The 56,009-nt window shown below is 73.0% G+C and carries 48 protein-coding genes, 5 tRNA genes, 1 other RNA gene and 1 pseudogene (1 of these 55 only partly in view); 23 read left to right on the top strand and 32 right to left on the bottom strand.

Annotated elements, in window-relative coordinates; all coding sequences use genetic code 11:
• Window positions 1-136: 136 nt before the first annotated feature.
• The 4 genes from ACF1GV_RS14950 to ffs form a co-directional block, all read right to left on the bottom strand.
• A complete protein-coding gene (locus ACF1GV_RS14950; protein ID WP_391680363.1) occupies window positions 137-2,035 on the bottom strand; it encodes a hypothetical protein in 1,899 nt (632 codons plus the stop codon).
• A 270-nt stretch (window positions 2,036-2,305) separates the two neighbouring features.
• Complete coding sequence (gene purD, locus ACF1GV_RS14945) at window positions 2,306-3,559, bottom strand: phosphoribosylamine--glycine ligase (RefSeq protein ID WP_391680361.1); 1,254 nt, start codon at window positions 3,557-3,559, stop codon at window positions 2,306-2,308.
• 128 nt (window positions 3,560-3,687) lie between these two features.
• Window positions 3,688-6,198 carry a DNA polymerase III subunit gamma and tau gene (locus ACF1GV_RS14940; protein ID WP_391680359.1) on the bottom strand — a complete coding sequence of 837 codons (2,511 nt, stop codon included), beginning with the start codon at window positions 6,196-6,198 and terminating at the stop codon, window positions 3,688-3,690.
• 80 nt (window positions 6,199-6,278) lie between these two features.
• An RNA gene (ffs, locus tag ACF1GV_RS14935) (signal recognition particle sRNA small type) lies at window positions 6,279-6,377 on the bottom strand.
• Window positions 6,378-6,449: 72 nt separating this feature from the next.
• Here ffs and ACF1GV_RS14930 point away from each other — a divergent pair.
• Together ACF1GV_RS14930 and ACF1GV_RS14925 are read left to right on the top strand one after the other, a co-directional pair.
• Window positions 6,450-6,537 (top strand) — tRNA-Ser (locus ACF1GV_RS14930).
• A 95-nt stretch (window positions 6,538-6,632) separates the two neighbouring features.
• On the top strand, window positions 6,633-7,091 hold the full coding sequence (locus tag ACF1GV_RS14925) for a protein-tyrosine phosphatase family protein (protein WP_391680357.1): 459 nt from the start codon (window positions 6,633-6,635) through the stop codon (window positions 7,089-7,091).
• 86 nt (window positions 7,092-7,177) lie between these two features.
• Here ACF1GV_RS14925 and ACF1GV_RS14920 read toward each other — a convergent pair whose 3' ends face one another.
• The 6 genes from ACF1GV_RS14920 to ACF1GV_RS14895 form a co-directional block, all read right to left on the bottom strand.
• The gene (locus tag ACF1GV_RS14920; protein WP_391680355.1) at window positions 7,178-7,807 is read right to left on the bottom strand and encodes a response regulator; all 630 of its coding nucleotides are present in this window, start codon (window positions 7,805-7,807) and stop codon (window positions 7,178-7,180) included.
• Complete coding sequence (locus ACF1GV_RS14915) at window positions 7,804-9,051, bottom strand: sensor histidine kinase (RefSeq protein ID WP_391680354.1); 1,248 nt, start codon at window positions 9,049-9,051, stop codon at window positions 7,804-7,806. The genes ACF1GV_RS14920 and ACF1GV_RS14915 overlap by 4 nt, the downstream gene beginning before the upstream one ends.
• Window positions 9,052-9,129: 78 nt before the next feature.
• Complete coding sequence (proC, locus tag ACF1GV_RS14910; RefSeq protein ID WP_391680352.1) at window positions 9,130-9,945, bottom strand: pyrroline-5-carboxylate reductase; 816 nt, start codon at window positions 9,943-9,945, stop codon at window positions 9,130-9,132.
• A gap of 75 nt (window positions 9,946-10,020) precedes the next feature.
• On the bottom strand, window positions 10,021-11,706 hold the full coding sequence (locus tag ACF1GV_RS14905) for a copper resistance CopC/CopD family protein (protein ID WP_391680447.1): 1,686 nt from the start codon (window positions 11,704-11,706) through the stop codon (window positions 10,021-10,023).
• A gap of 111 nt (window positions 11,707-11,817) precedes the next feature.
• The gene (locus tag ACF1GV_RS14900; protein WP_391680350.1) at window positions 11,818-12,429 is read right to left on the bottom strand and encodes a GNAT family N-acetyltransferase; all 612 of its coding nucleotides are present in this window, start codon (window positions 12,427-12,429) and stop codon (window positions 11,818-11,820) included.
• Window positions 12,422-14,482, bottom strand: coding sequence for a penicillin acylase family protein (locus ACF1GV_RS14895; RefSeq protein ID WP_391680348.1), 2,061 nt, complete (start codon window positions 14,480-14,482; stop codon window positions 12,422-12,424). Before ACF1GV_RS14895 ends, ACF1GV_RS14900 begins: the two co-directional genes overlap by 8 nt.
• Window positions 14,483-14,911: 429 nt before the next feature.
• On the opposite strand from ACF1GV_RS14895, the gene ACF1GV_RS14890 reads away from it, so the two are divergent.
• Window positions 14,912-15,514: an HhH-GPD-type base excision DNA repair protein gene (locus ACF1GV_RS14890; RefSeq protein ID WP_391680346.1), complete on the top strand. Its 603-nt coding sequence runs from the start codon at window positions 14,912-14,914 to the stop codon at window positions 15,512-15,514.
• Between the two features lie 37 nt (window positions 15,515-15,551).
• Here the strand turns inward: ACF1GV_RS14890 and ACF1GV_RS14885 are convergent, their stop codons facing one another.
• Window positions 15,552-17,183, bottom strand: coding sequence for a helicase HerA-like domain-containing protein (locus tag ACF1GV_RS14885; protein ID WP_391680344.1), 1,632 nt, complete (start codon window positions 17,181-17,183; stop codon window positions 15,552-15,554).
• 107 nt (window positions 17,184-17,290) lie between these two features.
• Between ACF1GV_RS14885 and ACF1GV_RS14880 the strand changes: the two genes are divergently transcribed.
• Window positions 17,291-17,587: a type II toxin-antitoxin system VapB family antitoxin gene (locus ACF1GV_RS14880; RefSeq protein WP_004943146.1), complete on the top strand. Its 297-nt coding sequence runs from the start codon at window positions 17,291-17,293 to the stop codon at window positions 17,585-17,587.
• A gap of 157 nt (window positions 17,588-17,744) precedes the next feature.
• Complete coding sequence (locus tag ACF1GV_RS14875; protein WP_391680446.1) at window positions 17,745-18,356, top strand: LytR C-terminal domain-containing protein; 612 nt, start codon at window positions 17,745-17,747, stop codon at window positions 18,354-18,356.
• Window positions 18,357-18,442: 86 nt separating this feature from the next.
• On the opposite strand, the gene upp is transcribed toward ACF1GV_RS14875, so the two are convergent.
• A complete protein-coding gene (upp, locus tag ACF1GV_RS14870; protein WP_361636194.1) occupies window positions 18,443-19,078 on the bottom strand; it encodes a uracil phosphoribosyltransferase in 636 nt (211 codons plus the stop codon).
• 139 nt (window positions 19,079-19,217) lie between these two features.
• Between upp and ACF1GV_RS14865 the strand changes: the two genes are divergently transcribed.
• From ACF1GV_RS14865 to ACF1GV_RS14850, 4 genes are all read left to right on the top strand, one after another.
• On the top strand, window positions 19,218-19,442 hold the full coding sequence (locus tag ACF1GV_RS14865) for a hypothetical protein (protein ID WP_391680342.1): 225 nt from the start codon (window positions 19,218-19,220) through the stop codon (window positions 19,440-19,442).
• Between the two features lie 507 nt (window positions 19,443-19,949).
• Complete coding sequence (locus tag ACF1GV_RS14860; protein ID WP_391680341.1) at window positions 19,950-20,483, top strand: hypothetical protein; 534 nt, start codon at window positions 19,950-19,952, stop codon at window positions 20,481-20,483.
• Window positions 20,484-20,542: 59 nt separating this feature from the next.
• Window positions 20,543-20,974, top strand: coding sequence for a tRNA adenosine(34) deaminase TadA (tadA, locus tag ACF1GV_RS14855; RefSeq protein WP_391680444.1), 432 nt, complete (start codon window positions 20,543-20,545; stop codon window positions 20,972-20,974).
• 45 nt (window positions 20,975-21,019) lie between these two features.
• Window positions 21,020-21,104, top strand: a tRNA-Ser gene (locus tag ACF1GV_RS14850).
• A gap of 95 nt (window positions 21,105-21,199) precedes the next feature.
• On the opposite strand, the gene ACF1GV_RS14845 is transcribed toward ACF1GV_RS14850, so the two are convergent.
• Complete coding sequence (locus ACF1GV_RS14845) at window positions 21,200-21,544, bottom strand: MmcQ/YjbR family DNA-binding protein (RefSeq protein WP_391680340.1); 345 nt, start codon at window positions 21,542-21,544, stop codon at window positions 21,200-21,202.
• Between the two features lie 98 nt (window positions 21,545-21,642).
• Here ACF1GV_RS14845 and ACF1GV_RS14840 point away from each other — a divergent pair, with 98 nt between their 5' ends.
• The 4 genes from ACF1GV_RS14840 to ACF1GV_RS14825 all read left to right on the top strand — a co-directional run bounded on the left by ACF1GV_RS14840 (window position 21,643) and on the right by ACF1GV_RS14825 (window position 24,420).
• Window positions 21,643-21,822: a hypothetical protein gene (locus tag ACF1GV_RS14840; protein ID WP_361636187.1), complete on the top strand. Its 180-nt coding sequence runs from the start codon at window positions 21,643-21,645 to the stop codon at window positions 21,820-21,822.
• Window positions 21,823-21,837: 15 nt separating this feature from the next.
• Complete coding sequence (locus ACF1GV_RS14835; RefSeq protein ID WP_363268273.1) at window positions 21,838-22,131, top strand: Dabb family protein; 294 nt, start codon at window positions 21,838-21,840, stop codon at window positions 22,129-22,131.
• 190 nt (window positions 22,132-22,321) lie between these two features.
• Window positions 22,322-23,140: an RNA polymerase sigma factor SigF gene (locus ACF1GV_RS14830; protein ID WP_363268274.1), complete on the top strand. Its 819-nt coding sequence runs from the start codon at window positions 22,322-22,324 to the stop codon at window positions 23,138-23,140.
• A 362-nt stretch (window positions 23,141-23,502) separates the two neighbouring features.
• The gene (locus ACF1GV_RS14825; RefSeq protein ID WP_363268275.1) at window positions 23,503-24,420 is read left to right on the top strand and encodes an RNA polymerase sigma factor SigF; all 918 of its coding nucleotides are present in this window, start codon (window positions 23,503-23,505) and stop codon (window positions 24,418-24,420) included.
• A gap of 332 nt (window positions 24,421-24,752) precedes the next feature.
• Here ACF1GV_RS14825 and ACF1GV_RS14820 read toward each other — a convergent pair whose 3' ends face one another.
• Window positions 24,753-24,956 (bottom strand): hypothetical protein, encoded by a 204-nt coding sequence (locus ACF1GV_RS14820; protein WP_363268276.1) that lies wholly within the window; start codon window positions 24,954-24,956, stop codon window positions 24,753-24,755.
• Window positions 24,957-25,150: 194 nt separating this feature from the next.
• On the opposite strand from ACF1GV_RS14820, the gene ACF1GV_RS14815 reads away from it, so the two are divergent.
• From ACF1GV_RS14815 to ACF1GV_RS14800, 4 genes are all read left to right on the top strand, one after another.
• Window positions 25,151-25,687 (top strand): MarR family winged helix-turn-helix transcriptional regulator, encoded by a 537-nt coding sequence (locus ACF1GV_RS14815; RefSeq protein ID WP_391680337.1) that lies wholly within the window; start codon window positions 25,151-25,153, stop codon window positions 25,685-25,687.
• Window positions 25,688-25,700: 13 nt separating this feature from the next.
• The gene (locus ACF1GV_RS14810; RefSeq protein WP_391680336.1) at window positions 25,701-28,232 is read left to right on the top strand and encodes an MFS transporter; all 2,532 of its coding nucleotides are present in this window, start codon (window positions 25,701-25,703) and stop codon (window positions 28,230-28,232) included.
• Window positions 28,233-28,339: 107 nt separating this feature from the next.
• Entirely contained in the window at window positions 28,340-29,161 is an 822-nt protein-coding gene (locus ACF1GV_RS14805; protein ID WP_391680335.1) for a YceI family protein, read from the top strand.
• 49 nt (window positions 29,162-29,210) lie between these two features.
• Window positions 29,211-29,684: a PPOX class F420-dependent oxidoreductase gene (locus tag ACF1GV_RS14800; RefSeq protein ID WP_391680333.1), complete on the top strand. Its 474-nt coding sequence runs from the start codon at window positions 29,211-29,213 to the stop codon at window positions 29,682-29,684.
• Between the two features lie 4 nt (window positions 29,685-29,688).
• Here the strand turns inward: ACF1GV_RS14800 and ACF1GV_RS14795 are convergent, their stop codons facing one another.
• From ACF1GV_RS14795 to ACF1GV_RS14765, 7 genes are all read right to left on the bottom strand, one after another.
• Entirely contained in the window at window positions 29,689-30,450 is a 762-nt protein-coding gene (locus tag ACF1GV_RS14795) for a TetR/AcrR family transcriptional regulator (RefSeq protein ID WP_391680332.1), read from the bottom strand.
• A 241-nt stretch (window positions 30,451-30,691) separates the two neighbouring features.
• Entirely contained in the window at window positions 30,692-32,860 is a 2,169-nt protein-coding gene (locus tag ACF1GV_RS14790; RefSeq protein ID WP_391680331.1) for an ArnT family glycosyltransferase, read from the bottom strand.
• On the bottom strand, window positions 32,857-34,239 hold the full coding sequence (locus ACF1GV_RS14785; protein ID WP_391680329.1) for a glycosyltransferase: 1,383 nt from the start codon (window positions 34,237-34,239) through the stop codon (window positions 32,857-32,859). The genes ACF1GV_RS14790 and ACF1GV_RS14785 overlap by 4 nt, the downstream gene beginning before the upstream one ends.
• Before the next feature lie 14 nt (window positions 34,240-34,253).
• A complete protein-coding gene (locus ACF1GV_RS14780; RefSeq protein WP_391680328.1) occupies window positions 34,254-35,843 on the bottom strand; it encodes an ATP-binding protein in 1,590 nt (529 codons plus the stop codon).
• On the bottom strand, window positions 35,840-36,580 hold the full coding sequence (locus tag ACF1GV_RS14775; protein ID WP_363268287.1) for a response regulator transcription factor: 741 nt from the start codon (window positions 36,578-36,580) through the stop codon (window positions 35,840-35,842). Before ACF1GV_RS14775 ends, ACF1GV_RS14780 begins: the two co-directional genes overlap by 4 nt.
• A gap of 125 nt (window positions 36,581-36,705) precedes the next feature.
• The gene (locus ACF1GV_RS14770) at window positions 36,706-37,077 is read right to left on the bottom strand and encodes an antibiotic biosynthesis monooxygenase family protein (protein WP_391680327.1); all 372 of its coding nucleotides are present in this window, start codon (window positions 37,075-37,077) and stop codon (window positions 36,706-36,708) included.
• 143 nt (window positions 37,078-37,220) lie between these two features.
• Window positions 37,221-38,093: a DUF2797 domain-containing protein gene (locus ACF1GV_RS14765; RefSeq protein WP_391680326.1), complete on the bottom strand. Its 873-nt coding sequence runs from the start codon at window positions 38,091-38,093 to the stop codon at window positions 37,221-37,223.
• 200 nt (window positions 38,094-38,293) lie between these two features.
• Between ACF1GV_RS14765 and ACF1GV_RS14760 the strand changes: the two genes are divergently transcribed.
• Window positions 38,294-39,064: a GAF and ANTAR domain-containing protein gene (locus tag ACF1GV_RS14760; protein ID WP_391680324.1), complete on the top strand. Its 771-nt coding sequence runs from the start codon at window positions 38,294-38,296 to the stop codon at window positions 39,062-39,064.
• A gap of 125 nt (window positions 39,065-39,189) precedes the next feature.
• The gene (locus tag ACF1GV_RS14755; RefSeq protein ID WP_391680323.1) at window positions 39,190-39,396 is read left to right on the top strand and encodes an ANTAR domain-containing protein; all 207 of its coding nucleotides are present in this window, start codon (window positions 39,190-39,192) and stop codon (window positions 39,394-39,396) included.
• Here ACF1GV_RS14755 and ACF1GV_RS14750 read toward each other — a convergent pair.
• The 4 genes from ACF1GV_RS14750 to ACF1GV_RS14735 all read right to left on the bottom strand — a co-directional run bounded on the left by ACF1GV_RS14750 (window position 39,386) and on the right by ACF1GV_RS14735 (window position 42,075).
• The gene (locus ACF1GV_RS14750; protein ID WP_391680321.1) at window positions 39,386-40,279 is read right to left on the bottom strand and encodes an RNA polymerase sigma-70 factor; all 894 of its coding nucleotides are present in this window, start codon (window positions 40,277-40,279) and stop codon (window positions 39,386-39,388) included. The two genes, ACF1GV_RS14755 and ACF1GV_RS14750, sit on opposite strands and share 11 nt — an antisense overlap.
• A 48-nt stretch (window positions 40,280-40,327) precedes the next feature.
• Window positions 40,328-41,527, bottom strand: coding sequence for an NAD(P)/FAD-dependent oxidoreductase (locus ACF1GV_RS14745; RefSeq protein ID WP_391680319.1), 1,200 nt, complete (start codon window positions 41,525-41,527; stop codon window positions 40,328-40,330).
• Window positions 41,528-41,696: 169 nt separating this feature from the next.
• Window positions 41,697-41,769 (bottom strand) — tRNA-Arg (locus ACF1GV_RS14740).
• A 215-nt stretch (window positions 41,770-41,984) separates the two neighbouring features.
• A tRNA-Ser gene (locus ACF1GV_RS14735) sits at window positions 41,985-42,075 on the bottom strand.
• Window positions 42,076-42,234: 159 nt separating this feature from the next.
• On the opposite strand from ACF1GV_RS14735, the gene ACF1GV_RS14730 reads away from it, so the two are divergent.
• Both ACF1GV_RS14730 and ACF1GV_RS14725 read left to right on the top strand, forming a co-directional pair.
• On the top strand, window positions 42,235-42,732 hold the full coding sequence (locus tag ACF1GV_RS14730) for an SSI family serine proteinase inhibitor (protein WP_391680318.1): 498 nt from the start codon (window positions 42,235-42,237) through the stop codon (window positions 42,730-42,732).
• A 277-nt stretch (window positions 42,733-43,009) separates the two neighbouring features.
• On the top strand, window positions 43,010-47,764 hold the full coding sequence (locus tag ACF1GV_RS14725) for a PAS domain-containing protein (protein WP_391680316.1): 4,755 nt from the start codon (window positions 43,010-43,012) through the stop codon (window positions 47,762-47,764).
• A gap of 1 nt (window position 47,765) precedes the next feature.
• On the opposite strand, the gene ACF1GV_RS14720 is transcribed toward ACF1GV_RS14725, so the two are convergent.
• Window positions 47,766-48,344 (bottom strand): TetR family transcriptional regulator, encoded by a 579-nt coding sequence (locus ACF1GV_RS14720; RefSeq protein WP_391680314.1) that lies wholly within the window; start codon window positions 48,342-48,344, stop codon window positions 47,766-47,768.
• 129 nt (window positions 48,345-48,473) lie between these two features.
• On the opposite strand from ACF1GV_RS14720, the gene ACF1GV_RS14715 reads away from it, so the two are divergent.
• The gene (locus ACF1GV_RS14715; protein WP_391680312.1) at window positions 48,474-49,718 is read left to right on the top strand and encodes an MFS transporter; all 1,245 of its coding nucleotides are present in this window, start codon (window positions 48,474-48,476) and stop codon (window positions 49,716-49,718) included.
• 85 nt (window positions 49,719-49,803) lie between these two features.
• Here ACF1GV_RS14715 and ACF1GV_RS14710 read toward each other — a convergent pair whose 3' ends face one another.
• The 3 genes and pseudogenes from ACF1GV_RS14710 to ACF1GV_RS14700 form a co-directional block, all read right to left on the bottom strand.
• Window positions 49,804-51,459, bottom strand: coding sequence for a long-chain fatty acid--CoA ligase (locus ACF1GV_RS14710; protein WP_391680311.1), 1,656 nt, complete (start codon window positions 51,457-51,459; stop codon window positions 49,804-49,806).
• A gap of 145 nt (window positions 51,460-51,604) precedes the next feature.
• Complete coding sequence (locus ACF1GV_RS14705) at window positions 51,605-52,153, bottom strand: SigE family RNA polymerase sigma factor (protein ID WP_391680310.1); 549 nt, start codon at window positions 52,151-52,153, stop codon at window positions 51,605-51,607.
• A 464-nt stretch (window positions 52,154-52,617) separates the two neighbouring features.
• Window positions 52,618-52,919 (bottom strand): annotated as a pseudogene (locus tag ACF1GV_RS14700) (hypothetical protein).
• Here ACF1GV_RS14700 and ACF1GV_RS14695 point away from each other — a divergent pair.
• Entirely contained in the window at window positions 52,899-53,768 is an 870-nt protein-coding gene (locus ACF1GV_RS14695) for a bifunctional DNA primase/polymerase (protein WP_391680309.1), read from the top strand. The pseudogene ACF1GV_RS14700 and the gene ACF1GV_RS14695 sit on opposite strands and share 21 nt — an antisense overlap.
• A 25-nt stretch (window positions 53,769-53,793) precedes the next feature.
• Here the strand turns inward: ACF1GV_RS14695 and ACF1GV_RS14690 are convergent, their stop codons facing one another.
• The 3 genes from ACF1GV_RS14690 to ACF1GV_RS14680 all read right to left on the bottom strand — a co-directional run.
• Window positions 53,794-54,396 (bottom strand): dihydrofolate reductase family protein, encoded by a 603-nt coding sequence (locus ACF1GV_RS14690; protein WP_391680307.1) that lies wholly within the window; start codon window positions 54,394-54,396, stop codon window positions 53,794-53,796.
• Window positions 54,397-54,592: 196 nt separating this feature from the next.
• Window positions 54,593-54,679 (bottom strand) — tRNA-Ser (locus ACF1GV_RS14685).
• Between the two features lie 62 nt (window positions 54,680-54,741).
• A protein-coding gene (locus ACF1GV_RS14680) for a S1C family serine protease (RefSeq protein ID WP_391680305.1) crosses the window boundary here: on the bottom strand, window positions 54,742-56,009 show its 3' portion. 223 nt of this gene lie beyond the right edge of the window; 1,268 of the gene's 1,491 nt are visible here — the last part of the coding sequence; its start codon lies off the right edge, out of view; its stop codon occupies window positions 54,742-54,744.

The raw sequence follows: 56,009 nt of genomic DNA, 5'->3' as shown, positions 1-56,009 counted from the left end.
GCACGCGCTTGCCATGTGCGCGACCGGTCCCAGCACATCACATTCCGCACGCATCCTGTCACTATTCGTTGCGAATTGGCCGAAAGTGGAATCCGGTACTCCGGCCGAAGCCGGTGACTCGGCACCCGCCCGGCGGTCAGACGAGCCGAAGGGGCTTCTCGGGGCGTATGCCGGTGGCGGTGAGCCACTCGCGCAGCGGGGACGGGTCGCCGTCCTCTATGAGGCTCAGCACCCTCGGCGCAAGGTCGGTGGCGCGTTCGCCGTTGATCAGAAGGGCGGGACCGTCGAGCCAGTCCAGGCCCGGGACGGCGCCTGCGGTGTCGATGGCCGCGCAGCACACCGTGGCCGTGACGTGATCGGTGAGGATCTCCCGCGGGGTGCGCGGCGGCTGGAGCGGGAAGAGGGGGAGCGCCGCGTCGGCCCACAGGGCGGCCGGTGCGTGCTCGGCGGCGGGAGTGCCGGGGGCGGCCGTCTCCTCGTCGGCCAGCTCCGCACTCAGGCTCGCGGCGAGCGCAGCGCTGTGGGGGTGCGCCAGGTCGTCACCGTCGGGGGCGATCCGTTCGGCCGGGTCGGGGAGACCGGCCGGGTCGGGCGGGGCGGTGAGGTCCGCCGGGTCGGTGTACGGCGGCAGCGGGGCGCCGTGGTCCGGGGCCGGTGGCTTCGACGGGGCGGAAGGCAGCGGTGCGGTGCCGTCGGAGGGCCGCTGACCGCCGCCGGAGGGCCGCCGGGCGCCGTCGGAGGGCCGCGCAGCGGACAGGTGGTCGAGGACGCGGGCGAGTGTGGGGCCCGCCGGGTACGGGGTGGAGGCGTCGGCGGGGCGGCGCACGCCCAGGGTGTCGAGGACACGGTGCAGGCGGGCGGCATCGGTGCGCCACTTGCGGTCGACGACCTCCTCCGGATACGCCTGCCAGTCCACCGGCGACCAGTCCGGGCCGGACGCGGCGGGGCCGCCGTGGAAGAGACGGGCGGCCAGCAGCGAGGCGGCCTCGTCCACCAGGCCGGGCTCCTCCAGCAGATCGCAGGCGGGACGCTCGCCGAGCCGGGAGGTGAAACCTTCCGCGAGCCGGTCGCGCCGGGACAGCTCGGTGAGCGCGGCCACCACACCGACGTCCAGCCGCGCGGGCCAGCGGCCCATCCGCCAGGCGGGCAGCGCCACCCGGGTGAGCAGACGGTCCCAGCCCGCGTAGGCGAGGCCGACCTGCTCCTGGGCGACGATCCTGAGGCCGTAGTCCACGGCCTGGGCCCGCTCGGCGGCCGCCGCGGCGACCCCGCGCTCCATCTCCGCCGCGTGCCCGCGGCAGCTGCGCAGCAGCAGGCGGGACACCCAGCCGACGAGCGCGCACGCCGCCTTCAGGAACCGGCAGCGGCCCTGCGTGGCGGCGACGGCCACCGCCGCGTCCAGTCCGCGCACGAAGCGCCGGGCTGCGGCTATGTCCGGGTGTGCCGCGGGTCCCGTACCGGCGACGACCGGGGCGAGCAGGGCGCGCAGCTCTCCGACCCGCATCCACCACAGGAACGGCGACCCGATGACGAGCACGGTGGCGGGAGCGCGCCGGTGGGGCTTGTCCGCCCCGGTGAGGTCGTCGCGGTCCGCCGGGCCCTCGGCGGGTGCGGGCGGGCCGTGGGGCGGATGGGTGCGCTCCTCGAGCCAGCTGTCGCAGTCCGGGGTGAGCGCTATGGCCGTCGGGGCCGGGACGTCCAGGCGGTCGGCCAGGTCGCGCACCAGCCGGTACAGGTCCGGCGCGGAGTCCTCGGCGATCGGGACCGTCGGGCTGACGGCGGGGTGGGCGCGGGTGACCACCAGCGCGATACCGGCGGCGGCGAGCAGTACGAGCAGCGCCGGCACCGAGACCACCCAGCGGGCGACGTCCCAGCCGGGCCCCAGCAGATGCCCGGTGGCACCGCCGGCCAGGAGGATCACCGCCACGGCCGCGGGCAGCAGGGCCACCGCGGTCGCCCGGCTGCGGATCCGCAGCACGGCCAGGGCCCGGGCCCTGGCCGCCCGTGCTCCCGCCTCCACACCCGTACCGGTCATGACCGGACCTCACCCCCTGCCTCTCGCCGTGGCTTGCTGGACTTGCTCACTCCCCCACTGTGGCACCCGCCACTGACATCGCAATGCCGGTGGGCCAAGTGCCGGAACCATTGCGCCGCACCCTAGTTGGGGGCCCGCCCCACGTCAGCAGATAAGCCCATCGGTCACTCGATGGAATGGCTTTGGTCAGAGCTGGGTGACGGACAGCAAAGATCAGGCCCCGGATTCCACGAGGGAGTCCGGGGCCTGAACATGCCTGGTGAGAGGGGGTTACGCCCCCGCCGCCGCCTTCGCCGCGATGTCCGTGCGGTGCTGGGAGCCGTCGAGACCGATCCGTCCGACGGCGGCGTACGCCCGCTCGCGGGCCTCCGTCAGGTCCTTGCCGGTGGCCGTGACCGACAGCACCCGGCCGCCGGCACTGACCACGCTCTCGCCGTCCCGCTTGGTGCCGGCGTGCAGGACGTAGGCATGCGGGGCGTCCTGCGCGGCCACCTCGTCGAGGCCGGTGATCGGGTCACCGGTGCGCGGGGTGCCGGGGTAGTTGTGCGAGGCGACGACCACGGTCACCGCGGCGTCGTCGCTCCAGCGCAGCGGCGCCAGGTCGGCGAGCGTGCCGGTGGCTGCGGCCATCAGGATCCCGGCGAGCGGCGTCCGCAGCCGGGCCAGGACCACCTGGGTCTCGGGGTCGCCGAACCGGGCGTTGAACTCGATGACCCGCACCCCGCGGCCGGTGATGGCCAGACCCGCGTACAGCAGCCCCGAGAACGGGGTGCCGCGGCGGCGCATCTCGTCGACGGTGGGCTGCAGGACCGTCTGCATGACCTCGTCCACGAGCTTGGGGTCGGCCCACGGCAGCGGGGAGTACGCGCCCATGCCGCCGGTGTTCGGCCCCTCGTCGCCGTCCAGCGCGCGCTTGAAGTCCTGGGCGGGCTGGAGCGGGACGACGGTCCGGCCGTCGGTGATGGCGAAGAGGGAGACCTCGGGGCCGTCCAGGTACTCCTCGATGACGACGCGGTCGCAGGCCGCGGCGTGCTGGACGGCGGTCTGGAGGTCGTCGGTGACGACGACGCCCTTGCCGGCGGCGAGCCCGTCGTCCTTGACGACGTAGGGGGCGCCGAAGGCGTCGAGCGCCTCGGCGACCTCCTCCGGGGTCGTGCAGACGTACGACCGCGCGGTGGGGACGTCGGCCCCCGCCATCACGTCCTTGGCGAAGGCCTTGGAGCCCTCGAGCTGCGCGGCCTCCTTGGAGGGGCCGAAGACCGGGATGCCGGCCGCGCGCACGGCGTCGGCGACGCCCGCGACGAGCGGGGCCTCCGGGCCGACGACCACCAGGTCGGCGCCCAGCTCACCGGCCAGCGCGCTGACGGCGGCGCCGTCCAGGGCGTCCACCGGGTGCAGCTCGGCGACCTCGGCGATGCCGGCGTTGCCGGGAGCGCAGTGCAGCGCGGTCACGGCGGGGTCGAGGGACAGGGAGCGGCACAGGGCGTGTTCGCGGGCGCCGCTGCCGATGACGAGGACCTTCACGGGGTCAGCCTAACGGCAGACGGCGCGCTGACCTTGTGCGGGCTTCCGAGAGGCCACGGCGTGGGGCTTCGTGGTTTTCTCCGAACTCAGGGCTCTGAGCTGGGCGCTCGGGGCCGCCACCCGGCCGGTCACTCGTTGGTGAACTCTTCCACGACCGTCGCTCCCAGCTCCTTGACGATCAGTTCGTAGCCGGACAGCGCCGACTCGTTCAGGTCCGGGTCGTCGTCCTCGGGGATGTCGTCCTCGAGGGACACCGGGGGCGGTTCCGGCGCCGAGGGCTGCCGGACCGGCGCGGGGGCCGGCACCGACGCGGACGCGTGCGGGGCCGGTCCCGGTCCGGACGCCGGGGCGGCGGACTGCGCGGTCGCCGGGCGCTGTACGGCCGTGGCGCCGCCGCCACCGCCGTAACCGCCACCGCCGTAGCCGCCACCGCCCTGACCGGAGGAGCCGCCGCCGAAGCCGGACGGGCCGCCGGACTGCGGCGGGGCCGAGCCGCCGGAGGGGTCGACGACGGCCTCGATCTTCCAGTGGACGTTGAACTGCTCGACCAGCGCCTGCCGCAGCACGTCCTCGCTGCCGCTGCCGGCGAAGTTGTCCCGGGCGCCGGCGTTGACGAAGCCGAGCTGGAGCGTGGTGCCGTCGAAGCCGGTGACCTGGGCGTTCTGGCTGAGCAGGATCCAGGTGAAGCGGCGGCGGTTCTTCACGGCCTCCAGGATGTTCGGCCACAGCACCCGCGGGTCGAGCCCACCGGCGGCGGGCGCCGGGGACGCGGCGGTGGGTGCGGCCTGGGCGGCGGGAGCGGCCGGGGCGGGGGCGGCGTGACCGGGACCGCCGCCCTCGGGACCTGAACCACCCGGGCCTGAACCGCCGGGACCTGAACCACCGGAGCCCGGGGCAGTCGCGGCGGGTCGGGTGCCGCCGCCCGCCGGGGCGGCCGTGGGCCAGCCGCCGGGACGGCGCCCGCCACCGGCCGAGGCGGCGGTGGGCCAGGCGCCCGGAGCGGAGGCCGGGGCAGGGGCGGAGGCGGCGGGAGACACGGCCGCGTCGGGAGCGGGAACCGCCGCAGGGGCCGCGTGAGCGACGGGAGGAACCTGGGCAGCGGCACCGGTAGGGGCAGGTGCCGGGACCGGACCGTGCGCAGCGGGGCCACCGGCGGGGACGCCACCGGCATCGGGCTGCGCGCCACCCTGCTGCCCGGACGCACCGGCGGCCTGGGCCGGAGCAGGAGCCGGGGCAGGAGCGGGAGCCGGGACGCCCGCACCGGGACCCTGACCAGGGACCGCACCCGGCCCCGTACCGCCGCCGCCGGAACCGCCCCCCGCCCCGCGCACCGCCGCGCGGGCCGCCGCCGGACCGCCGCCGGGCGGGACGGCCGGGACGGGCGCACCGGCGCCTGCCGGGCCCCCGGCGAAACCGCCCCCGTGGGCCTCGGGTCCGGGCACGTATCCCATGGCCGGCATACCGGCGCCCGTGGAGAAGTTGACGCCGCGCTCGATGCGGTCGAGGCGGGCCATGACGGAGCGCTCGTCGCCGTAGGCGGCCGGAAGCAGCACACGGGCGCAAATCAGCTCGAGCTGGAGGCGCGGCGAGGTGGCGCCGCGCATCTCGGTCAGACCCTCGTTGACCAGGTCGGCGGCGCGGCTGAGTTCGGCGGCGCCGAAGGACCGCGCCTGGGCCTGCATCCGCTCGATGACGTCGGCCGGGGCGTCGATGAGCCCCTTCTCGGCGGCGTCCGGCACGGCGGCGAGGATGACCAGGTCACGCAACCGCTCCAGCAGGTCGGCGACGAAACGGCGCGGGTCGTTGCCGCCCTCGATGACCCGGTCCACGACCTCGAAGGCGGCGGAGCCGTCCCCGGAGGCGAAGGACTCGACGACGGAGTCGAGCAGCGAGCCGTCGGTGTAGCCGAGCAGGGAGGTGGCCATGGCATACGTCACACCGTCCGCCCCGGCGCCGGCGAGGAGCTGGTCCATGACGGACATGGAGTCACGCACGGAGCCGCCGCCGGCCCGCACCACGAGCGGCAGGACACCGTCCTCGACGGGGATGTCCTCCTTCTGGCACACCTCGCCGAGGTACTCGCGCAGCGTGCCCGGGGGGACCAGGCGGAAGGGGTAGTGGTGGGTCCGCGACCGGATGGTGCCGATGACCTTCTCGGGCTCGGTGGTCGCGAAGATGAACTTCAGATGCTCCGGGGGCTCCTCGACGACCTTCAGCAGCGCGTTGAAGCCGGCCGACGTGACCATGTGGGCCTCGTCGATGATGTAGATCTTGTACCGGCTGCGGGCGGGGCCGAAGAACGCCTTCTCCCGCAGGTCACGGGCGTCGTCCACGCCACCGTGGGACGCGGCGTCAATCTCGATGACGTCGATGGATCCGGGGCCGTTGCGCGCGAGGTCCTGGCAGGACTGGCACTCCCCGCACGGCGTCGGGGTGGGACCTTGCTCACAGTTGAGACAGCGGGCCAGGATCCGGGCGCTGGTGGTCTTGCCGCAGCCGCGTGGACCGCTGAACAGGTACGCGTGATTGACCCGGTTGTTCCGCAGCGCCTGCTGCAGCGGGTCGGTCACATGCTCCTGCCCGATGACCTCCGCAAAGGTCTCCGGGCGATAGCGGCGGTACAGCGCGAGAGACGACACGCTTACGAGGTTATAGGCGCCCGGTGACATCGGGCTCCGCCCGCAGAAGCGGAAGGCGTCCCGCACCGCCGGCCCCGGGGAACGCAAGCGCCCCCCACGCACCCGCCAGAGCCGACCTACCCTTGCTGCCTTCCGGCCCTGGGGGAGTTCAGTCAGATAGCGCCGCGTGAGGGGCTGCGCACAGCGTACCCGATCCGGGCCAGGGGGAACGAGTTCGCGAGCACTCTCATCGGTCATGTAATGTTTGCGGCGGAGGATTCGCCTAGAGGCCTAGGGCGCACGCTTGGAAAGCGTGTTGGGGGCAACCCCTCACGAGTTCGAATCTCGTATCCTCCGCCAGTGCCTCACCGGGCACGATGTCGAAGGGCCCCACCGTTCGCGGTGGGGCCCTTCGACGTTGTCCGTCTCACGAGAGCGATCGGACGGGATGCGTCATGACCGAGCCATGGACCCCGGGTACGCCGCAGGTGCTGACACTCCCCTCGGGCCGCAGCATCCGCGGGCGCGGGCTCAGGTACGAGCTCCCGGAGGGGCAGACCCCCACGTTCGCCGTGCACTTGACGGGCCGGCGGCCGCCGGAGCCGCCGTGGGAGTCGCGGTGGATCTCCTGGCGGGATTTCTGGCTTCCCGCCGATCCCGCGGAGGCGATTCGCACACTCCGCATCGCTTACGACCGCGCCGCCGGCGAACGCGTGGAGGTCTGCTGCGGCGGCGGCGTCGGGCGGACCGGGACGGCGCTTTCCGCGATGTGCGTCTTCGAGGGGATGAATCCCCGGGAGGCGGTCACGTGGGTGCGGCAGAACTACCACCCCCGTGCGGTGGAGGTGCCCTGGCAGCGGCGTTTCGTGCGCTTGGTCTTCGCCGCCGGTCCGGCCGGCTCACCGCGGCCGTAGGCACCGGCGCCCGAGCCGTTGTCGTAGACAACGGCGCCCGAGCCGCTGCCGTAGGCACCGGCGCCCGGGCCGCGCGGCGGGTCCCCTCAGGTCACCAGCCTACGTTCCTTCGCCACCGCCACCGCGCCCGAGCGGGTGACAACGCCGAGCTTGTCGTAGATACGGCGCAGGTGCGTCTTGACCGTGGCCTCGCTGATGTGGAGTGCGCGGGCGATGTCGCGGTTGCCCAGGCCCCGGGAGAGGTGGGTGAGGATGTCCCGCTCGCGGGGGGTGAGCGTGGGGGCCGGGTTGCGCAGGTGGGCCATGACGCGGCCGGCGACGGGGGCGGACAGGGTGGTGCGGCCCTGCGCGGCGGAGTGGATCGCGGCGAACAACTCCTCGGGACGTTCGGCCTTGAGCAGGTAGCCGGTGGCGCCGGCCTCGATCGCGCGGGTGATGTCGGCGTCCGTGTCGTAGGTGGTGAGGACCAGCACGTGCGGGGCGGCCGGCTCCGCGGTCAGGCGGCGGGTGGTCTCCACGCCGTCGATGCCCGCGCCGAGCTGGAGGTCCATCAGGACGACGTCCGGGCGCAGTTTGCGGGCCAGGGCGATCGCCTCCTCGCCGCTGCCGGCCTCGCCGGTCACCTCGATGCCGGGGGCGCTGCCCAGCAGGGCCAGCAGTCCCGCCCGGACCACGGCGTGGTCGTCGCAGACCAGGACACGGACGGCGGTGTTCATACGGGCGGCTCCAGGGGGATCGCGGCCGACAGCACCGTGCCCTCGCCCGGCGCCGACTCGATGGTGAGGGTCCCGCCCAGCTGGCGCAGCCGGGCGCGGATCGCGGGCAGACCGTGGCCGCGGACGGAGCCGGCCGGCCGGCCGCCGCTCACGGAGGTGCCGAAGCCGCGGCCGTCGTCGGCGACGTCCAGGACGATCTGGTCGTCCAGGCAGGTCAGAGTGAGCGTGGCCGTCGTCGCGCCCGAGTGCTCGCGGACGTTGGCGAGCGCGCCCTGGGCAATGCGCAGCAGCGCCGACTCGACCAGGGCGGGCAACGGGTGCGCCGGGGTGCCCTCGGTGTGCATGCGGACCGTCAGCTCCCCCGTGCTCGCGCGTTCGGCGACCGCCCGCAGGGCCTTGACCAGTCCGCCGCCCTCCGCGAGGTCGGCCGGGGCCAGGTCGTGCACGAAGCGGCGGGCCTCGGCGAGGTCGCGTTCGGCGACGGATGCGGCGGTGCGGACGTGGGTGCGGGCGGTGACGGGGTCCGTGTCCCACAGCAGGTCGGCGGCCTGGAGCAGCATGCGCTGGCTGGACAGGCCCTGGGCGAGGGTGTCGTGGATCTCCCGGGCGAGCCGCTCGCGTTCGGCGAGAGTGCCCTCCCGGCGTTCGGTGGCGGTCAGTTCGCGGCGGGTGCGGATCAGGTCGTCGATCAGCGCGCGCTGGCGGCGCGCCTGGCGCTCCATGACGACGAACACGGCCGTGGCGATCGCGGCCACGGCCGGCGGCGCGAGCAGCACGTTCGGGTCGGCCCAGCCCGCCAGTCGCAGCTGGGCGGCGACGGCGAGCGCGGTGAGCCCGGTGACGAGGGTGATCGCGGCGCGCGGTGGCAGGGTGCGCAGCCCGGTGTAGAAGAGGGGGACCGCGCACCAGGCGAAGCTCGGGGCGAGCGTCACCAGCACCGCCCAGGCCGCGACCACCGCCGTCAGCCAGGTCAGCCGGCGTGCGGTGAGGCGGGTGCCGAGGGCGGGACCGAGGACGTAGAGCACCGCAAGGAAGAGGGAGAGGGCCAGCACCCAGGGGGTGCGGGGCTCGCCGGGGTGGCGCAGCAGGAAGCGGGCCAGCGAGGCGCCGAGCAGCACGAAGAACGCCGTGTGCATGATCACGGCGAGGGTGCGGGTGTCGGCGTCGCCCTCCCGTCCGAAGGCGGCCGGGCGGGTGTCGGCGTCGCTCTCCTGCCCGGGCGCGGCCGCCGCCGTCGTGTCCATGACCCGCTCTCACCTCCCGGGTACGCCGTTGAACTGGGCAAACACCTTCATTGTCGCCCTGCTTCGGCGCCTTCGGGGTCATCCGATCGGCTGACTGTCGTCCCCCAGTTCCCGTGCCCGCCGCGCCGCCCGCCGCAGCGCGGTGACGAGGATGCCGTGCAGGTCGTGCTCCTCCAGGGCGAGGATGCCCTGCTCCGTCGTACCGCCCGGCGTCATGACGCTGCGGTAGACCTGCTCGGGGTCCTGCCCGGTGCGTTCCAGCAGGTCCGCGGTGCCGCGCAGCACCTGGCAGGTGACGTCGAGAGCCTGCTCGTCGGTGAATCCGGCGGCCTCGGCGAAGTCGCGGAACGCCTTCGCGACGTACGCCACGAACGCCGGCCCGCCGCCGGCCAGTGCCGTCGCGTCGTCCAGCAGGGCCTCGTCGGACACGGCCAGCACCCGGCCGATCGAGCCGAGCACGCCCTCGGCCCGCGCCGCCTCGGCGGGCGCCACCCCGGGGCCGGCGCACAGCACGGTCATGCCCTGGAACACCTGCGAGGCCATGTTCGGCATGGCCCGTACGACACGCGGGGCGCCCAGGCGCCGGGACAGCACGGCGATCGGCACCCCGGCCATCACCGACACGACGGTCACCTCGCGGAACGTGCCGGGAGCGGTCGTGTCGGCGAAGGAGTCCAGGGCCTGTGGCGGCAGGGCGAGAAGGACCAGGTCAGAGGGCTCGGGCCGGTACTGCGGCGCCGTCTGGACCCCCTCCGCCCGCAGCGCCGCCGCCCGCTCCTCGGCCGCCTCGACCACGGTCAGCGGTACCTGAGGCATGGTCGCCCGGAGCCCTTGGACGAGCACGGACCCCATGTGTCCGGCTCCGACGACGACGATGCGCTGGTGCAGGGGCATGCCCCCAGCGTCCCCGGCGCCCGGCCGCGGCGCGCCCGCGCGTGCTCCGACCGGGTGGAACACCGGGCGCGGCCGCTACCGCGCGATCTCGACCGGCCGTACCTCGCTGACCTGGTCGGTCTCCGACACCCGCACCGTCACCTTCATCGTCCAGGTGCCGGCCAGCGGCAGGGTGACGCGGTCGGCCGCCCAGTAGCCGCCCCGGTCGGTGACCTTGGCGTCGAGGGGGCCGATCCGCTGCGCGGGCAGGGAGAAGGACACCCGCAGTTCGGGGACGGCGGCCAGGCCGCCGTCGGGGCCGTAGACGACCGCCTGCACGGAGTTGTCGCCGACCCGGCCCGGCTCCAGCGTGACCTGCACCTTGCCCCGGCCGCCCGGAGTGCCGACGTCGAAGGGCACGTCGGTGACGGAGGCACCGGGCAGCCCGGGCGCGGTCAGCGGCTGCCGCTCGGCGGCCTCGGCGGCGGCCCGCCCCGGGACCGTACCGGCGAGCACCGTCGAGACCAGCAGAATCAGTACGCCCAGACCCGCTTCGGCGACAACGGCCCGGCGCAGCCGCCGCCGACCGGCCACGGGCTCCGCGGACACCTCCGGCACGGGCTCCTCGCTCGGCGCCCCGCCCACCATGGCCGGCACCCTGGCGGGCGCCACGGCCCCGGCCCGCAGCCGCCCGGCGAAGTGCCGCGCGCACGCCGCGCACGCCAGCAACAGGGTCACCGTGACCAGCTTGACCAGCAGCAACCGGCCGTACGCCGTACCGGTGAGCGCACCGAGGGAACCGAGACCACGCCAGGACTGGTAGACACCGGTGCCCACCAGCACGGCCACGCACCCGAGGGCGAGCCGCGAGAACCGGTCGACGGCCGGAACCGGCAGCTCGCGCGTGCTCAGCAGTGTCGCCAGTCCCCCCAGCCACACCGACATCGCCAGCAGATGCAGTACGGCGCTGACGACCGCGACGGGCACCTGGATCCCGGCACCGGCGTGCTCGGCGACCGCCCAGGTCAGCGCCAGGCCTACGGCGACAGCGCCGCCCGCCCCGCGCGCCGTACGCCCCCACTCCCGCCTGCGCAGCAGCACCGCGGCCACCGCCAGCAGCACCAGCCGTGCCGCCAGCGCCAGCCCCGGCCGCGTGGTCAGGGTGCGGGCCGTCCCGGACGGATCGAAGACCGTCGACAAACCGGTCCCCGCCTCGTAGGGAGCGCGCAGGAGCAGCAGGACGACGGTGGCACCGGCCAGCGTCCACGCGCCCGCCGTCGCCGGAGCGCGCGCCGCCGCCGGCGACACCGCGCGGAAGACGCCTCCGCCGATGAGCAGGGCGGCGCCCAGGCAGGCGACGTAGCGGGCGAGGTCGTACAGACGGGCGGTGGCCGGGGCCTCGGCCGCGCCGGTGTCGAGGGGGGCCGCTGCGGGCGTGGGGGCGCCGACGGAGAACGTGAAGGCGCCGGAAACGGGGTGGCTGTCGGCGGACACCACCCGCCAGGCGACGGTGTACGTGCCCCGGCCCAGCCCGCCCGGCAGGTCGACGCGGACGGTGTCGGAGTGCCCGGGGACATGCCGGGCCTCGCCGGTGCGCAGCCGGTGGTTGCCGGGATCGAAGACGCGGAAGGAGCCGTCGAGCAGGGCCACGGACTCGGTGAAGGTGAGTGTGAGCCGGTCCGGGGCCGTCTTCAGGACGGAGCCGTCACCGGGTTCGGTGCCCCGCAGGGTGGCATGCGCCAGGGCGGCCCCGGCACCGCCGAACAGGAACAGCGTCAGCATCAGCCCGAGCAGCGCGGCCCGCCCGCACCACCGTCCGCCACCGACCACGCCGCCCGCTCCCCTCCTGCCGGCACCCCTCGCGCAGAGGTACGCACCCGGCGCGGAAATCGCTCACGCACTCCCCGGAAAGGCGGCCTCCCGGCGCAGGAAGGCCAGTTGGGCGTGTTTCTCGGGCAGGTACACGTCCGGCAGATTCACCTCGGGCAGGACGACGGCCGGTCCCTGCTCGAACCCCAGCCGCTCGAACCGGGCGATCGCCTTCACGTTCCGCACGTCCGGGTCGACGACGATCCGGCGCCGGTCCAGCCCGAGCAGCGCGTACGAGATGATCGCCGAGGCCAGCCGCGCGGTCCAGCCGGGCCGGGCGCCCTCCTCACCGGCGGGCGCGATCAGCAGGTGAACGCCGATGTCCCCGGCGCGCACGGGGTAGCACTCACCGACCCGGTCGGCTTCGGGCTCATAGGTCTGCAGCAGCGCGGCGGCGTGAGCGTCCTTCACGACGAGAAAGGCGTGATGACTCTCCAGCGTTCCCATATGGCCGTAGATCTCGGCCACTTCGGCGACGGACACACCGGTCATCCCCCAGAACACGGCCCGCTCCTCGCTGACCCAGCGGTGGATCACCCCGGCGTCGGCGGACGGGTCGACGGGCAGGATGCGCACGGTGCCGAAGCCGTCGATCCGCTGCTCGTGCACGGCCTCGCGGTACCGGAGGTCAGACATCGGTCTCCTTCGTCAGCTGGTCCCAGTCGGTGACGACGGGAACGAGGTCTCCCCTGAGCCACAGGGGGAGTTGGTCGCGGTGGTGCGCGGAGCCGGGCGTGCCGTCGGCGCCGAAGGGCACCACCCAGAGGCTGTCGTCGCGCCGGGCGAGGTCCCAGACGTAACGGGCGGCGGGCCCGCGCGCGGCCCGGTCGGTGACACCGGGCACGGCGGAGGTGCACAGCACGCAGTCGTGGTCCCCGGACAACGCCGGTTCCTCGTACGGCGCCGTCGGCAGCGCCCGCCAGGGAGCGAGGCGGTGGGTGTCGCCCCAGGTGCCGGCCGGGGGCGCGGCGGCGACCTCCTCCAGGGCGGCGCGCACCACGGCAGGGCGGTCGATGCCGTACAGGGTGCCGGAGCGCAGCAGGTGTTCCAGGGCGAAGCCGATGCGCGGGGTGAGGGCGAGCCAGGGCTGGAAGACCTCCGGATAGACGGGCGGGACGGCGAGCCCGGCGAACGCCTCCTGCGCGGCCAGCCGCCGCACCAGAGCACCCCGCACCGCGGCGTACAGCGCCGCGTCCCGGCTTCCCGCGTCCATCCGCCGGTCCCACCCGAGCAGCCGCTCCCGCAGCGCACCGGCCTCGGCCCCGAGCCCGCCGAGCGCGGCCACCTGATCAAGAAGCGCGCCCGCGGATCCCAGAAAGGCATCCATGTGTACGACGCCCATGTCCGCGGCGGACCACTCCCGCCGCCCGCCGAGCAGCTCGCGAATGCGGTCGGCGCGATGGGAAGGAGCGAACTCGGTGCCCAACTCACCGGCGACACCGCGTGCGTTGGCCATGACGGCGACACCGTCCTCCAGCCCCGCCCGGGGCATGGCATGCCAGCCGGTCCACTCGTGCCCGGGCTCCCATGCCGGCACCAGACGGACGCGGTTGGCCCGGCTCCGCACCGGCACGCGCCCGGCGACCCGGTGCAGCACGCCGCCCTCGGTGTCGGCGGCGTGGACGACGTTGACGGGCTCGGCCCAGGCGTCCAGGGCCCGGTCGACGTCGGCGACCCGGCGGGCGCGCATCAACGGCAGCAGGGCGCTGAAGCCGAGATCACCGGTGACCCGGGGCGGGTAGCGCAGGCTCACCGCCCCCGGAGTGCCGTCGTCCAGCCCCTCCGGCCCGCCGGCGATGACGGGCCCGCGCGCGGTCTCGACGACCTCGACCTCGACCGGCCCCTCCCCGGCCACGTGGACGAGTTCGGTGTGCCGGACGGCCCGGTGCCAGCGACCGTCCGGGCCCAGCGCCTCCACCCCCGCACCGGTACGGCGCAGCCGCTCCCGGTACAGGTCCTGGTAGTCGGCCATGGCGTTGGTGATGGCCCAGGCGACGGTGCCGGTGTGCCCGAAGTGGGCGATGCCCGGGACACCCGGCACGGCGAACCCCACGACGTCGAACTCGTCGCACGCCAGCCGGATCTGCTGATAGACACCGGGATCCTCGATGAACCGGTGCGGATCACCGGCGATGATCGCGTGCCCGCTCGCGCTGCGCTCCCCACTCACCAGCCAGCCGTTGCTGCCGGCGGTGGCGGGCCCGTCACCGGCGAACAGACCGGCGGCCTCAGGCCCCAGGACCCGGACCGCCTCCTCGCGCCACAACTTGGCGGGAAAACCGGCGAACAGAATATGAGTGGACAGCCAGACGGCCAGCGGGGTCCAGGGCTCCCACCGCCCCGTCGAGAGCCCGACCCGCCGGAACTCCTCACCGGCCCACAGCCCCTCGTTCACGCCGTCGACGTAGGCGCGCACCCACTCCGCGCTCTCGGGATCGCGCTTTTCCAGGGCGGTGAAGCACCGGCGGGCGGTGTCGGCGAGCCGCACCCGCCGGGCGAACCGGTCCCAGTCCAGCGCGCCGGGACCGAGGAAGGCCGCGGAGGTGCCCTGCGCCCGATGCCGCTCGATCTCCAGCTGCCAGGACCGGTCACGAGCGGTGACCAGCCCCTGGGCCCGGGCGAGCGCGAGAACGCCGGGGGCGCGGAGGTGGGGGATGCCCCAGGCGTCGCGGTGCAGTGCGGTTCTCACCCTGTAGCCCTTCTATTTTAGGTTAGCCTCACCTAACTAACCTGTTGCGGGGATCGTACTTGAACGGCGAGGAGGCACCCGTCCGGTGGGTTGACCGATGCCTGCGCTGTGGGACTGCCCGCAGCTACGCAGGACGGCGGCTTGGGGACGGGGTGGGGGGTGTCCGCCCGCAGCGGCCGCACCGGGCAAAAGCGCCCCCGTCGGAAACGGGTGGCCGGACCGAGGACGGACACCCCCCACCCCAGGCCCCGACCCACAACGCACCTCAGGCGAGACACCAGCCCCCACCGGACAGCAAGGGGCCGCCGCAGGTACAAGAAGGGGCGCGGCGAACTGCGCGACCAGCCCCCACGCACCCGCGGACGAACGACACCCGAACACGCCCCCCCCCCCGCGCCAAAACATCCCCCACGCGACATCATCAAAGACATGGACGTCACCCTCCACCTCGCCCAAGACGCCAACGCCGACGCACTCCTCGGCCGCTCACCGCTCGCCGCGCTGACCGGGATGCTGCTGGACCAGCAGATCCCGATGGAGTGGGCGTTCAAGGGCCCCCGGACCATCGCCGACCGCCTCGGCACCGACGACCTCGACGCCCACGACATCGCCGCCACCGACCCGGAGGCCTTCGCCGCCCTGCTCTCCGAGAAGCCGGCCGTGCACCGCTACCCGGGCTCCATGGCCAAGCGCATCCAGCAGCTGTGCCAGTACCTCGTCGACCACTACGACGGCAACGCCGAACTCGTCTGGAAGGGCGTCGACGACGGCCGCGAGCTGCTGCGCCGCCTCGAGGAACTCCCCGGCTTCGGCAAGCAGAAGGCACAGATCTTCCTCGCCCTCCTGGGCAAGCAGCTCGGCGTACGCCCCATCGGCTGGCAGGAGGCCGCCGGCAGCTACGGCCAACCGAAGTCCTTCCGTTCCGTCGCCGACATCACGGGCCCGGAGTCCCTGGCGAAGGTCCGCGCCCACAAACAGGAGATGAAGGCCGCGGCGAAGGCGGAGAAGCAAGCGAAGAAGCAGAGGACGTAGCCCGAGCGGCACCGGCCCCCGGCGGGGCAGCGTGGGACTACCGCCTCCGCCGAGCCGTACCGAAGAGGGACCGGGTGATCTCCCGCCCGACCTGCGTGCCCACGGACCGCGCCAGAGACTTGAACATGCCGCTGCCCACGACCTGCTCGATCACCGAGGGCTCATCCCGCGACTCATCCCGCCGCTCATCCTTGTGCGCCGGGCGGCCGGATGCCGCACCCCCCGGCCCCCCGGCTGCCGCACCCCCCGCCCGCGCATCAGCCAGCTTCTCGTACGCCGACTCGCGATCCACAGCCTGTGCATAACGCCCGTACAGCGGCGACGACGTCACCGCCCGGTCGAGCGCTTCCGTCTCGTAGGGCGCCATCAGCGACTCCGGCGCCCGCAGCCGCGTCGCCGCGACCGGCGTGGGCGCGCCCTTCTCGCTCAGCACCGTCACGACCGCCTCCCCGGTACCCAGCCCGGTGAGCAGCTCCTCCAGGTCGTAAGGGGAGTCCGGAAAGGTCCGCACGGTCGCCTTCAGCGCCTTCTGATCCTCCGGCGTGAAGGCCCGCAGCGCGTGCTGAATACGGTTGCCGAGCTGGGCGAGGACGTCGCCGGGTACGTCCTTCGGGGTCTGCGTGACGAAGAAGACGCCGACCCCTTTCGAGCGAATCAGCCGCACGGTCTGCGTGATCGACTCCAGGAACGCCTTCGAGGCGTCGTGGAACAGCAGATGCGCCTCGTCGAAGAAGAACACCAGCTTCGGCTTGTCGGCGTCACCGATCTCCGGCAGATCGTGGAAGAGATCGGCGAGCAGCCACATCAGGAAGGTCGAGAACAGCTGCGGCTTGTCCTGTACGGCGGGCAGCTCCAGTACCGAGACGACACCCCGCCCGTCGTCCACCGTCCGCAGCAGCTCGCTCGTGCCGAACTCCGGCTCACCGAAGAAGTCGGCCATGCCCTGCGCCTCGAAGGCCGTCAGGGACCGCAGGATCACCCCGGCGGTGGCGGTGGACAGCCCGCCGATGTTCTTCAGCTCCGCCTTGCCCTCGTCGGAGGTCAGGAAGGCGACGACCGCGCGCAGGTCCTTGAGGTCGATCAGCTCCAGGCCCTTGGTGTCGGCGTAGTGGAAGATCAGGCCGAGGGACTGCTCCTGGGTCTGGTTGAGCCGCAGCACCTTAGCCAGCAGCACGGGACCGAAGCTGGTGACCGTGGCCCGTACGGGAATGCCGTGGCCCTGGCCGCCGAGCGCGTAGAACTCCGCGGGGAAGCCGGTCGCCGTCCACTCCTGGCGGACCTCGGCCGCGCGGGAGCGGACCTTGTCGCCCGCGAGTCCGGGCGCGGCGATCCCGGACAGGTCGCCCTTGATGTCGGCGAGGAAGACGGGCACGCCCTGCGCGGACAGCTGCTCGGCGATGAGCTGGAGCGTCTTGGTCTTGCCGGTGCCGGTGGCGCCGGCGACCAGACCGTGCCGGTTGAGCACGGGCAGCGGGATACGCACCGGCGCGTCGGGCAGACAGGCGCCGTCCCACAGCAGGGCGCCGAGGTCGAGCGCGGGGCCGGTGAAGGCGTACCCGGCGGCGATCCCGGCGGCATGGGCGGGGAGCGAGGAGAGGGTGTCACCGGAAGCGGCGTCATCGGAACGGGTGTTCGCGCCTGCCGCGCGGGGCTCGTCACGGCTGCTCATCGACCGACCCCTCGTTTCCGTTTCGCTCGGTTATGCAACATCTTTTCCAGCGTCGCACTCCGCCTCCATGGCTGCGCCCGGAACGCCAGGACCGGTAGGCTTTCCGTGTGATCTTCAAGCGCATCGGAAACGGCCGGCCGTACCCCGACCACGGCCGGGAAAGCACCCGGCAGTGGGCGGACGTCGCGCCGCGCCCGGTCCGCCTCGATCAGCTGGTGACCACCAAGCAGCAGCTCGACCTGGAGACCCTGCTCGCCGAGGACTCGACGTTCTACGGCGACCTCTTCGCGCACGTCGTGAAGTGGCAGGGCGACCTGTACCTGGAGGACGGTCTGCACCGCGCGGTCCGCGCCGCGCTCCAGCAGCGCCAGGTGCTGCACGCGCGCGTCCTGGAACTGGACTGACGAGCGCCCGGGAGCGGTGACCGACCCGTCGGAGGAACTCCGTCCGGTTACGGTTTGGCCCTTTCGGGTTCTCCTGGGCGGATCGAATGATCATCTAGTAGGAATCACCGCCCGGGCGCACTACGCTGCGCCCATGAGCATGCTGACTCCCCCCGGCATGGGCGGTAAATACCGGATCACGGGAGACAAGTACCCGCGCATGCGCCCCCCGCGGCGGCGCGGCAGGCTCGTGTTCCTCGGCGTCGCCTGTGTCGCCGCGCTCGGGCTGATCGGCTGGGGCACGCTGCAGCTCATCGACGTCTTCACCGGCGGCGGCAAGAAGACCACGGCCGCCGGCACCAAGGCGGCCTGCGCGGCCGAGGCGAGCGCGTCGCCCGGGACCACCGCCGCGCTGCCGGCACCGGGTGTGATCACCGTCAACGTGTTCAACGCGACGCCCCGCAGCGGGCTCGCCAAGCAGACCGCCGACGAGCTGAAGAAGCGCGGCTTCCGCATCGGCGAGGTGGGCAACGCGAGCAAGCAGTACGACAAGAAGGTCCCCGGCACCGCGGTGCTGGTGGGCCCGGCGTCGTCCCTGAACAGCTCGCTCCCGGTGCTGGCCACGCAGCTGGCCGGTGCCGAGCGCCGCACCGACGCCGCCCGCAAGGGCCCGGCGATTGACCTCATCCTCGGCAACACCTTCAAGTCCCTCGACGCCAAGCCGGCCGCCGACCAGGCCCTGGCGAAGCTCAGGGCTCCGGCGGCGACCGGGACGAAGAAGGGCTGCTGAACGCTTCGCCGGACCGCGTCGCTCAGCAGCCTCCCTGCGGCTGAGCACCCGGTGTCGCTCGGCGCTCGGCGGCTGGGCGGGTGATGTTACTCCGCCGACCCGTACAGCCGGTCGCCCGCGTCGCCGAGGCCCGGGATGATGTAGCCGTGTTCGTTGAGGTGGTCGTCGACCGCGGCCGTGACCACCGTGACCGGTGTGCCGGCCAGCTCGCGCTCCATGATCTCGACGCCCTCGGGGGCAGCCAGCAGCACGACGGCCGTGACGTCGTCGGCACCGCGCTTGATCAGCTCGCGGATCGCGGCGACGAGGGTGCCGCCCGTGGCCAGCATCGGGTCCAGCACGTACACCTGGCGGCCGGAGAGGTCTTCCGGCATCCGCGTGGCGTAGGTCGAGGCCTGCAGCGTCTCCTCGTTGCGGATCATGCCGAGGAAGCCGACCTCGGCGGTCGGCAGCAGCCGGACCATGCCGTCCAGCATGCCGAGGCCGGCCCGCAGGATCGGCACCACCAGCGGACGCGGCCGGGCCAGCTTCACACCGGTGGTCCGGGCCACGGGGGTCTGGATGTCGACCGCCTCGGTGCGCACGTCCCGGGTCGCCTCGTAGGCGAGCAGGGTGACCAGTTCGTCGGCGAGCCGGCGGAAGGTCGCGGAGTCGGTGCGCTGGTCGCGCAGCGTGGTGAGCTTGTGGGCGACCAGGGGGTGGTCGACGACGTGGAGACGCATGTCCACAACAGTAACCGGGCGCCCCGGCCCCGGCGTCCGCACGCTGCGTGAGCCTTTGCGGATCGTTTTCTTCCGCCTGCTGGCATCGGACCGCCTACCGGGGGGAAGGTGGTGGGGACGGACCGGGGGTGGTGATCTCATGGCTGACCTGTCTGAACCCGACAAACCCGACCGCGCGTCCAGAAACGAACCGGAGCCCCCGCAGCGGGACTCGCCCGAGACGGACACGGAGCGGCGCCGCCGCCGCGCCCAGTTCCTGCGGGACCTGGCCGAGGCGCGGGAGCTGCGCGACCGGGTGCAGCCCCGCCGCGCCAAGGTGGCCCGGCTGCGCCACGCGATGCGCATGCGCACGTTCCGCTGGTGAGCCGCGCGAGCGCACCGCGCTTCCGCCGGCGCCCCACGCGGGCGCACGACGCGCCGTAGCGCTGAGCCCGGCGGGGCGAGCGACGCGCCGTACCCGGTGAGACCGCGGGCGCCCGACGCGCCGTACCGGTGACTTCTGTTCCGGTGACTGCCGTGAGCGGACCGCGCGTTCCGCCGGTGGCCGCGCACGCGCGTCGCGGATGCGGGCCGCATGCGGGAAGATCCGTGGGCCGTGCGCGCGTTGCCGGGGTGGGCATGCGGAGGAGATGTGAAAACCCGCGTACGATCCGCAGATGGCGGCGACGAGTGTCCAGGTGAGTCCGGACGGACGTGCCCGCGGACCCGCGTGCAAAACTGCCGGACACAGGGAGCCGAAGACGTCCCCTGAACGCCTTGTTTCTGCCACGATTCCGAGTGGGTGGGGCTCGGAGCCCGAGCTTCTCCCCGTCCGTAACCTCCGCCGGGGGGACCCCCAACCGGCACGCCTAAGACCAGTGGGAGAGTCACGGTGTACTTCACCGCACTGCTCGCGCGCACCGAAGACGGGTGGGAAGCGAGCGACACAGAGCTCGACGATGTGGAGACCCTGCCGGATCTGGCCGACCTGGCCCGGCAAGCCTCTCCTGACGAGGACACGGTGCTCGTCCTGATCGAGCAGGAGGACGCGTGGTTCGGCGTCGTCCGGGTGGACGGCGAGGAGGACCCGCGGGTCTTCGTCTCGAACGCCGCCGTCGCCGCCCGCAGCTCCTACGGCGAGCTGCTGCTCACCGACGAGTTGCTGGGCCGGGAGCCAGGTGGTGACGACGACACCGACCTGGACTCCCTGGATCTGGACGGCACCGAGGACGGCGAGCCCGAGGACGCCGTCGCCGGTGACGAGGTCGGCGGCGTCGGCTCCGTGCCCAGCGGTCCGGTGGGCGACGCAGCGATCCTGGACGACCTGGGCGTCAGCGGCAAGGAGTTGCTGGCCCTGGACGGCGACGCGCTGTCGGAGATCGCCGACGCCCTGGGCGCCTCGGAGATGCTGGAGGCCGTTCGCTGACCGCCCGGTACGACACCACGCCGGCCCCGGACCCGGTGCGCGACCGCTGGCGGGCCGCGATGCGGCTCGCCCTGGACGAGGCGGAGCGGGCCGCCCGGGACGGTGACGTGCCCGTCGGCGCGCTCGTGCTCGCGCCCGACGGCACCAGCGTGCTCGGCACGGGGCACAACGAGCGCGAGGTCACCGGCGACCCGACCGGGCACGCCGAGATCCTCGCGATCCGGCGGGCGGCGGAGCGGCTCGGCGAGTGGCGGCTGACCGGCTGCACGCTCGTCGTGACACTGGAGCCGTGCACGATGTGCGCGGGCGCGATCGTCCAGTCCCGGGTGGACCGAGTGGTCTACGGCGCCCGGGACGACAAGGCGGGCGCGGCCGGCTCCCTGTGGGACGTGGTCCGGGACCGTCGGCTCAACCACCGGCCCGAGGTGATCGAGGGCGTGCTGGCGGAGGAGTGCGCGCGGCAGCTCACGGAGTTCTTCCGCGCTCGCTGAATACCGATTTCGATCCACGGGGCGCCGTGCTGTAAGGTCTCCCTCGGTAGCGTGTCCGAGCGGCCGAAGGAGCTCGCCTCGAAAGCGAGTGTGGCGCAAGTCACCGAGGGTTCAAATCCCTCCGCTACCGCTGACAACACCCTCTGACCGTGGGATCACGGACAGGGGGTGTTCTGCTTTCCTGCTCTGTTTTCGTGTGCCGCTTTGGTGTTCCGCTTTCGCGCTTCAGGCGGCGCCCAGGTGCGCACGGGCCACGCTCGCCGGGACGCACATGCGCCAGGCCTCCGTGACCAGTTCCGCCAGCTCGTCCGGCGCGAGCGAGGCGAGCCGGGCCTCGGCCCAGTGGTAGCGCAGGTCTGACGCGCGGGGCAGGGAGAACTTCTCCGGCTCGGAGGCGACCAGCGCGGCCCGCTCCTCCTTCGGGAACGCGAAGCCCAGGACCGTCTCGTCCCGGGAGAGTGCCAGGTAGACGATCCGTCCGATGCGGAACTTCACCCGGTCCCGGACCAGATGCTCCTCGGTGCGCGGCAACGCCAGCGCCAGGCGCCGTACGTCCTCGACGGTGGCCATGCCCACGCCCCCTTCGGTCGCCCGTGCATACGCGTGAAGTTACACTCACCGCCGGCAACAGGGGACCCTCAGGGCACGTCGGTGACAGGGAGGCCGCGATGGCGGTGAACGCGAAGAAGATCGCCGTCTATGCGCTCGTGGTCTTCGCGCTGTACGTGATCATCACAGACCCGGCCAAGGCCGCGGACTACGTCCAGATAGGGTTCGAGGGCATATCGGACGCCGCCAAGGCCATCGGTGACTTCATGACGTGGGTCGCCCATGGAGGCAAGGGCTGACACCCGGGAGTACCCATGATCCGCCACCTGGTTCTCTTCAAGCTCAACGAGGGCGTCGAGCGCGACGACCCGCGGGTCGTGAAGGGCGTCGAGGCCTTCCAGGCGCTCGACGGCAAGATCCCCGAGATCCGCTTCTGGGAGCTCGGCTGGAACATCAGCGACCGCCCCATCGCCTACGACTTCGCGATCAACTCCGGCTTCGACGACGCCGAGGCACTGCGCCGCTACGTCGAGCACCCCGAACACCAGGCGGGCGTGGCCCTGTGGCGCGAGTTCGCCACGTGGGTGATCGCCGACTACGCGTACTGAGCCGACCGGCCCCACGCCGACAACCCCGCACCCGTCACAGGCGTGGGGTTTTTGTCATTTTATGCACCACCTCTTACCTCAACACGTAGATATGCGGTGCTTGCACACAGTGGACATGTCTTGTGATGCTATGACCGCTTTTGACGGATGAGTTGACGGATGAGCGACGGATGAAGAGGTGGAGTTGACCGTGCCGGCCAGTACTGCGCCTCAAGCACCGCCCCAGGAGGCCGCCCCGCGGCGCAGCCGGGGCGCCGACACCCGGGCACTGACCCAGGTGCTCTTCGCGCAGCTGAAGGAGCTCACGCCGGGCACGCCGGAGCACAACCGGGTACGCGGGGCGCTGATCGAGGCCAACCTCCCGCTCGTGCGCTACGCCGCAGCCCGCTTCCGCTCCCGCAACGAACCCATGGAGGACGTCGTCCAGGTCGGCACCATCGGGCTGATCAACGCCATCGACCGGTTCGACCCGGACCGGGGCGTGCAGTTCCCGACCTTCGCGATGCCCACGGTCATCGGCGAGATCAAGCGCTACTTCCGCGACAACGTCCGCACCGTCCACGTACCGCGCCGGCTGCACGAGCTGTGGGTGCAGGTCAACAGCGCCACCGAGGATCTGACCACCGCGTTCGGGCGCACCCCCTCCACCGCCGAGATCGCCGAGCGGCTGCGCATCAGCGAGGACGAGGTGCTGTCCTGCATCGAGGCCGGGCGGTCGTACCACGCCACCTCGCTGGAGGCCGCGCAGGAGGGCGACGGGCTGCCCGGGCTGCTCGACCGGCTCGGCTACGAGGACCCGGCGCTGGACGGCGTCGAGCACCGCGATCTCGTACGGCATCTGCTGGTGCAGCTCCCCGAGCGGGAGCAGCGCATTCTGCTGCTGCGGTACTACAGCAACCTCACCCAGTCACAGATCAGCGCCGAGCTCGGGGTCTCGCAGATGCATGTGTCCCGGCTGCTGGCGCGTTCCTTTCAGCGGCTGCGGTCGGCCAACCGGATCGAGGCGTAGCCGCTCCGCGGGCTTCGGGGCGGAGACGGGGACAGACGGGGCGGAGTGAGGGTTCGGGGTGTTTTCGTCACCCGTTCGCGCTACCGGCGCACAACCGAATGCGGGAGCGAGCCCTCACCGTCGCGAGCGAATCGCTCATCAGCGCGGATGGCCGTGGTTCCGGGCCGACAGACCGTCAGACGCCCTGTTTCCAGGGGCGATTCGCATCTCAGATGTCGACATGTCACTACGGCGCGTTGCCGACATGTGACATTCTGCGGGAAGCGCGTTTGCCGGAGCTCCGCCTCCGGTATTCAGGTGAAGGCTGCGTTCCTTCTGTGGGAGCGTCCGCCTCGACCGTCCCGCGACCCAAAGGGGGTGGCATGTCCGCAGACCAGGGCAGCTCGAAGGTGCTCACGCTCACGAAGAGCGAGACAGCTCCGGAGACGCTCGACGCTCTCGATGACGCCTCGGCCCTCGAGGCCGTGCCGGCCCCCGCCCTGCCGACGGAGCCCCCCGCGGCCCCGCCGGTCTCCGGGGACATCGACACCCGCACGCTGTCCCGTTCCCTGTTCCTGCGGCTCGCCGCCCTCGACGAGAACAGCCCCGAGCGGGCGTACGTCCGGGACACCCTGATCGAGCTCAACCTGCCGCTGGTGCGGTACGCGGCCGCGCGGTTCCGCTCCCGCAACGAGCCGATGGAGGACATCGTCCAGGTCGGCACCATCGGCCTGATCAAGGCGATCGACCGGTTCGACTGCGAACGGGGCGTGGAGTTCCCGACGTTCGCGATGCCGACGGTCGTCGGGGAGATCAAGCGGTTCTTCCGGGACACGTCGTGGTCGGTACGGGTGCCGCGGCGGCTGCAGGAGCTGCGGCTGGCGCTGACCAAGGCCAGTGACGAGCTGTCACAGAAGCTGGACCGGTCTCCGACCGTCGCCGAACTCGCCGCCGTGCTCGGGGTGTCCGAGGAGGACGTCGTCGACGGGCTGGCGGTGGGCAACGCGTACACGGCGTCCTCGCTGGACTCGCCGGCGCCCGAGGACGACGGCGGCGAGGGGTCGCTGGCCGATCGGCTCGGTTACGAGGACACCGCGCTGGAGGGTGTGGAGTACCGGGAGTCGCTCAAGCCGCTGCTGGCCAAGCTTCCGCCTCGGGAGCGGCGGATCATCATGCTGCGGTTCTTCGCGAACATGACGCAGTCGCAGATCGGTGAGGAAGTCGGTATCTCGCAGATGCATGTGTCGCGGTTGCTTACGCGGACGTTGGCGCAGCTGCGGGAAGGGCTTATCTCGGACTGAGGTCGTCGTTCGTCTGCGGGTGCGTGGGGGCTGGTCGCGGCCACGCGGCGGAGCCGCATGTCGAATACAGCCCCGCGCCCCTCTTTACGCCTGCGGCGGCCCGTTGCGGTGTGTGGGTGGCTGGTGTTTCGCCTGCGTTGCGGGTCGGGGCCGGGGTGGGGGGTCCGTCCTCGGCCCGGCCGCCCGCATCTCAGAAGGGCACCGTTGCCCGGTGCCGGCCGCTGCGGGCGGACACCCCCCGCCCCGTCCCCCTTCCCGCCGCGGGCGACTGCACCCACGCCGGGCAACACGAAACACCGAGCCCCGTTTCCCGCCCCCGTCGGCCGACGTCGTTACTTCAGGGCCAGCCAGGCCACCGCCGCCACGATCACCACCGCTGCGATCACGCCGATGATCAGGCCGATGCGGGGGCCGGAGGACGCCGTGGCGGCCTGCTGCTGGCGGCCCTGGGGAGCCTCGTCCTCGACGAACGCGCGGAACATCTGGGTGCTGCCGGCCGGGTCGTAATTGCCCTGGGGGCCCTGGGTGTTAGCCATGGCCCGAGACACTAGCGAATGAGGCCGTGCGGCCCAAGTGCGGGGCGGAGCCCCCTCGCGGCCGACCTCACCTGCGCGCTTGCTTCCGCAATACTTGTCTTTGCCAAGTTTTTATGCAAGGCGTCTCCGTTTTATTTGCCTGCGGCAACCAACCAAGCCTATGGTTGCCCTAAGCAACGAACACAGGAGGCGTGATGGCCGCAAAGGCGCAGTACGAGGAGCTGATCCGTCAGTTCAGCGCCTTCGGCGCCGTCAAAAGGGAGCTGGGACGGATCCTGCCGTCCGACTGCCCGAGCGGCTCGGCCGCCGTGCTGACGCTGCTGGGCCGGTACGGCGACATGCGCATGAGCAAGCTCGCGGAGCTGCTCGCGGTGGACATGTCGGTCACCAGCCGCCATGTGGCGCACGTGGCCGAGCGGGGCTGGATCGAGCGCTCCCCTGACCCGGCGGACAAGCGGTCGCGCATCGTGCGGCTCACCCCGGAGGGGAACCGCAAGCTCGACGACATGTCCCGGGCCACCACTCGGATGCTGGCCGAGCGGCTCGGCGACTGGAGCGACGAGGAGGTCGCCCAGCTCACCCGGCTGATGCAACGGCTGCGGGCCAGCTTCGACGACTGCCGCTCCCCCAAGCTCTCGGCTGCGCTCGAGCAGGGGGGACCCCCTTCCCTCGGGCCGCCCGCACCGCCGCCCGTGTTCGAGACGACAACCCGTACACCCGCAAGCACGTAAGTAAAGGAAGCCCATGGCAACGACCACACCAGCCGGTGTGCGGGCTCATGCCAAGCACGGGGGAGGCGCCGCCGGCGACCACGCTCCGATGTCGCACCGGCAGATCATGGAGGCGCTCTCCGGGCTGCTGCTCGGCATGTTCGCCGCCATCCTGTCCTCCACCATCGTCTCCAACGCCCTGCCCGAGATCATCACGGACCTCGGCGGCGGTCAGAGCGCGTACACCTGGGTCGTCACCGCCTCGCTGCTGGCGATGACGGCCACCACTCCCCTGTGGGGCAAGCTCGCCGACCTGGTCAGCAAGAAGGCGCTGGTCCAGATAGCGCTCGTGGTCTACATCGCGGGCTCGGTCGTCGCCGGTCTGGCGCAGAACCCCGGCATGCTGATCACCGCGCGTGCCGTGCAGGGTATCGGCGCCGGTGGTCTGTCCGCCCTGGCGCAGATCATCATGGCCGCGATGATCTCCCCGCGTGAGCGCGGCCGTTACTCCGGTTACCTGGGCGCGACCTTCGCCGTCGCCACCGTCGGCGGTCCGCTCATCGGTGGTGTCATCACCGACACCGACTGGCTCGGCTGGCGCTGGTGCCTGTACGTCGGTGTGCCGTTCGCGCTGATCGCCCTGCTCGTGCTGCAGAAGACGCTGCACCTGCCGGAGACCAAGCGCAAGGTCAAGGTCGACTGGGCCGGTGCCTTCTTCATCACCGCGGCCGTCTGCCTGCTGCTGGTCTGGGTCACCTTCGCCGACGACAAGTACGACTGGATGTCGTGGCAGACCGGTGTGATGGTCGGCGGCTCGATCCTGCTCACCCTGCTGTTCGTCTTCACCGAGACCAAGGCCAGCGAGCCGATCATCCCGCTGCGCCTGTTCAAGAACCGCACCATCACGCTGGCCTCGCTGGCCTCGCTGTTCGTCGGTATCGCGATGTTCGCGGGCACCGTCTTCTTCAGCCAGTACTTCCAGCTGGCCCGGGACAAGTCGCCGACGATGTCCGGCGTCATGACCATCCCGATGATCGGCGGCCTGTTCGTCTCGTCCACGGTCTCCGGTCAGGTCATCACCCGCACCGGCAAGTGGAAGGCCTGGCTGGTGGCCGGCGGTGTGCTGCTGACGGCGGGCCTGGGCCTGCTGGGCACCATGCGCTACGACACCCCGTACTGGCACCTGGCGATCTTCATGGCGCTGATGGGTCTCGGCGTCGGCATGATGATGCAGAACCTGGTGCTGTCCACGCAGAACCAGGTCGCCCCGAGCGACCTCGGCGCCGCGTCCTCCACGGTCACCTTCTTCCGCTCCCTCGGCGGTGCGGTCGGCGTCTCCGTGCTGGGCTCCGTGATGACCACCCGCATCAGCCACTACGCCAAGGACACCATCGGCCAGCTCAGCCCCAAGGAGCAGATGGCCGCGGCCAAGGCCGCCGGCGGCAGCACGCTGCCCGACATGGACGCGCTGCCCGCCCACATCCGCACCTGGCTGGAGGGGGCCTACGGACACGGCATCGGCGACATCTTCCTGTACGTCGCTCCGATCGCGTTCCTCGCCTTCCTCGTGACCCTGTTCATCAAGGAGGTCCCACTGCGGACCAGCGGTGCCCTGGCCCAGGCCGCCCAGGCGAACACCGAGGCCGCGGCCCCCGCTGCCGCCCCGGTCGTCGCCGAGGCCACCGCCACCCCGGTCCAGGGGAAGACCCCGAGCTGGGCGTCCGCCGCCTCGGACACCGAGGCCGCGACGGACGGCACGCAGAGGCTCGCCGCCGTCGCCACCATCGAGCGGGACGAGCCCGCCTCGGGCGGCATCCCGGTCCGCGGCTCCGTGCGGGGCGCCGAGAGCGCGCCCGTCCCGCAGGCCGCCGTCACGCTGATCTCGCTGGCCGGCCGGCAGCTCGGCCGCTCGGTGGCGCAGGCCGACGGCTCCTACGCGGTCCACGCGCCCGGCGCCGGGAGTTACGTCCTGATCGCCTCCGCCGACGGCTTCCAGCCGCAGGCCTCCACCATCGTGGTGGGCGAGGAGCCCGTCGCCTACGACATCCTGCTCAGCGGCACCAGCGGTCTGACCGGTGTGGTGCGGGCCGTCGGGTCGGCACAGCCGGTCGAGGACGCGATGGTCATCGTCACCGATGTGCGTGGTGATCTGCTGGCCAGCGCCACCACCGGCGAGCAGGGCGAGTTCTCCTTCGCGGAGCTGGTCCCGGGCACGGTGACCATCGCGGTCAACGCCGCCGGTTACCGGCCGCGCGCGCTGCCCGTCGAGGTCGGCGCCACCGGCGTGACCCGTGTCGAGGTCGACCTGGAGACCGGCTCCCAGGTCCAGGGCGTCGTCCGGGCGCCGCACGGCCCGCTGGCCGACGCCCGGGTGACCCTGGTCGACGCCGCCGGCAACGTCGTCTCCACCGCGACCACCGGATCGGACGGGGCGTACGCCTTCACCGACCTGGACAGCGGCGAGTACACCGTCATCGCGACCGGCTACCCGCCGGTGGCCACCGCCCTCACCGTGAACGGCGGCGTGGACGGCCACGACATCGAACTCGCCCACCCCGGCGAGTAGTCCGGCCCCGGCCCGCGGCGGGCGCGCCCTGAGACCCAGAGGTGGCGCCCGCCGCGGGCCGGACTCTTATGACCGATCTGCACAGCTTCGCAGGGAGAAGAAACGGGATGGGACTGACCGCGAGGATCCGCACCCGGGACGGATGGGCCGTGTCGCACGCGGTCGTCACGGTGACCGACATGACCGGCGCACAGGTGCTGCGCGCCGAGGCCGACGCCGAGGGCGCCGTACGTGACGAGGTGGCCCTGGCCCCCGGGGCGTACACCGTCATCGTCACCGCCGTCGGCTACGCGCCGGCCGCCTCCAGCGCGATCGTCACCGCGAGCGGACGCGCCGAGGTGGGCACGGTGACGCTGGCCCGGCAGGGCGGCACCGAACTGCCGCCGCCCGGACCGTGGACGATCGACCCGGTCCACTCCTCCGTGGGCGCCGTCGCCCAGCACCTGGGCATCTCCAGCGTGCGCGGCCGCTTCACCGACTTCGCCGGGGGCATCGAGATCGCCGCGGACGACGTGACCAAGTCGCGGGTCGAGGCCGTCATCCAGGCCGCGTCCATCGACACGGGCAACAAGATGCGCGACGACCATCTGCGCTCGCCGGACTTCCTGGACGTCGGGACGTATCCGGAGATCACCTTCCGGTCGACGGGTCTGACCGCCGCCGGGCCGGACCGCTGGACCGTCCACGGCGAGCTGGGCATGCACGGTGTGCTGCGCCCGGTCGACCTGGACCTCGCCTACCTCGGCTCCGGCGCCGACCCCTGGGGCGGGACCCGCGCCGCGTTCCGCGCCACGACCGAACTGCACCGCGAGGACTTCGCGATGAACTACAACCAGGTCCTCCAGGCGGGCATCGCCGCCATCGGCACCACCCTGAAGGTGGAGCTGGACATCCAGGCGGTCCAGGGCGACACCCTGCCGCAGGCGTAGGCACGCCAGGGTCAGGCAGATGCGGGCTCCCGCGGCCTACGCTGGCGGCATGGCACCGAACATCGCGACCAACACCCGCGTATCGCTGGAGCAGTTGCTGGACTTCGTACGGCCCCGTCATCGCGCCCTGCTGCTGACCCGGCGCGTTGACGGCAGCCCCCAGGCGTCCCCGCTGACCTGCGGGGTCGACGACTCCGGGCGGATCGTGGTCTCCACCTATCCGGAGCGGGCCAAGACCCGCAACGCCAAGCGGGACGCGCGGGTCGCCGTCGTCGTGCTGAGCGACGAGTGGAACGGGCCGTGGGTGCAGATCGACGGCACCGCCGAGGTGATCGACGCGCCCGACTCGGTCGAGCCGCTCGTGGAGTACTACCGCACCATCGCCGGGGAGCACCCGGACTGGGACGAGTACCGGCAGGCCATGGTCAAGCAGGGCAAGTCGATCATCCGGATCACGCCGCAACGGTGGGGACCGATCGCCACGGGCGGTTTCCCGGCCCGGCTGGCGGAGCAGGACAGCTGACCTCTCAGCCGCGTTCCACCAGCGCCTCGATACCCGCGATCAGCAGGTCGAGCGCGTAGGTGAAGTCACGCTCCATCATCTCCTCGACCGTGTCGCCGCCGCGGGCCTCCATGAGCTCCCTGGACTCCTGGAGGACCTCGGCGCAGGCCGGGGTCTCGCTCACCTCGGCGACCGCGTGCCGGAAGTACTCGTCGCGGGACATGCCGAGGGTCGCGCTGCGCGTGTCGAAGTGGCCCTCGAGCGTGCCGTAGCCGTACACGAACTGGAAGACGGCCGAGATCGTGCTGGTGAGCCGGTGGAGCGGCAGGCCGGTGCGGCGCACGACCTGCTGCACCACCCGGGAGAAGGCCAGGTGGTTCGGCCCGATGTTGAGGTACCGGCCGACCAGCGGCGACACCCACGGGTGGCGCACCAGCACCGCGCGGTACTGCTCGGCCAGTTCCCGCAGTTGCGCACGCCAGTCGACGTCGGCCGCCGTGGGGTCGGGCAGTTCCATCTCGCCGTACGCCGCGTCGAGGGCGAGTTCCAGCAGGTCGTCCTTGGTGTCGACGTACCAGTACACGGACATCGCGGTCACGTTCAGCTCGGCGGCCAGCCGGCGCATGGAGAACTTCGCCAGGCCCTCGGCGTCCAGCAGCCGCACGCTGACCTCGGTGATCCGGTCCCGGTCGAGCCCGGAGAGCTGCCCGCCGCTCCGGCCGCCCCGCCGTGGCTTCTCCTGCCGCCACACGCTGTACCGCGCCGGCCGATCCGCTGCCCTGACCATCGGCGCATCCTCCTGAGACTCCGGCCACTGGCCCCACTGTAGGGGCGAGGGGACGTGCCGCTCTGTGGCCCGTGTCCCTCGCGGACCCGGGCAGGCAGTCATGACCATCGCGGCGAAGAGGGAACCGCACGGCGCGGAAAGCACCGGTACAGCGCTGGTCGGACATGTGCCCTGGTGTGCACCCCACGGTGGTCGCCGTGCGGTGCACACCCGGGATCGTCCGTCGCTCGGCGTTCCCTCCTCAGCCGGTCTGCTTCTGCGTGAGGTCGTAGAAGGTGGCCGAGCCGGCCGTCACCTTCTTGAAGGTGCTCTGCACCCAGGAGGTGATCCGGGACGACGTGCCGTGGCCGCCGCCCATGCCTCCCATGCCTCCCATGCCTCCGGCGATGAAGTAGTGGATCTTCCCTTCCTGGACGTACTCCTTGAACTGGGCGAGTGTGGGCGACGGGTCGGTGCCGTTGAAGCCGCCGATCGCCATCACCGGGTCGCCGGTGGAGAGCTGGTAGCTCGCCGCGTTCTGGGAGCCGATCGACGCGGCGACCCAGGTGTACTTCGCGGCGTCCGTCTCCAGCAGCTTCTTGGCCGCGGGGGAGACGTTCGCACCGTTGAGCAGGCCGCCCGCGCCGCCGCCCATCCCGCCTTCGCCGCCCGTACGGCCGCCGGGGAAGCCGTTGCCGTTCCGGCCGCCCGGCAACTGGTTCTGGCCCTGGCCCTGGTTCTGGCCCTGGTTCTGGCCCGGCGTGCCGCCGCCCGGGAAGCCGTTGCCCTGGCCCTGCTGACCTTGCCGGCCCTGCTGCCCCGGCATCACGCCACCGGGGAAGCCGCCGCGCATGCCGCCGCCGGGGCCGCCCCGGCCGCCCCTCATGCTCGCGCCCGCCGGGCCCGCCGTCGGGATGGAGCCGGTGTGCGCGGAGCCGACCGTGCTCAGCGTGTAGGCCGTCGGACCGGCCAGCGCGGCCAGCACGCTCACGGCCGCCGCGGCGAGCGCGAGCTGTCGTGTCACACGGCCCGCGAAGATCAGGCCGAGCGCCCCGGTCAGGCCGCCGACCAGCACCAGCCACTTCAGCCAGGGCAGATGGTCCGGCGTGCGGTCGAGCAGCACATACCCCCAGACCGCGGCCGCCACCGCGGACGCGGCGAGCACGAGCGCGGCCCGGATCTCCCTGCGCCGCTCCCACAGCAGGGCGGCGCCCATGCCGGTGACCGCCGCCAGGTAGGGCGCGAGCGCCACCGTGTAGTACTGGTGGAAGATGCCCGCCATGTAGCTGAAGACAGCCGTCGTCGTCAGGAGCGAGCCGCCCCAGACCAGGAACGCGCCCCGCGTCACCGACGTACGGCGGGCCCCGCGTGTGGCCCACAGCGCCGCCGCCAGCAGGATCAGCGCCGTCGGCAGCAGCCAGGAGATCTGGCCGCCGACCTCGGAGTCGAACATCCGGTTCCAGCCGGTCGCGCCCCACATCCCGCCGCCGTTGCCGCCACCGGGACCGCCGCCTGCGCCGACACTGCCGGTCTCGTCGCCGCTGATGCGGCCGAGCCCGTTGTAGCCGAAGGTCAGCTCCAGGAAGCTGTTGTTCTGCGAGCCGCCGATGTACGGGCGGGACGACGCCGGCCACAGCTCCACGATCGCCACCCACCAGCCCCCGGAGACGACCAACGCGAGGGTGGCGAGACCCAGTTGGCCGAGTCGCTTGCTGAGACGCACCGGCGCGCACACCGCGTACACCAGCGCCAGCGGCGGCAGGATCAGGAACGCCTGGAGGGTCTTGGCGAGGAACGCGAAACCTATCGCGACGCCGGCCCACACCAGCCACTTGGTGCGCCCGTCCTCCAGCGCCCGGACGAGGAGGTGGCAGGCGATCGCCATGAGCAGCGCCAGCATCGCGTCCGGGTTGTTGAACCGGAACATCAGCGCCGCGACCGGTGTGAGCGCGAGCACCGCGCCCGCGAGCAGTCCGGCCGCCGGGCCGGACCTGCGCCGTACCGCCGCGTACACGACCGCGACGGTGGCCACGCCCATCAGCACCTCGGGAACGAGGATCGCCCACGCGTTCAGGCCGAAGATCCGCACCGACAGCTCCATCGGCCAGAGCGAGGCCGGGGGCTTGTCGACGGTGATGGCGTTCGCGGCGTCGAGGGAGCCGAAGAAGAACGCCTTCCAGCTCTTGCTGCCGGCCTGGACCGCCGCCGAGTAGAAGGAGTTGGCCCAGCCGGAGGCGCTCAGGTTGTACAGGTAGAGCAGGCCGGTCGCCAGCAGCAGGGCGAGGAAGGCCGGGCGTGCCCAGCGCGGGTCCTGCGGCCGCTCCGGGGGCTTAGCGGCCGCCGGGGACTCCGCGGCGGAAGGGGCGGGTCCGGGGGGAGCGGTCGGGGGCGGGCCCCAGGTGGCCACGTCGTCGGCGCGGTGGGTGGTCATCGGCGGTCCCTCGGGTCGGTGTCGTACGGGTGCACCGGCTGCAGCTGCACGGTGGCGTCCCTCTCCCACTCTCGGCTTCGCTCGAGCGGAGGGACCCCCATGACGGGGTTCGCGGCGTCTGCGGCGCGGACGGGCGTGGGCTCCCGGTCCGGGAACACCCACGCGCGGAAGAGCAGGAAGCGCAGCACGGTCGCCGCGAGGTTGGCGGCGATCAGCACGGCCAGCTCGGTGGAGTGCGCGGGCTGCGTCGTGGCCGCACCGAGCGCGGCCAGCGAACCGCTGGTCAGCACCAGCCCGATGCCGAACACGACGAGTCCCTGCGCCTGATGGCGTACGGCGCCGCCGCGGCCGCGCACCCCGAAGGTGAGCCTGCGGTTGGCGGCGGTGTTGGCGACCGCGGAGACCAGCAGGGCCAGCGCGTTGGCGAGCTGGGATCCGGTGACGGTGCGCAGGCCGCTGTAGAGCAGCAGGTAGAAGACGGTGGACAGGCCGCCGACCACGAGGAAGCCGACGAGCTGGCGGGCGAGTCCGGTGGGGACGTCCTTGATGTCGCGGTCTCGCGGGTCGTCGCCGAAGGGCCGGGCGAGCCGGTCCAGCGGCAGCGACCCGGTGGCCAGTGCCCGGCCCACCCGCCACACACCCTTGAGGTCGTCGGTCGCCGTTCTGACGATGTGCACGGTCGAGTCGGGGTCGTCGACCCAGTCGACGGGCACCTCGTGGATGCGCAGTCCGGCGCGCTCGGCGAGCACCAGCATCTCGGTGTCGAAGAACCAGCCGCTGTCCTCGACGAGCGGCAGCAGCACCCGGGCGACCTCCCTCCGGATGGCCTTGAAGCCGCACTGCGCGTCGGAGAAGCGGGCCTGGAGCGAGCCGCGCAGGATGAGGTTGTAGGTGCGGGAGATGAACTCACGTTTGGCGCCCCGCACGACCCGCGCGCTCCGGCTCAGCCGGGAGCCGATCGCGAGGTCGGAGTGGCCGGAGATGAGCGGTGCGACCAGTGGCAGCAGCGCGTTGAGGTCGGTGGACAGATCGACGTCCATGTAGGCGAGGACGGGGGCGTCCGAGGCGGACCAGACGGTCCGCAGGGCCCGCCCGCGGCCCTTGAGGTCCAGCCGGACCACCCGCACCTGCGCCAGGCGCTCCCCCAGCCGGGCCGCCACCTGCGGGGTGGTGTCGGTCGACGCGTTGTCCGCGATGGTGATGCGGAACGCGTAGGGGAAGGTCCGGGTGAGGTGCTCGTGCAGTCGCTCGACGCACGGCCGGAGGTCCTTCTCCTCGTTGTAGACGGGGATCACTACGTCCAGGACAGGCGTTCCGGCCGGCGCGGCCGGGAGGTGCTCCCGCGCCGGCAGAGTGCCGGGAGAAGAGTCGGTTCGCATGCGAACGACTGTGGTCAGGCGCCCTGTTGTACCCGTGTGGTGGCGCTGTGCTGCGCCTGTGAGTCCTGCGCCGGCCGCCCGGTGCACGCGGGCAGGTGCACGGTGAACACGGTCCGGCCGGGCATGCTGTCGACACTCACGGCCCCGCCGTGCGCGCTCGCGACGGCCTGCACGATGGCGAGCCCGAGCCCGGTGGAGCCGGTGGCGCGGGAACGCGCCGAGTCGCCGCGCGCGAACCGTTCGAAGACGTGCGGGAGCAGATCGGGTGGGATGCCCGGACCGTCGTCCTCCACGTCGACGCAACTGAAGGGCCCGGCTCCCCGCACGCGCGCCGTGACCGTCGTGCCGGGCGGGGTGTGGGTGCGGGCGTTGGCGAGCAGGTTGACCAGCACCTGCTGGAGCCGGGCGGGATCGGCGGACACCAGGACGGGTTCGTCGGGCAGGTCCAGGCGCCACACGTGGTCGCGTCCGGTGGCCCGGGCGTCGCTGACGGTGTCGACGACGAGCGGGACGAGATCGGTGTGCTCGAACCGCAGCGGCCGGCCGGCGTCCAGGCGGGCGAGCAGCAGCAGGTCCTCGACGAGGAGGGTCATCCGGCCGGCCTCGGACTCGATACGGCCGAGCGCGTGCCGGGTGTCGGGGCCGACCTGTTCGCGGCCGCGCCGGGTCAGCTCGGCGTACCCGCGGATGGAGGCGAGCGGGGTGCGCAGCTCGTGGCTGGCATCGGCCACGAACTGCCGTACCCGGGTCTCGCTCTGCTGGCGGGCGTGCAGGGCGCCGTGCACATGGTCGAGCATGCGGTTGAGGGCGGCGCCGACCCGGCCGACCTCGCTGTGCGGGTCGCACTCGGACTCCGGGACGCGTTCGGAGAGGTTCACCTCGCCGGAATGCAAGGGGAGTTCGGAGACCCGGGTGGCGGTCGCGGCGACCTTGCGCAGTGGGCGGGTGGCGACACCGACGAGCACGAAACCGGCGATCCCGGCGGCGACGAGCCCGGCGGCGGTGACGCTGACCTCGACGAGGACCAGGGTGTCGACGGTGCCGGTCACGTCGGCGGTGGGCAGGGCGACGTAGTACGACTCGCCGCCGTCGAAGCCGGTGATGTACCGCGCGCGGTACTCGCCGAGGCCCGGCACGTCGACGGAGTGCGTGCCGTCGTCCTTCGGGACGGAGGCGAGGGCCGCCTTCTGCTCCGCGTTCAGCGCGACGGCGTTCATGGTCTTGTAGGCGCCGTTGCTGTCGTCGGTGCGCTCGCCGACGGCGGCGCTGGTGAGGGTGGAGCCGGTGACGTAGGCGGCGATGGTCTTCGGCTGGACCGGCCCCTGCGTGACCAGCCGGTCGATCCGTTCGCTCGCCGGAAGGGGTGTCTGCGGCGGGTTGTCCGCCCGGTCCGGCAGATGGCCGCCCGCCGCCCGCATGGCGATGTCCTTGACCTTGCCGTCCAGCTGGTCGATGAGGTGCTGGCGCAGGGCGATGGTGGTCACCGTGCCGATCACCGTGCTCACCACGGCGACCAGGGTCACCGACGCCACGACGAGCCGCGTCCGCAGGGTGCGCGGCTGTCGGCCCCGCCACCGCGTGCGCGGCCGTCGCCGGGCGCTCATGACACCGCGGGCTTGATCAGGTAGCCGGCGCCGCGCCGGGTGTGGATCATCGGCTCGCGCCCGGCGTCGATCTTCCGCCGCAGGTAGGAGATGTACAGCTCGACGACGTTGGCCTGGCCGCCGAAGTCGTAGGACCAGACCCGGTCCAGGATCTGCGCCTTGCTGAGCACGCGCCGCGGATTGCGCATCAAGAAGCGCAGCAGCTCGAACTCCGTGGCGGTGAGGTGGATGTGGTCGCCGCCCCGGGACACCTCGTGGCTGTCCTCGTCGAGCATGAGGTCGCCGACGACGAGCACGGAGTCCGAGCGCCGGTCGGCGGCGCCGGACCGCCGGATGAGGCCGCGCAGCCGCGCCACGACCTCCTCCAGGCTGAACGGCTTGGTGACGTAGTCGTCGCCGCCCGCGGTGAGACCGGCGATGCGGTCCTCGACGGCGTCCTTCGCGGTCAGGAAGAGGACGGGCACGTCCGGCAGCTCGCGGCGCAGCCGTCCGAGGACGGACAGCCCGTCCATGTCGGGCAGCATCATGTCGAGCACGACGGCGTCGGGCCGGAACTCCCGCGCGGTCCGCAGCGCGCCGTGCCCGTCTCCCGCGCTGCGGATCTGCCAGCCCTCGTAGCGCAGGGCCATCGACAGCAGCTCGGTGATCGACAGCTCGTCGTCCACCACCAGCACCCGGACGGGGCTCCCGTCCGGCCTCAGCAGTTCGGTGCGCCCCTGGGGCGAGGTCGTGGTCATGGTGACCACCCTGTCCGGGAGCTCTGAGAGGAGGCTTTCGCCCGTCTGTGATTTTCCTGAGAAACGCACAGGGGGCTGACAGGCTCGGCCGCGCCCTGCCTGCGCTGCCGGGGCCGGGTGTGCGGTCAGCCGGTGGCGGGACGTTCGTAGCTGTGGCTGCGTTCCACCTTGGCGACGTGCAGGGTGTAGCGGTCGTACCACTGTGCGCGCCCGCGCTGCTGGGCCCGCCGGTGTTCGAGGTCGCTGCGCCAGGCGTCGAGGGCGGCGGCGTCCTGGAAGTAGCCGACGGTGATCGACAGCCCACCGGCGCTGCGGGCGTGGTCCATGCCGAGGTATCCCGGCACCTTTTCAACGAGTTCCTCCATCCGCTCGGCGGTCTCGGCGTCCCCGTCCTCGTCCGCCGTCCGGACGGAGGTGAAGACGACGGCGTAGTAGGGCGGTTCGTGGGCGGGGACGGGGACGGGCCCGTGCCCGGGAAGGGACTGGGGATCGCTCATGGGCCAAGCGTGATCGCTCCCGGCGGCGGCCACCAGACCTTTTACCCAACGGTCGGACAGACCTTGCCGCACGGGAAGACAGACCCCGGCCCACGATCAGGCAGACCCTTTGGCCCACGGTCGGCCGGCCCCTCGCCCCACCGTCAGAACAACCCGTCCTGCGCGGGCGCCTCCCGCCTCAACGGCACGACGGGCACCGACAGTTCGCGCTGCGCCGCCGGAACGAGCCCCCACCCCGGCAGCAGCCGCGTGTCGAGGACGACCTCGCCGCGCGGCGTGCGCAGATGCAGGTCCGGCCCGGCCGCCCCGACCAGCTCCCCCCGCACCACGCCTCCGGCGACCAGCCCGCGCACCTCCCCGACGGGCGCGGACAACCGGGACAGCCCGAACGCCTCCGCGTGATCGACGACCCGGCACGGCTCGCGCGCCAGCGACTCCGGCCACCCGCCGAGCGCCACGGCCCGCGCGTGCAGGGCCACGACCTCGGCGGCCCGCTCGCCCGCGTCACGCGGCAGCCACGCCCGAACGGCCCGCTTCTCGGCGTACGCGATCCGGTCCGGGACACCCAGCGCGGACCGCAGCAGCTCCTCGGTCCGCCGCGCCGCCATCAGCGGTCCGGTCCCGAGCCGGCTGAAGCAGACGGCCCCCTGCTCCAGCAGCCGGGCGGCTCCGCGCTCGACGGCGGTGATCCCGACCTTCACCAGGCCCGGCCCGAACCACGCCAGATACACGTGGTACGGCCGCGGGTCGTCGGCCATCGTGTCCGCGGCCACGGAGTGCGCCCGCTCCAGCCGTGCGCACTCCTCGCACCGCGCGCCCGTACCGCGCGCCGGAACCTGCGTCCGCCCCGGACACGGATTCCCCCGCGCCCCCACACAGGTCCGCCCACCCTCTTCCTCCACGCCGAAGGCCACCGTCTTCCCCCAGGTCAGCGCACTGCGCCGTCCCCCGTCCCACACCAGCTGCGGGCTGCCGTCCGCCCAGCGCATCCCCACACATCGCCACACCTGTGCCATCACTGCCGAGCGTAGGGGCAGCCACTGACAACGCCCGCCGTGACCACGGGCCGCCAGGTTTTCCGGGCCTCGCCACAGGAGACTCGGGCGGGGAGGACCGCCATCCGATGCCGTGCCGGTCGCTTCCACCTCACAAGTGCGGTCTGTGGGACAAGATCGGTGGAACCAGTGGTCGGCAAGGGCGCGGGGAGGTGAGGGCGGTGGCGGTGGCCGGTGACGACGAGTTCGAGGACGACGACTACGAACGGCAGACCGACGCCCGGCGCGCCCGCGTCGCCCGGGAACTCATCGTCGGCGTCCGCGGCCTGACCCCCGCCGAGGCCCCCGACGGGCTGTGCCGGGCCTGCATGACGCTGCTGCCGTGGGTCTCGGGCGTGTCGGTGTCCGTCCACGGACGTGACGCGGACACCGGAGTCGTGCTGTGCGCGAGCGACGCCGTCGCCACCCGGATCGCCGAGATCCAGTACACGCTGGGCGAGGGGCCCTGTACGGAGGCCGTCCGGCTGCGCGCCCCGGTGTTCGCGACGGATCTGACCCGGGCGCCCGACGCCCGCCGGTGGCCGTTGTTCAGCGACCAGGCCGCCAAGGCGGGCGCGCAGGCCGCCTTCTCGCTGCCGCTGACGGTCGCCGACACCCCTCTCGGCACGCTGGATCTGTACCGGCGGGTGACGGGCTCGTTGAGCGAGGACCAGGCGGGCTGGGCGCTGCTGGTCGCCGACGCGGTCACCCTGGCCGTGATTGCGCTCGACCGGGCTTCTGCGGAGACCAACGGAGTCGAAGCGTGGCTGGAGGGGGCACAAGCAGACCGGGAGGAGGTGCACCAGGCCACCGGGATGATCATGGTCCAGCTCGGCGTCGGGGCGGACGAGGCCGTACTTCTCCTTCGCGCCCGGGCCTTCGCACAGGGCCGCACCACGACCGAGATCGCACGGGCGATCATCGGGCGCACCATGGACATCCGGAACGACTGACCCACACCGTCGGCGCCCCGCCCGAGGACGACGCGCACCTGGCACAGGCGCCGGCCGACTCCGCCGCGCTGTCCCTGCTGCACTGGTCCACGGAACCGGCCCGCGGCGACGACGTCATCACCCGCGTGCAGAGCGCCCTCGGCGCCAAGGCCACCCTGGAGATCGCCAAGGGCATGCTCGCCGCCTACGCCGGCATCTCGGTCCCGGAGGCCGGCCGCCACCTCAGCGACCATGCCATCAGCCGCCGGGTGAGCCTCGCCGACACTGTGAACGCCCTGGTCAACCGCAGGATGGAGCTCGAGTCGGTCATGAGCGGGCCGCTCACCGGGTGAACGCGGTCTCGCCCCCGACGCGCGACAGCTTGTGCGGGTTGCGGACGTAGTAGAGGCCGGTGATACGGCCGTCCCCGACCCGCACGGCCATGACGCCGTCGAGCTCGCCGTCGACACGCAGCAGAAACGCCGGGCTGCCGTTGACGTGGGTGAGTTCGGCGCTGATCTCGGCCCCGGTCTTGCGCATGGCACCGACGGCGAAGCGGGCCACCTTGTCCGCGCCGAGGATCGGTCGCCGCGCGGCCTGCTTGATGCCGCCGCCGTCGCTGAGCAGCACGACCTCGGGGGCGAGCACGTCGAGCAGCCCCTGCAGGTCGCCGGTCTCCACGGCCCGCTGGAACGACTCCAGCGCCGTGCGGGTCGCGCTCGTGGAGACCTCCTCGCGCGGCCGGCGGGCGTCGACGTGCCGGCGGGCGCGGTGCGCGATCTGGCGCACGGCCGCGGGGCTCTTGCCGACGGCGGCGGCGATCTCGTCGTAACCGAGGTCGAACACCTCGCGCAGCACGAAGACGGCCCGCTCGGTCGGCGACAGCGTCTCCAGTACGAGCATCAGCGCCATCGACAGGCTCTCGGCCAGCTCCACGTCCTCGGCCACGTCCGGTGCGGTGAGCACCGGCTCGGGCAGCCAGGGACCGACGTACGCCTCCTTGCGGCGCTTCATCGTGCGCAGCCGGTTGAGCGCCTGCCGGGTGGTGATCCGGACCAGGTAGGCGCGCTGGTCGCGGACCTGCGTCAGGTCCACCTTGTCCCAGCGCAGCCAGGTCTCCTGCAGGACGTCCTCGGCGTCGGCGGCCGAGCCGAGCATCTCGTAGGCGACCGTGAACAGCAGGTCGCGGTGGGCGACGAAACTCTCGGTCGCCGGATGGGTGGCGTGCTCGCTCACCTGTCGTTCCCCTCTCCGTCGCGGCTGCCCGCGGTCGGTCCCGAGTGTCTAGGCTGCCGGTCCGGCGGTGGCGGGCACCGCGACGCGGCGGGACTGCAGCAGCTGCCGGCGCTTGGCGTCCTTCGCCCACCAGGTGCGCACGCCGGGGCGGCGCGCCTCGTAGCCCAGCTGCCAGACGGTGCTGCGGCAGATGACCTCCTTGAGCTTCGCGCCCGGACGGCCGGCCAGGTGGAACGGGACGGCGACGTCGTTGCGGTGCGCGAACTGGAAGACACCCGCGCGACGCCCGAGGCTCAGGCACACGCCGGCGAAGCCGACCTGGACGGGCCTGGGCGCGGTGCCCGCGATCCGGCTGAGCACGGTCTCGGCGGCCTGCGGGCCGAGCTGCACCGCCGACTGGCAGCCCATCCGGTACGGCAGACCGGAGGGCGCCGCCGCGTCCCCGGCCGCCACGACACGTTCGTCGTCCACGCTCGTCAGCGTCTCGTCGGTGAGCAGCCGACCCAGGGCGTCGGTCCGCAGCCCGCTGCGCGCGGCGAGGTCCGGCACGCCGAACCCGGCGGTCCACACGGTGACGTCGCTGGGCACCACACGGCCGTCCCCGAGGGTGACGGCGTCGCGGGTCACCTCCGTCACCTGTGTGCCGGGCCCGTCGAGCACACGCACCCCGAGCCGGGCCAGCCGCCGGGCGACGGTGCGTCGTCCCCGCGCGTGCAGCGACGGCCCGAGCGGCCCGCCGCACACCAGGCTCACGGCCCGCCCCTGTTCCGCCAGCTCGGCGGCGGTCTCGATACCGGACGGCCCGGCCCCGACGACGGTCACCGCGGCCTTCGCCGGGGCGGCGTCGAGCAGCGGCCGCAGCCGCTCGGCGTCCTCCAGGCAGGCGATCGGACGGGCGAACTCGGCGGCCCCGGGCACCTGGGGATCGGCGCTGCCGCTGCCGACGGCGTAGATCAGGTAGTCGTAACGCAGAGCGTCGCCGCCGGCCAGCGCGACCCGGCGCCCGCCGCTGTCGATCCGCTCCACACTGCCGACGACCAGCCGCACACGCTCGGCCAGCACCTTGCGGTAGTCGACGACGGCGCTGTGGCTGCCGCCCACCAGCTGGTGCAGCCGGATCCGCTCCACGAAGGAGGGACGCGGGTTGATCAGGGTGATGGATACGTCGCCGCGCTGCGTGAGCCGGTTGGCGGCCATGACACCGGCGTACCCGCCACCGATGACGACGACGTCGATGGTCTCGGACATGAGCCCTCCTGGTCTGTGGTGGTGACCGTTCACCCCCAAGACACCGCCCCCTGTGCGGCTGTGACACGGGGTGAGCCGGATCACTGCACACGGTCGGGGCGCGATGGGCGGGCCGCATACGTCCTGAAACGCCAGAGGCCCCGGATTTCTCCGGGGCCTCTGTTCTGTGTGCACTCGGCAGGATTCGAACCTGCAACCTTCTGATCCGTAGTCAGATGCTCTATCCGTTAAGCTACGAGTGCTTGTTCTTTTGTTTTGCCCCCGCTCCCGGTCCTTTCGGCCCGCTCGCGGCGACAGGAAGAACATTACATGACTGCCGCCGACATGTGAAATCCGTTAGGCACACCCTGCTTGACCTGCGGAAATGCCCAGTTCGCATGATCGGCCGATCGAGAGCGAACCGCCGGGGAACGACGAAGCCCCGGTCCTTGTGGACCGGGGCTTCGGTGATCGAGCGCGGAGGCGGAGGGATTTGAACCCTCGATGGGCTTTAAGGCCCAAACCGCATTAGCAGTGCGGCGCCATAGACCGGACTAGGCGACGCCTCCAGCACAGCCGCCCGCGCGAGCGCGAGTGGTGCGTGCAGATGATGACACAGTCGAGCGTCGTGTCACCAATCGGCTCCCACGGTACTAGGCAGTCGGGCCGGAGGGCAAAGCCCTTGCCGTGCGGCGAAACGTCCCGTCGCGGGACGCGTTAGACACGTCATGACACACGTCACCCAGTCGACGCCCGGCGTACTGCGCCGCCTGCTCGTCCTCGCCGCCGTCACCGTCGCCGCCGGCTCGCTGTCCGCGGCCCCCTCCCTCGCGTACGACCAGAGCGGCAGCGGCTCGCTCATGCCGCCGCCCGTGCGGGACGAGGACCGGCCCGTCAGCGGTGATCACCTCGTCGTCACCGTCCAGGGCGCCGGCCAGGGGCGCGACGGGACGTACGAGGTGTTCTGCCACCCGGACGGCGGCACCCATCCGCACGCGGCCGGGGCCTGCCGGGCGCTGGACCACAACACCCGGTGGGGCCGGGATACCTTCGCGCCCGTGCCGGAGGGCACCATGTGCACCATGCAGTACGGCGGGCCGGCCACCGCCCATGTGACCGGTACCTGGGCCGGGCGCCCGGTCGACGCGCGGTTCGACCGCGGCGACGGCTGCGAGATCGGGCGGTGGGACCGCTTCGTGCCCCTGCTCCCCGACCTGCGGGACTGAGGCCGGACAGGCGCGGGACTGACGCAGGACAGACGCAGGACACAGAACAAGGACTCGCGCAGGAGTCGTACGGGACGCACACGGGACCGGCACAGCCGTGAACAGGCCCCGGCGGCCGCCCGCGACGAGGCCGCCGCCGGGACCTCCGGGCAACCCGTTCATCCGGCATCGCAGCCGCAACGGCTCCCCGTAGACTCCCCGGCGTGACACGCCGCGGGCCGGTTGGCAAGATGGCCGAAGCGGTCGGCAAGGTGCGGTAACAGGGAGGAAGCGTCTCGTGAGCAGCAGGCCATCCCGAGGCGCTGCTCGCCTCGCAGCCATACTGGACGCGCTGCCCGACGCGTTGGTGCTGGTCAACGCCAACGGCACCGTGGTCAACGCCAACACCATCGCGCTGGAGGCGTTCGAGACCCCGGGCACCGCCCTCGTCGGGCGCGGGCTGCTCGATCTGCTGCCCGGCTTCGACTCCAAGCTCATCCCCGGCTCGATGCGCCGGCCCGACCACATCGACCCGCGGGCGCGGACCAAGCCGACGCGGATGATGGCCCGGCGCACCGACGGCACAGAGTTCCCGGTCGAGGTCACCAGCGCGAATCTGGAGAACGGCCAGCAGGCCTACGACGGTTACGGCTACACCGGCGACGAGCTGCTGATGCTCGTGGTACGCGACCTGTCCGGGACCATCGACACCGAGGCCGAGCTGGCCCGCTCGCAGCGGCAGACCGAGATGATCCTGCGCGCCGCCGCCGAGGGCGTCGTCGGCACGGACACCGACGGGCGGATCGTGCTCGTCAACCCGGCCGCCGCGCAGATCCTCGGCTACCGCGCCAGCGATCTCGGCGGCAAGGAACTGCACGACCTCGTGCTGCACTCGCGCGCCGACGGCACGCCGTTCCCGTACGACGATTCCCCGCTCGCCGACACCCTGCGCTCCGGGCGCAAGCACCGGGTGCGCGGCCAGGTGCTGTGGTCCAAGGGCGGGGAGAAGGTCTCGGTCGACCTGACCACCGCGCCGGTGCGCGACGGCGACCAGCTCGTCGGCGCCGTCATGACCTTCACCGACCGGCGGCCCTACGATGCCCTGGCCGAGCAGAAGGCGGCGCTGGAGAAGGCGCACGCCGAGGAGCTGGAGCGGCTCTCCGAGGAGCACGCCTCCGACCTGACCGCGCTGCGCCAGAGCCATGTCACGGAGCTGGAGGAGCTGCGCGAGAAGCACGCCGAGGAGCTGGCGGCCGGCGAGGAACGCTACGCCGCCCTCGGCGAGCGCGAGAAGGATCGTTACGAGGCGCTCAGCGCGCGCTACGACCAGCTGGCCACCCTCCTGGGCACCTCCCTGCGCGGACCGCTGGACGAGCTGCGCCGCGAGCTGTCCGCGCTCGCCGCGGACGACGCCGGGCAACTGTGGCCCGAGGCCAACCAGGTGCTCCACCACCTCAGCGCCGGTTACGCGCGCATCACCACCCTCATCGACAACGTCCTCGGCTACCAGCGGCTCGACGCCGCGGGGCAGCAGATCACGCGGACGAAGGTCATGCTCGACGCCGTCGTCGCCTCCGGGGTGGACGGGGCCGTCGAGCTGATCGGCCCGGGCCGGGTGCAGTTCGCCATGCACGCGCCGCCCATCGAGGCCGAGGTCGACCCGCACCTGCTCGCGACCGCGCTCGCGCATCTCGTCGCGGACGTCGCCGGGGTCGACGCCACCGGCAACGCGCCCGTGTCGACGGGCGGTTACATGGACAACACCGTCGTCGTCGCGGCGGCGCAGCGCGGCGAGGTCGCGCGGATCGAGGTGCGCGGACCGTACGCCGGGGGCGACCCGGTGCACGAGCCGATCGTGCGCGGCATCGTGCGCGCCCACGGCGGCGTGCTGCAGACGCACGAAGTGCCGGGCATGAGCGGCAGCGCGTACGTCCTCGAGGTCCCGCTCGGCGGCGGCGCCGGAGCCGTCACGGCCGGCCCGGCCGGGGCCGCCCAGCCCATCGCCCCGGGCTCGGAGGAGGTCCCCGCCGACGGTCAGACCTCAGGTGGCGGGCGGCGGCGGGCCCGGCGTTCGTCGACCGACGCGTTCCTGGAACTCGACGCCGCCGAGGAGCCGTCGGGCTCCACCGAGGCCTCGGGCGGTACCGGGCGACGGCGCCGGCGTGCGGCCGCGCCGCCTCAGCAGGAGACGCCGGCCGAGGGCGCGGCCCTGGAGCTGGCCGGCAGTGGCGGCACGGGGCGGCGACGCCGCGCTGCCGCGACGCCGGACACGACGGGCTCCCCGGCCGAGGGCGCCGTGATGACCGCCGACGAGCATGCCGCCGGGACCGCGGCCGTGGGCACCGGGCTGGGCGGGACCGTGCCGCCGCAGGGCGTGCCCGCGCCGACCGGACGGCGCGCCCGGCGCGCGGCCGACGGCGAGCAGAACGCCCTGCCGCCCGCACTGCCCGCCGCCACCGGGGACGCGGCGGACTCGGGCGACGCCCCGCAGCCGACCGGGCGACGCCGCCGTGCCCTCGCGGCCGCACAGGAGCGCGCCGCCGCGCAGGAGGCCGCGCCGCGCACCGTCTTCGCCCTGCCGCCCGCCGACGTCGACCGCCCGGCCGGCACCGGGCCGGACGGTCCCACGGGCGGCCCCGAGGCGTCGGCCGGAAGCCCCGTCGCGCCGGCCGGCATTCCGGTCGCACCGGTCGCCGGGCCTGACGCGCCAGGCGGCGGGGCTCAGCCCGGGGCGGCGCAGGCCGTGCCGATGCCGGTGCCCATGCCGGTGCCGGGGCCCGGTGTGCCCGCGGACGTCCTCGCCGCCCACGGCCGCGACGACGCGCCGCACGACGGCTCCGGTGACCACACGCCGCCCCAGCCCCACCCGACGACCGCACCGACCGGCCGACGCCGCCGCGCGGCCGCCCAGCCGGGGGACGCCGGGCCGGTGGGCTCGGGGGTGTCCGGTGCCGCTGAGGTTGCTGGGGTACCTGGTGCTGAGGATGTTTCCGGTACGGCGACGACTCCCGAAGGTCCCGATGCCGGTACCGGCGCTCCGGCTGCTCCGGCAGATACGGCGACCCCGGTCGGCCCCGCAACGCCGATCCCTCCCGGTCCCGTCGGCCCGATGGCTCCCGGCGCCGCGGCCGGCCCGGCCGTACCGCCCCAGGGCGGTGCCACCGGTCAGCCCGGCGCCCAGGACGCGGCCGCGCAGCCGCTCCCCGCACCGGTGTCCCCGGAACAGCCGGCCCCGGGTCGGCAGATCCCGGCTCAGTCCACGCCGGGTCAGCCCACCCCGGCGCAGGCCGCTGTGACCCACCCCCTCCCTGCTGCGGGCACGCCGGGCCTGCCGACCACGGCTCACGGCGCCCCCGGCCAGGCGGGCGCCGGGCGGCCGATCCCCGCGCAGGCCACCGGCGGGGCCGCACCGGCACAGCCGGTTCCCCCGCACGGCCTTCCGCACCCACACCCGCACCCCGTGCCGGGCGCCGCCCAGCCGCTCCCCGCCGAGGCCGCCCCCGGTCATCAGGGCACCCCGCCGCAGGGCACCCCCGCCCCGCAGCAGTGGCCGGCCGCCGACGCCACGCCGGGCGCCGGGACCGCCGTACCCCCGGCCGTACCCCCGGCCGGCCCCACGGCCGGACCCCCGCACACGACCGGAGCTCTGGCCACCCCCGGTGCGGCCCCGGTGCCGCCGAACGCGGGGAACCCGGGGGCCCCCGTGCCGCCGGCCGACGCCACCGCCGTACCTCCCACGGGCTCCCCGACACCCCCCGCGGGCACCCCCGCCTCCCGGGCCGCTCAGCCGTTGCCCGCCGAGGCTCCCGGGCGGGTGGATCCGAACTCCACGCAGGGCCGGGCGATCAGCGTGCGCACGCTGGGGCAGGGTGTGCCGTTCACCCGGCAGGCCGTCCAGGCGCAGGCCCCGAGTGCCGCAGAGCCCGCGCGTCGGGGGGCGGCCACCCCGCCGCCGCACGCGCCCGGGGGCAGCGGGCGGCGCCGGAAGCTGGGCACGCCGCCCGATCCCGCCACGCGCGCCGGCGCCGCGGAGCAGACGGCCCGTCCGCATCCCGCGGCCGACCCCTCGACGCCCCCCGGGCCCGGCACGCCCGCCGCACCCGCCCAGCGACCGGCACCCGCCGGTCCCGCCGGCCCCGGCACCCCCGTGCCGCAGCCGTCGCTCGCCGGGCAGGCGCGGCTGGTGCAGCCCGGTACCGAGGGCGCGGGACGGTCCTACGCCATAGGGGCGCCGGACGAGAACGCTGCCGAGGGCCCCGAGCCGCTGGACGGTCCGGGCGGCGCGGTGGAGGTCGCGGACGCACCCCCGCCGCAGCCGATGGACGACGAGCTGCCGCCGGAGCCGCTGGACAACCCGCGCCGGCTGCTGGTGTGGCCCGCGCCGGACATGAGCACCCAGCAGGCGCTCAGCGACCGCGGCTACCGGCCGGTGATCGTCAACTCGCGCGAGGAGGTCGACGCGCAGATCGCGGCGTTCCCGGCCGCGCTGTTCGTGGACCCGCTCACCGGGCCGATCACCCGGACCGCGCTGCAGCAGCTGCGGCAGGCCGCCGTGGCCGCTCAGGTGCCGGTGATGGTGACGGCGGGCCTCGGACAGGCCTCCCGGGAGGCCGCCTACGGCGCCGACCCGGCCGTACTGCTGAAGGCGCTCGCGCCGCGGGACAGTGAGCAGCATCCGCCGCGGGTGATGCTCATCGAGGAGCACGCGGAGATCGCGCTGGCGCTGACCGCGACGCTGGAGCGGCGCGGGATGCAGGTCGCGCGGGCCGCGAGCGATGCGGACGCGGTGGCGCTGGCGGGGCAGTTCCGGCCGAACCTCGTCGTGATGGACCTGATGCAGGTGCACCGGCGGCGGGCCGGGATCGTGGACTGGCTGCGCGCGAACGGGCAGCTCAACCGCACCCCGCTGGTCGTCTACACGGCCGCCGTCGACCAGGCGGACCTGCCGCGGCTGGCGTCCGGCGAGACGGTGCTGTTCCTGGCGGAGCGGTCCACCAGCACGGAGGTCCAGACACGGATCGTCGACCTGCTGGCCCGCATCGGCACGAACTAGCTCACGGTGCGATGATCCTGCGGGCCGCCTCCTGCACCGAGGCGCGCAGGCGGGCGCGGTCGGGGCCGTCGGCGCCGACGAGGATGCGGCTCATCTGCGGGACGACGGTGACCCAGTTCGCCAGGGCGATGAGCAGGAACAGCAGGTCGGCGGGCGGGATCGCGTCGCTGATCACGCCGCGTTCCTGACCGTCGCGCATCGCGGCGACCTTGGCGGCGTAGTGGTCCTGGCGCTCGGCCTCGTCGGGCAGCTCGGCGGTGCCGTACTCGATGCCTTCCCAGTAGAGGAGGCGCAGGAGTTCCGGGTGGGCGGCGTGATAGTCCATGAGGCGGTCCAGCCAGCCCTCGATGTCGTCCGGGTCGACGGGCACCGCGGCGGCGAGGTCGACCATGGAGCGGCCGAGGACCTGGGAGAACAGCTCCGCCTTGTTGCCGAAGTAGGCGTAGATCAGCTGCTTGTTGGCCTTCGCCTCGCTCGCGATGCGGTCGATGCGGGCGCCCGCGATGCCGTGCCGGGCGAACTCGGCGACGGCTGCCTCGAAGATGCGGGCCTTGGTGGCCTCGGGGTCCCTTGCTGCCATGGGCGACAGGGTAGCCGCTCGGGTAACCAACTGTTTGGTTGACAGGGAATCGACCGGGCCTCCAGACTGTTCTCCCAGCATCCAACCAACCAGTTAGTTGCGAGAGCCGGCTCGAAGGAGTCCCTCCCCATGTCCTCGACCCCCGTGTCCTCGACCCCCGTGTCCCCGGCGCCCCTGTCCTCGACGCCCCACGGCGTCCGCCGCCCCGTGGGGCGCGACGCAGGCCCCCGCACCCCCTCCTCCGCGCTCTTCCTGATCCTCATCGCCGTCTGCACCGCGGTCACGGCCGCCAACATCTACCTCGCCGCGCCGCTGCTCCCGCTGATCGCCCACGACTTCGGCTCCACCCCGCCGGCGATCGCCTGGGTCGCCTCCGTCGCCCAGCTCGGCTACGCCGTCGGCCTGCTGTTCTTCGCCCCGCTCGGCGACACCGCCAACCGGCGCCGGCTGGTCACCACCCTCACCGTCCTCACCGCCCTCGCGCTGGCCGCCGGGGCCGCAGCGCCCGGCATCGGCGCGCTGGCGGGCGCCGTGTTCGTCGCCGCCGCGGCGACCGTCATCCCGCAGCTGCTGGTGCCGCTGGTCGCCGAACGGGCGCCCGCCGACCGCCGCGCTTTCCACGTCGCCGCCGTCATCGCGGGCCTGTTCACGGGCATCGTCGCCGCTCGCGTGGTCGGCGGTCTGGCCGGGCAGGCGTTCGGCTGGCGCTGGGTGTTCGCGGGCTCGGGCGTCCTCACGCTCACGCTGGGCCTGGCTACCGCGGTCGTCCTGCCGTCGGCCCGCAAGGGCGGCGCGGGCTTCCTCGCCGGGATCGCCGCGCTGCCCGCCCTGGTGCGCCGCTCGCCCGACCTGTGGCGGGCGTGCGTGCGGCAGGCGGGGATGTTCGGGGCGTGGAGCGCCCTGTGGACCTCGCTCGCCCTGCTGCTGACGGGTCCGGTCTACGGCCTGTCGACCGCGACGGCCGGCCTGTTCGGCCTCTTCGGGCTCGCGGCCAGCGTGGTCGCGCCGCTGGCCGGTGGCCTGGTCGACCGGTTCGGCGCGGCGAAGGTCGTCCGCACGGCCTACCTGGTCGCCGCGGTCTCGGTGCCGCTGTTCTGGCTCGGCGGCCATGTCATCGCCGCGCTCTTCGCCGCCGCGATCGCCATCCACGCCGCCCTGGTCGCCTCCCACGTCGCCAACCAGACCCTGGCACTGACCACCACGACCACCCCGGCCGCCGCCAACACCGCCTACGTGGTCAGCGGCTTCGCCGGCGGCGCGCTCGCCTCGGCCCTGGCGGGACCGGCCTTCGGCCACTTCGGCTGGGGCGGGGTGTGCGTGGTGGCGGCGGCCTGGCTGGCGATCGGCTGGGGCGCCACGGCGGTACGCCGGTGAGTGTCTCGCCGGGGAGCGGGCGGGCGGTGGGCGCGTCGTCGTCGTACGACGGTGACGCGCCCGCCCCCTGGGTAAGCCGTCGGTGTCAGAGCTGGGTGACGTCCAGCTCGCCCGCCGCGTACTTTCTGCGGAGCACCTTCTTGTCGAACTTGCCGACGCTCGTCTTCGGGACCGTCTCGACGATGGTCCAGCGCTCCGGGAGCTGCCACTTGGCGATGTGACCCTCCTCGGCGAGGAAGGCACGCAGGGACTCGAAGTCGGCGGTCGAGCCCTCCTTGAGGACGACCGTGGCCAGCGGGCGCTCACCCCACTTGTCGTCGGGGACGGCGACGACGGCGGCCTCGGCGACGTCCGGGTGGGACATCAGCGCGTTCTCCAGCTCGACCGAGGAGATCCACTCGCCGCCGGACTTGATGACGTCCTTGGCCCGGTCGGTGAGGGTGAGGAAGCCGTCGGGGGAGATGGTGCCGACGTCACCGGTCTTCAGCCAGCCGTCCTCGCTGAACTTGTCGGCGGGGCGCAGCGCTTCGGCGTCGGGGCCGTTGTAGTACGCGCCGGCGATCCACGGGCCGCGCACCTCCAACTCGCCCGCCGACTCGCCGTCCCAGGGCAGGCGCTCCCCACCGGGGCCGGTGAGGCGGCCCTCCACGGAGGCGGGGAAGCGGCCCTGGGTGAGGCGGTAGCCGAACTCCTCGTCGGTGCCGACCGCGTGGGCCGGCGGGCGGGCCACCGTGCCGAGCGGGGAGGTCTCCGTCATGCCCCAGGCGTGGCAGACCCGCATGCCGAGCTGGTCGAAGGCCTCCATGAGGGAGGGCGGGCAGGCCGAGCCGCCGATGGTGACCTGGTGGAGGGAGGAGACGTCACGCGGCTTGGCGTGCAGCTCGGCGAGCAGGCCCTGCCAGATGGTGGGGACGGCGGCCGCGTGGGTCGGCTTCTCGCTCTCGATCATCTCGGCGAGCGGAGCCGGCTGCAGGAACCGGTCCGGCATCAGCAGGTTGACGCCGGTCATGAAGGTGGCGTGCGGCAGGCCCCAGGCGTTCACATGGAACTGGGGCACCACGACCAGGGAGGTGTCCTGGTCGGTCAGGCCCATCGACTGGGCCATGTTGACCTGCATGGAGTGCAGGTAGATCGAACGGTGGCTGTAGACCACGCCCTTGGGGTCGCCGGTGGTGCCGGAGGTGTAGCACATGGCGGCGGCCTGCCGCTCGTCCAGCTCCGGCCAGTCGTACGCCGTCGGCTTCCCGGCGAGCAGCTCCTCGTACTCGTGGACCTGCGGCGCGGCGTCCGCGAGCAGCGTGCGGTCGCCCGGGCCGGTGACCACGATGTGCTCGACGCTCTTCAGGTGCGGCAGCAGCGGGGCCAGCAGCGGCAGCAGGGAACCGTTGACCACGATGACCTTGTCCGCGGCGTGGCCGACGATCCAGGTCAGCTGCTCGGCGGGCAGACGCAGGTTGAGCGTGTGCAGGACCGCGCCCATCGAGGGGATGGCGAAGTAGGCCTCCACGTGCTCGGCGTTGTTCCACATCAGGGTGGCCACGCGGTCGTCGTCGCGTACGCCCAGGTCCTCGCGCAGGGCATGCGCCAGCTGGGCGGCGCGGGCGCCGATCTCGGCGTAGGAGCGGCGCTGCGGCGCCCCCTCACCCGTCCAGGTGGTCACCTGCGAGGTGCCGTGGACCGTCGACCCATGGGTCAGGATCCTTGAGATCAGCAGCGGTACGTCCTGCATCGTGCTCTGCACGGCGTCCTCCCGGGCGACGTCGCCTACGCGGTGGTAACGGATGCGCTGATTCTGCGCACATACCACGCGGTATGTCACTAGGCGGCGGTGATCGATCACTGCGCCCTGGGTCACGGAACCGGTGTGAGCGACGACTCGGACCGGCTCAGCGCGCCGGTATCAGCTCCGGGTCCTCGCGCAGCTTGCCCAGCGCGCGCGACACCGCCGACTTCACCGTCCCCACCGACACGCCGAGCACCTCCGCCGTCTGTGCCTCGCTGAGATCTTCGTAGTACCTGAGGACCACCATCGCCCGCTGCCGCGCCGGGAGCTTCATGATCGCCCGCCACATCGCGTCGTGCAGCGCCTGGCGCTCGGCCGGGTCGTCGCCGACGAGGGCGGGGTCGGGCTCGGGCAGCTCGTCCGTCGCGAACTCGTCGACCTTGCGCTTGCGCCACTGCGAGGTGCGGGTGTTCACCAGCGCCCGGCGCACATAGCCGTCCAGCGCGCGGTGGTCCTCGATGCGCTCCCAGGCGACGTACGTCTTGGTGAGCGCTGTCTGCAGCAGGTCCTCCGCGTCGCTCGGGTTCGCGGTGAGCGAGCGGGCGGTACGCAGCAGCGCCGACTGGCGGGCCCGGACGTACGCCGAGAAGGACGTGTACGGCGGCGCCCACGTCGCGGCCGTCGAAGCGCTGGTGCAGACGGGTGTGGTCATGACTCCACGCTAGGAGCGCGGACCGTCGTCGCGGATCACCCGCAGGTCCCGAAGCGAAGTCCCCCTCAGGTTGTAGGGGTGGGGTTCGCCCCACCTCCCAGAGGTGGACCCAAGGGTGGACCCGCCTGCGGGACGAACCCCGAGGATGCCATGCGTCCACGGCCGGGACCAGCGCCGATGCCGGCCCCACGGTCGCCGCCGTCACCAGGGTCGGCCCGGCGGCACGTCCGGGCACCGCGCCTGCTCGCGCGCCTGGGCAGCGGCCCTCGCCGTACCTCCGCACACATGTGGCCTGCCCGCGCGCCTGCGCGGCGGCCCCCCATGCCGCACCCGCACCCATGTGGCCCGCGCACGCGCCTGCGCGGCGGTGCCGGAGCCCCGCCGCGCTGACCATGTGAACCACCCCACAGAGCACACCTCGAACGGGCACCGAGGGGCCGGCGACTGACGCGCCGGCCCTCAGCTCACCACCACAGCGGGGAGAAGCCGACGGCGACGTTCTCGTTGCCCTGGTTGACCGCGGTGAACGCGGAGCCGTTCACCTGGGCTGCGTTGCTCTGGTTGGGGCGCCGGAGCCGGTCGCCTGCTGCTGCGTGGTCGACGCGTTGCCGTTGTTGCCGCCACCGACTCCGCTGCCCACGATGCCCTGGACGGCGTTGGTGACGGCCGCGCTCGATCCGTCCCCCGCGAGGGCCCCGTTGCCGGCCGCCTTCCCATTTTCGAACTCACGTACGAAAATAAAGCCATGGCCCCCACCGACCGGCAGGCCAGGACGCTGGCCCTCGCCCACGCACTTTCAGCCGCCGAACGCGGCCTGGCCGTCATCCCCCTGTCCCGGACGAAACTCCCGGCCCTGCGCTCCCCCCACCGCGACGACCCCGCAGGCACCCCGCCCTGTCACGGCGAGTGCGGCCGCCTCGGCCACGGCGTGTACGACGCCTCCACCGACCCCGCACGCATCCGCGCACTGTTCGCCGCCGCCCCCTGGGCCACGGGTTACGGCATCGCCTGCGGACTGCCCCCGCACCACCTGGTCGGCATCGACCTCGACACCAAGACCGGCACGGACTCCGCCACCGCTCTGCGCGAGCTGGCCCTGCGCCACCTGTTCACGATCCCGCCCACAGTCGTCGTCCTGACCCCCTCCGGCGGCCGCCACCTCTGGCTCACCGGCCCCCCGGACACCGCCGTCCCCAACTCCGCGAGCCGCCTCGCCCCCGGCATCGACATCCGCGGCGCCGGCGGCTACCTGGTCGGCCCCGGCTCACGCACCGAGCACGGCGAGTACACCGTCGCCCCCGGCAGCGCCCACCTGACGCCGGCACCCTGCCCGCCCTCGCTGCTGCGTCTGCTGCTGCCGCCCCCGCGCGAGGACCACCCGCCCCACCAGCCGGCGCACCCACACGGCCAGGGCCTGGTCCACTTCGTCCTCGCGGCACACCAGGGCCAGCGCAACACCCGCCTGTTCTGGGCCGCCTGCCGCGCCTACGAGAACGGTTTCGGCCAGGCCCTGCTGGCACCCTTGCTCGACGCGGCCCTGAACACGGGCCTGACTGAACACGAGGCCCGAGCGACGATCGCGTCGGCGGCACGGCTGACAGGACATCGGCCGTGAACCGTTGTGCAGCCGGTGGGCAGGCTCACGCCCGGTCGGTGACGCGCGTGTAGGTGAGAAACAGCGCTCCGCTCTTCAGGACGGTGTGGTCCGACAGTTCCCAGCGACGCGGGTCGAACGTGGCCTTCCCGGAGAACAGCGGTATCCCGGCGCTGATGGTCAGCGGTGCCATCTTCAGGATCAGCTGATCGATCTCGGAGTACAGGGCATCGGCCAGTTCCCCGCCGCCGATCAGCCAGAGGTCCTTGCCGTCCTCCTGCTTCAGTTCCCGCACCTTCGCCACCGGATCGCCGGCCACCACTTCGACGGCGGGGTCCGGGCTCTCGGACAGGGTGCGCGAGAAGACGAGATGACGCAGATGAGGGAAGGCATCGGTGATCCCGGCGGCGAGGCCGATCTCGTAGGACCGCCGTCCTTCGAGGACGGTGTCGAAGCGCGTCCCTTCGGCCGTGACGGACAGCGCTGCCCGGGCCTGAGCGGGCAGAGTCTCCGGGTACTCCGTCACGAGATGCTCGAGGTAGTCGTCGGCAATCGGCCAGAAGCCGTTCGGGCCGGAGGGATCGGCGCCGTCCGGCCCGGCGATGAAGCCGTCGAGCGTGGTGGCGATGTAGTAGACGAGCCTGCGCACGGATGGCCTTTCGTCGATCGGCTGCGATGTGCGGCTCGAAGCGACCGCCTTCGTGCACAGTTCGCGGCCCCCCGATCGCACGGCGATCATCGCACGGCCCGGTGACATCACACAGGGCCCGGCGCAGCCGCTACCGCACAGCACAACGGCCCCTGGCCGTTCAACCGGTCAGGGGCCGTTCTCAGCGCTGCTCGCGCGGAGGCGGTGGGATTTGAACCCACGGTGACATCGCTGCCACGACGGTTTTCAAGACCGTTCCCTTAGGCCGCTCGGGCACGCCTCCCCGCGCCGCCTGGTGGGGCGGCGCGGGACAAGACTAACGGGTCGGCAGGCGTCGTGGGCGGGTCAACTGTCGCCGACGCGGGAGCCCAGGGTCAGCTCGACCGTGTGGGACTTGCCGTCGCGCTCGTAGGTGATCGTCACCTTGTCGCCGGGCTGGTGGGTCCAGATCTCGCCGATCAGGGTGGGCCCGGAGTCGATCACGTGGTCGTCCAGCTTGGTGATCACGTCACCCGCCTTGAGGCCGGCCTTGGCGGCGGGACCGCCCGGCTCCACCGACGTGGAACCGCCGGCTCCCTGCGAGGTGATCGTCGCGCCGCCGCTGGACTCCTCCAGCGAGACCGACGCGCCGATCTTGGCGTATACCGGCTTGCCCGTCTTGATCAGCTGCTGTGCGACGTACTTCGCCTGGTTGATCGGGATGGCGAAGCCCAGGCCGATCGAGCCGGACTGGCCGGTGCCGCCGAGGCCGCCGCTGCCGGTGGACTGGATCGCGGAGTTGATGCCGATGACGTTGCCGCCCGCGTCCAGCAGCGGGCCGCCGGAGTTGCCCGGGTTGATCGAGGCGTCCGTCTGCAGGGCGCTCATGTACGACGCCTGGCTGCCGGAACCGTCACTGGAGGCCACCGGGCGGTTCTTCGCGCTGATGATGCCGGTCGTCACCGTGTTGGACAGGCCGAAGGGCGCGCCGATCGCGATCGTCGCGTCGCCGACCGCGACCTGGTCGGAGTTGCCCAGCGGGAGCGGCTTGAGGTCCGACGGCGCGTTCTTGAGCTTGATGACGGCGACGTCGTAGCCCTGCGCGTGGCCCACCACCTCGGCGTCGTACTTCTTGCCGTTCGGGAAGGTCGCCGTCAGCTTGCCGCCGTTCACGGCGTCGGCCACGACGTGGTTGTTGGTGACGATGTGGCCTTGGGTGTCGAAGACGAACCCGGTGCCGGTGCCGCCCTCGCCGTTGGTGGACTCGGCCTGGATGGTGACGGTGCTCGGCAGCGCCTTGGCGGCCACTCCCGCGACCGTGCCGGGGTCACGCTTGACGTCGCCGCCGCTGGTGGCCGCGGAGACCGTGGTGGAGCCCGTGCTGTCGTTGTCCTTGGCCAGCGTGTAGCCGAGGCCGCCGCCCAGGCCGCCTGCGACCAGGGCGGCCACCAGGATCGCGGCGAGCAGGCCGCCGCGGCCGGACTTCTGCTTCGGGGCGGGCTGCGGCGGGTACGGCGCACCCCAGCCGTGCCCGGCCGCCGCGTCACCGCCGCCGCTGCCGCCGGCGGCGTACGCCGGGGTGGCGGGGGGCGGGGGCGGCCAGCCGGCCTCCGGGGCGGAGGCGGTGGTGCCCG

This window comes from Streptomyces sp. NPDC014006, from assembly GCF_043088925.1.
Classification (GTDB): Bacteria; Actinomycetota; Actinomycetes; order Streptomycetales; family Streptomycetaceae; genus Streptomyces.
This window is presented reverse-complemented; position numbering and strand designations above follow the sequence as displayed.

Excerpts from the sequence above, each read along its gene's own strand:
- ACF1GV_RS14875 (WP_391680446.1), top strand. The coding sequence starts at position 17,745 with ATGGGCGGTAAATACCGGATCACGGGAGACAAGTACCCGCGCATGCGC.
- ACF1GV_RS14925 (WP_391680357.1), top strand. The coding sequence starts at position 6,633 with ATGACCGAGCCATGGACCCCGGGTACGCCGCAGGTGCTGACACTCCCC.
- ACF1GV_RS14770 (WP_391680327.1), bottom strand. The coding sequence starts at position 37,077 with ATGAGCGATCCCCAGTCCCTTCCCGGGCACGGGCCCGTCCCCGTCCCC.
- ACF1GV_RS14790 (WP_391680331.1), bottom strand. The coding sequence starts at position 32,860 with ATGACCACCCACCGCGCCGACGACGTGGCCACCTGGGGCCCGCCCCCG.
- ACF1GV_RS14920 (WP_391680355.1), bottom strand. The coding sequence starts at position 7,807 with ATGAACACCGCCGTCCGTGTCCTGGTCTGCGACGACCACGCCGTGGTC.
- ACF1GV_RS14765 (WP_391680326.1), bottom strand. The coding sequence starts at position 38,093 with ATGGCACAGGTGTGGCGATGTGTGGGGATGCGCTGGGCGGACGGCAGC.
- ACF1GV_RS14695 (WP_391680309.1), top strand. The coding sequence starts at position 52,899 with ATGGCCCCCACCGACCGGCAGGCCAGGACGCTGGCCCTCGCCCACGCA.
- upp (WP_361636194.1), bottom strand. The coding sequence starts at position 19,078 with ATGCGTCTCCACGTCGTCGACCACCCCCTGGTCGCCCACAAGCTCACC.
- ACF1GV_RS14845 (WP_391680340.1), bottom strand. The coding sequence starts at position 21,544 with ATGGCCACCGTCGAGGACGTACGGCGCCTGGCGCTGGCGTTGCCGCGC.
- ACF1GV_RS14825 (WP_363268275.1), top strand. The coding sequence starts at position 23,503 with ATGTCCGCAGACCAGGGCAGCTCGAAGGTGCTCACGCTCACGAAGAGC.
- ACF1GV_RS14795 (WP_391680332.1), bottom strand. The coding sequence starts at position 30,450 with ATGGTCAGGGCAGCGGATCGGCCGGCGCGGTACAGCGTGTGGCGGCAG.
- ACF1GV_RS14810 (WP_391680336.1), top strand. The coding sequence starts at position 25,701 with ATGGCAACGACCACACCAGCCGGTGTGCGGGCTCATGCCAAGCACGGG.
- ACF1GV_RS14805 (WP_391680335.1), top strand. The coding sequence starts at position 28,340 with ATGGGACTGACCGCGAGGATCCGCACCCGGGACGGATGGGCCGTGTCG.
- ACF1GV_RS14900 (WP_391680350.1), bottom strand. The coding sequence starts at position 12,429 with ATGTCTGACCTCCGGTACCGCGAGGCCGTGCACGAGCAGCGGATCGAC.
- proC (WP_391680352.1), bottom strand. The coding sequence starts at position 9,945 with ATGCCCCTGCACCAGCGCATCGTCGTCGTCGGAGCCGGACACATGGGG.
- ACF1GV_RS14835 (WP_363268273.1), top strand. The coding sequence starts at position 21,838 with ATGATCCGCCACCTGGTTCTCTTCAAGCTCAACGAGGGCGTCGAGCGC.
- ACF1GV_RS14840 (WP_361636187.1), top strand. The coding sequence starts at position 21,643 with ATGGCGGTGAACGCGAAGAAGATCGCCGTCTATGCGCTCGTGGTCTTC.
- ACF1GV_RS14890 (WP_391680346.1), top strand. The coding sequence starts at position 14,912 with ATGGACGTCACCCTCCACCTCGCCCAAGACGCCAACGCCGACGCACTC.
- ACF1GV_RS14785 (WP_391680329.1), bottom strand. The coding sequence starts at position 34,239 with ATGCGAACCGACTCTTCTCCCGGCACTCTGCCGGCGCGGGAGCACCTC.
- ACF1GV_RS14705 (WP_391680310.1), bottom strand. The coding sequence starts at position 52,153 with ATGACCACACCCGTCTGCACCAGCGCTTCGACGGCCGCGACGTGGGCG.
- tadA (WP_391680444.1), top strand. The coding sequence starts at position 20,543 with ATGCGGCTCGCCCTGGACGAGGCGGAGCGGGCCGCCCGGGACGGTGAC.
- ACF1GV_RS14815 (WP_391680337.1), top strand. The coding sequence starts at position 25,151 with ATGGCCGCAAAGGCGCAGTACGAGGAGCTGATCCGTCAGTTCAGCGCC.
- ACF1GV_RS14905 (WP_391680447.1), bottom strand. The coding sequence starts at position 11,706 with ATGCTGACGCTGTTCCTGTTCGGCGGTGCCGGGGCCGCCCTGGCGCAT.
- ACF1GV_RS14720 (WP_391680314.1), bottom strand. The coding sequence starts at position 48,344 with ATGGCAGCAAGGGACCCCGAGGCCACCAAGGCCCGCATCTTCGAGGCA.
- ACF1GV_RS14950 (WP_391680363.1), bottom strand. The coding sequence starts at position 2,035 with ATGACCGGTACGGGTGTGGAGGCGGGAGCACGGGCGGCCAGGGCCCGG.
- ACF1GV_RS14915 (WP_391680354.1), bottom strand. The coding sequence starts at position 9,051 with ATGGACACGACGGCGGCGGCCGCGCCCGGGCAGGAGAGCGACGCCGAC.
- ACF1GV_RS14745 (WP_391680319.1), bottom strand. The coding sequence starts at position 41,527 with ATGTCCGAGACCATCGACGTCGTCGTCATCGGTGGCGGGTACGCCGGT.
- ACF1GV_RS14820 (WP_363268276.1), bottom strand. The coding sequence starts at position 24,956 with ATGGCTAACACCCAGGGCCCCCAGGGCAATTACGACCCGGCCGGCAGC.
- ACF1GV_RS14800 (WP_391680333.1), top strand. The coding sequence starts at position 29,211 with ATGGCACCGAACATCGCGACCAACACCCGCGTATCGCTGGAGCAGTTG.
- ACF1GV_RS14885 (WP_391680344.1), bottom strand. The coding sequence starts at position 17,183 with ATGAGCAGCCGTGACGAGCCCCGCGCGGCAGGCGCGAACACCCGTTCC.
- ACF1GV_RS14715 (WP_391680312.1), top strand. The coding sequence starts at position 48,474 with ATGTCCTCGACCCCCGTGTCCTCGACCCCCGTGTCCCCGGCGCCCCTG.
- ACF1GV_RS14865 (WP_391680342.1), top strand. The coding sequence starts at position 19,218 with ATGGCTGACCTGTCTGAACCCGACAAACCCGACCGCGCGTCCAGAAAC.
- ACF1GV_RS14775 (WP_363268287.1), bottom strand. The coding sequence starts at position 36,580 with ATGACCACGACCTCGCCCCAGGGGCGCACCGAACTGCTGAGGCCGGAC.
- ACF1GV_RS14730 (WP_391680318.1), top strand. The coding sequence starts at position 42,235 with ATGACACACGTCACCCAGTCGACGCCCGGCGTACTGCGCCGCCTGCTC.
- ACF1GV_RS14780 (WP_391680328.1), bottom strand. The coding sequence starts at position 35,843 with ATGAGCGCCCGGCGACGGCCGCGCACGCGGTGGCGGGGCCGACAGCCG.